The organism is Azovibrio sp. (assembly GCF_049658005.1).
Lineage (GTDB): Bacteria > Pseudomonadota > Gammaproteobacteria > Burkholderiales > Rhodocyclaceae > Azovibrio.
This window is the reverse complement of sequence record NZ_JBASOH010000135.1, coordinates 1-55,819: the sequence shown is the minus strand read 5'-3', so window position 1 is coordinate 55,819 and position 55,819 is coordinate 1. Positions and strand designations below refer to the sequence as shown.

The window sequence follows — 55,819 nt, the reverse complement described above, 5'->3', positions numbered from 1 at the left end:
TGACATTGCCCATCTTATGCCGAAGCGCACGAGCGTCGTGAATCGCACGCTCCCAAGGTGCCCCATGATCCAGATGATCGATGCTGTCAGGCGAGATCTCGGGAGTGCCAACTATTCCGCCGGCACTCGCCAGTTGCCCGATGAGCGCCAAATCCGGGGTAGCTCCCGACGCTGCAATCGCCGGCGCCAGCTCTGACAGTGCCGCATCTCCGACCTGGCTCTCCCACAGCAATGCCGCGTTCAGCGCTTGCTCCGGGCACTCCTCGGGATCGAATCCCAGTTCGGCCTCCAGCTTCCTCCTGCGGAGCCCCTCGGGGTCCGCTGAATCTTCCTGCACGAGGGCCCACAGCTGCGCCAAATTCGACCCCGCGAGCCCCTTGGCATCCAAGCGGGCCAGCACGCTGTGGATGAAGCGCTCGACGCTCTGCTGAAAGCCAGTCAACGTGATCATTTTCGGCACTTCCAGCGCTTGCAGGTACTGCACTGACTGATCCGGCGTCATCGATGCCCCGGCCCACACGTGAATTGCCTCACCATCCGGGATAAAGATGGTGCGCGGCCACACGAAGCCGTGATTGGCTGCACCAAGCTCATGGGCCATACGCCAGTCATGGCCAGGCTGCTGCGTTGGCAGGGGCTCATGATTGAGACGCCACCACGAACTCGCAAACCACATAGCCAGCGGGTAGGCTGAGACCAAGACGCTGTCACGCACGGTCTCCGCCCAGACATCCTGGTTCCGGGTCAGGGCCATGCTATCGACATGAATCTCCACCCAGGCTGCCGTGGCCATGACTTCCGGTTCTCCGGATGTTGATGCCATCCACTTCGCGTTGATGCACAAATCAGCCATTGAGCCCTCTCCAACGACGAATGACTTCCAGCGACAGCGGATCCGTCCCAGGCATGGGGTAGCCGTGATAGGTCCCCAAATCAGGGTTTTCAAGCTGCGCTTCCAGGGCAAAACCTGTTTCAGTGACTGCTCTGCGCATGCCGACCAAGCTGGACAGCCCGAAATCATGACGGCGCACGCGGGATAACCGTGGCCCCATCGGGCTGCTGTGCGCCATGATCGAGAACCAGCTGCCGTCAGTCGACGACGCCTTCTAGGCACTCGACCGGATACAGTCAGGCAAACCACGGCCGCCCTGGCCGGAAGCCGGAAAAGTGCTGAACGCGCTGTGCTGATCAGGTGTTGCCATCGGCAACCACCGCGGCAGGCAGGTGCCCCTGGGTCAATGACCGCTGCAACGCGCTCCATGCGGTAGCCCAGTCGATCCGTTCTTGCTCCAGGCGCAGGTTTTGCCCCCAGCGCTGCTGCTTGAGATTCCAATAGAGTTGCTGTTCCTGCTCGGTCAGGAGTGTCAGTTCCGTGGCTGGATGCTGCGCCGATTCATCCACCCACAGCGTCTTGTGTTGCAGCAAGGTGTCTTCGTCCATGAGCACCGACTGCAACTCGGGAATGTAGGAACGGGCGCGATGCAGGATGGCAAATCCATGGGTGTCCAAATCGCCCCAGTAGATGCACTTCGCGCGGGCAAGCCAAGAGAAGCGGGCCAGCACGTCGACGTTATAGCCAAGCCGCATGAACACCACGGCGCCCGGCATGTCGGACATTGCCAGTCCGGTTTGAAGGTTCTCGACAATGAACCCATGGGAGACCGGCAAATTGAGACCCGCCAGGTCTTCCACGGGGGCAGTGATGTCACCCACGCCACCGACCCTGGCTCGCAACGCCGGATCCAGCACCCGCATTCGCACAAGGAGTGGAGGTGCTTTCAGGCCGCAGCGCTGGTAGAAATCCAGGTCGCTGGAAGAGTCCTCTTGAATTGCGGCCACCAGATCCGTCAGCAGCCCTTTGCGCCCATCGAGCCATTTGCTGTCCAGGCCGGACACCGGCAGCTGGCGGGGATAGAGGTCGGATTGTGGATGGTTCGCAATCCAATCCAGCATCTCTGCCAGCCGGTGAAAATCGGCATCGCCGTAGTCCGCCAGGACATCAAAATACCGCGGCAACGGCTGCGCCAGTACCGGCCAGCGAAAAGTGAGCGTCCGGTAGCGCGATTGAGCACGCCCCCATCGTGCGGACTCACCGATCCACATGGCAACGTCCTCCGGGCCGCGCAACGCCAGCTTCTCCGGTAGTCGCTGGACGCCAAGCGCTTTCCACCGCCGCTCACACCAGGACAAGGTGCCCGATGTTTGTACGGTATTGGCTTGCCAATGTTGCCAAGCGCCCACCCAAGCACGAACGCCGTCGACCTGCCTCAGCGCAGCCTGTTCCGTCGGTATGCCGAGCGGAACTTCCAATGGCCATTGGCCCTCGCCCGGATCACCGCACAACCACTCGCGGTGCCTGCTTTGAAAGCGACGGGCAAGCAACTGCCGAACATCTTCAGGAAGCTTCAGCGCCAGCCTCCTCTCGTGCGTGCTCTGGCAGCTTCAAGCGCTGACGATCACCGTCATACTCGATCAGCAGGACGCCTGAGACGCGCCGATCGCTGATATCCACGAAGCAGGCGCCACCGATGAAGGGTTCGAGGGTCATGACGGACTTCAGCGGCGTAGCGACCACCATCTGGAATCCGAAATTGGTAAAGATGTTCATCGCCAAAGCGGTGAACTCGTTGTCCGCCTTGTCGAAGGCTTCATCCAGCACGACGGGCGCGTACATCGGCACGCCGTGGTCGTTTCCGCCCAGTTGATAGCGCAGGGCTGCGGCCAGGCACGTGGTGGCCAGCTTCTGCCGTTGGCCGCCGGACTTGCCTGCTCCGCTGCGGTAGATCTCGACCTCGACGCCGCTTTCATCGATCTCCCGCCCGATGAACTCGACATGCTGTCGAACGTCCAGCACAGTCTCACGCCAGCGCTTTTGCTCGGGGTCCTGACTGGCGAGTCGATCCACCAGTCGTCGCAAGGCCAGGAACCGCGCCTCGGCAAACTCGCGCTCCTCCGTCCATGCATGGCTCAGCGCCTGCTGGATCTCCTGCTTGAACTCCTTGACCTCGACCAGCTGCCGGTCGCTGGCGTCGATGTGGAGATAGGTGCGCTGATGGGCGCTCTGGTTGAAGGGCACCTGGCCAAGACTGTCGTTGACCAGATCCATCCGTTCCAGGATCGCCTTGCGCGCATCGTTCAGGTAGGTGGAAAGCGCTGCCAGATTCTGGTGACTTTGGTTCTGCAGCAATTCAAAGAATCGCTGCTCATAGGCGGGCAGACCATCGGTCTCCAGCCGCACCAGTTTGGCGAAGAAGTCTGGCGCGCTGGCAAGACTCGTGTCCATGTCGCCCGCGTCCATCGGCCATTGCCGTTTGAAGTCGGCAAAGCGCGCTTCCATTTCCTTCTCGCAGGCACCAATCCCACGGCTGACCTCTTCAATCTCCGCATTGAGTGCACGCTCGACAGAAGTTGCCACCTTGTCGAGGTTGTCGAGCCGGACTGCCTCTGACTGCCTGGCGAAGCGCTCGTCAAGGCCCGAAACCTGATGGGGCGTCAAGGGCACGATAGACGCGTCCTGCAGGAGGGCTTCCAGTTTCTGGGTGCTGGTCTTGATCTGGTCAACAATCGAATCGTGCGCACGCATTGCCTGCCGAAGCTCCTTGTCAGCTTCATCGACGAGTTTCTTTTGTTCACCGATCTGCGCACTGATGTGCAGCAGGGTGGTGTTGCCCTCGCGCGCTTCGCGGATCTGCCGCTCAATGGTGGAGATGCGATCCAGCAAGGGGAGAACATCTATTTCCTGCCACTGGAGATTCACCAGAGTCTGGCACTGCATGGCTCGGGCCGCACGATTCTTGTCCTGGTCGGCGAGCTTGTCGATCTCCCCGCCGAGGCGCGCAATCGTGGCAGCCAGCTCCTGGGCCTGAGCTTGAAAGAGCGCAAGCTTCTCCCGGTTATCAAATCCGAGCACCCAGTTGCGTCGGTCGCCGACCTTTCTACGGTCGTCTTTCTCGTGCCGGGTTTTGCTGTGCTTGACCTGGCCCTCGCGGGTGATGGCGCGATCAGCACTCCTGAACGACTGAATGGAATCGACGCACCCGTAATCGAAGCGTTGCCGTAGCTCGGCCTGGAGCCAGTCGGCATACGTCCCCTCCTTGACGTTCAGCTTGAGGACGAGCGAATTGACCCCAATAGGCTTGGCCTGCCAGGTCTCCGGGCGGCCAGTCCGGTAATACACCAGGCGCTGGCCAAGATGGGTGGTGTTGATGTGATTGGCCAGCGCCGAATACTGGCGCTCGTCCACCAGGAGTGAAAGCGCAAAGCCGTGCAGTACGCGCTCGATGGCCCCCTGCCATTCGGCCTCATCAGGCTTCACCTCGACGAGTTCGCCGACAAAGGGTAGTGCCGACTCCGAGATTCCGATGGCGGCGGCGATGTCTCGACGCATTTCCAGCATGTCCGCCGGAATGTTCGATGGCTGGCGCTGCAGTGCCTCCACCTCTTTCACTGCTTGCGAAAATGCGGCCTCAGCGTCCCTTTTTTCACCGGCCAGGCGGAACTGCTCGGCGCGGCTATCGTTGCTGCGCTGCTCCCAGTTTTCGACTTCCTGCCGCGCGCTGCCCAACAGTTCCGCGAAGGCCTGTGGCGAATCCGGGAGGCTCCAGCCCAGCTTCTTGCACGCCTCTTCGGCCTGACCGCGTTTGCGCAGGCGATCTGTGCGCTGGCCCTCCAGCCCGGATTTCTCGGCTTCCCATTGCTCGATCTGATCGCCGCCTGCTTCGCGGTGCTGCCGCTCCAGATCGCGCAAGGTCGTGGCGTGGTTATCCAGGGTGCTTTGGCGTCGCCCCACTTCACCTTCCGAGCCACTGGCTTGCACTTCTAGGGATGCCACGTGCTCCTTGAGGAGCTCAATGCGGCGGGTTTCCCGGTAGCCATCCACGCCCAGCCGAAGCTCATCCAGACCATTGCGCTGCAGCATCAAGGATTCCCTGCGCTGATGCTGCTCCCGCGCTGGCGCGAGCGTTTGAACCTGCTCGCGGGCCGTGACGACTGCCTGGTGGGCCGCATTGAGTTCGCCAAATTCGCTGACCAGGCGATCCGCCACCTCGAAAGTCCCGGGCCTGTCGAGCATGAAGTCGCGCAGGAAGGTATTGAGGTCGCCGAGGTTCTTGGCCGACTGGGTTTTGTGCAGCAAACGCAGCGCCATTTCGCTCTCGATGCCGAGCAGGCGGCAGAACCGTTCGCAATAGGGACGAAACTCGTCGCGGGCAAACGCCTCAGGGAAAGACTGCTTGAGCTTCCGGATGTCGAAGTTGGATTGGCCGAAGTCCTCCAGCTCGCGCAGATCAAAGGCCCGCTCCAGGACGAGATAGTGGCGTTTGACGTCGGCGCTCCCGTTCGCATTGCCGCGCAGCCAGAACACCTGAACCAGCACCACGACCTGGCCCAAGGCGTTCTGGTAGCTCAGCGCCAAGGCTGACCATGTGGTCCCCGAGCGCAGGTAGCGGGTGGCAATCTCACCCGACTCCCCATCCTTTTGTTCCGCCCATGCGCCACGGATGTAGGTGACGAGGTTTCGGTCACGACCGCTGCGGTCCGCCTCGCGTGCGGCCGCGTTGAAGTCGATCCAGCGCGGCGGTGTCAGCAAAGCCGAAAAAGCATCGAGCAGTGTCGACTTTCCAGCCCCTGAGCGACCGACAAACAGAAAGCCCCGCTCGCTGATCGGTACGTCATGCAGACCGGAAAAAGTGCCCCAGTTGTACACCTGCAGGCGGGTCATCCGGAACTGCTCGCGGGCAAACAAGGAGGCAGTCCGGGGTTCCGGGATCATTGCTCGGCCTCTTCATCGGCATCAATCTGAACCCGTTGCGCTGGCGCATCGAAGGCCGCCATGCGCTGATACAGCTGCGTCAGCGCTTGTATTTCCTCTGCCGAGAAGAGCAGCTTCAAGGTCGGCGAAATCTCGAAGCGATCCTCGCTGGAACGAATTTTCTGCAGGATGCTGTGATTCTTGATCTTCTCGATGGAGGCATGAACCCGTTTCACGAATCCTGCCCGGTCGGTATTGGCGGCGCGCTCATAGAGGGAGAGAAACTCGGTGATCTCGTCTGTCGACACCACGGCACGGTCGCCCCGCGAGTCCGCCTGGGTCAATCGCTGGCGCAGGTGGAGCAGCAAAATGGAGTCAATGAAGGTCAGTTGGGCGCGCCGCAGCAGGAGTGGCACTTCGAGGTCGCCGGTATCGGCCTGGCGCGTGAAAGCCACTTGAATATCGCGGTCGATGACGAGTTCGAGAAACAGTTCGGCAAGCCGACGACGGATCACCGCTTCGTCTCGCACCAGGATCGGCCAGAGTTTTGGATGCCGGCGCCCGTCGAGCGATGGCCCTGCCAGCAGTTGCACCAGGGCGCGCCGGGTCTCCAGTGCCAACTCGCCGCTGTCGCCCAGGAACAGGGTGTTGGCCGGTGCCTGAGCCGCAGCATCTGGCGCTTGTGCCTCGGCGGGCATTGCCGACTCAATGTTCTCAGACCAGTTCATTGGCCCGCTCCCTCAAAAAGAAGATCTTTGGAATTCGGGCGCTACGACGCTCGTCGTCGCCGCCAAGCCAGCCTACGGTTTCACTGTGGTCGGCCTTGAACCCATGCCGACTGCCCAAGGCCAGCAGGCCGACGACGCTGCCCAGCCCCTGTGCAGCGGGGAACTGCTCCAGCACGTCGGCAATCGATGCCTGGGCGCGTTGCTCCAGGACTGCCAGCACGTTGGCCTTCAGGGTGCGAAAGTCGATCTCGGACTGGGCGACCAGTTCGCTCACGGACTCCAGGTCGATGGGCGGCGCATCCCCTTTCGCCATCTGGCCGGGCAAGGCTTGCAGAGAGGGATCATGCAGCACCCATTGGGACAAGGAGCGCAAACGACTGCTCGTGAGTTCCAGCGTGTATTGCAGGGTTTCGGTAGCCTTGACTTCGTTCTTCAGGGCCAGTGCTGCGCGCTGGGCGTCCTTGAGCAGATGGTTGAGTCGGCGCTGCTCGAGGTATTCACGACTCTGGACGAAGTGCTTCAGGCTGCGCGCGAAGCTCTGGAGCACCTCGTGAACCATGCCGCCCTGCTCGAGAAGGGTGCGCGTCAGCCGCAGAAGGAATCGTCGCTCCCGGGCTTCGAGCTGGCCCACGAACTCCCGCGACATGACGCCCTCCAGCGCCTGGTCAAGCGTGGCGGCCTGTTCCGGGTCCGTCAGCAAGCGCCAGAAAGCGGAGAACGTCCTTCCGGCGTCACTCTCCGAAATCAAGTCGATTCCGGCGAACAGCGAATCCAGCACATCTCCACGATTGCCATCGTTGTCCATGATGCGTTCACGAAGATCGCGATTGAGCTGGTCGAACTGATCGCGGACACGGCGGAAATCACCGGCCAGATCGTCGGCCAGCGTGATGATCTCCCGCGTGCGCTCGAGCGCCGTTGCATGGGGCAGCACGCGCATCTGCCCCTTCTGGATGGCGTCAATCTCCTTGTCGATGCGGGCTTGCTCGGCCATGAGCCGGTCGATGCGGCGGAACTTGTCGGTGTCGGTGTCTTCGGCAAGCCGGGCCAAGGCCTCGATGACGAGCGTCAGGCGGCTTTCGGTCGCGGCGGAGTGCGGCTGCTCAAGGCCAGAGACAAACCGAATGGCTTCGACGGCCGCCGTGGAGAGTTCATATTCCTCTTCTGAAGCCCCCGCCGGGAAACGTCGCTCCAGGAACCCATCGGCGAGCCAGCTGGCGACATACGCCTGCGCCGTTTGGGGAAAGTCTTCGCCCTGGGCACGCAGCTCTTCCAGGTCCCTTGCGATGCGTTCGTGAAAAATGGAGGCAGGAAGGCTGCGCTCGCCCTCATACAGATGGGCTTGAAGCAGGCCAATGACGGTAGGCCCGGTCGTCGAGGCAAGCAGGCGCCACAGTGGCTGCGCCCGCATGCGCCGGTAAGTCGCGATGGCTTTGTCTGCTTTCACTCACCTGCTCCAAAGTGCGAGCCATGCCCTTCATGTGGCAATCACAATGCATGCAAGAATCAAAAACATTGCTTTGCCGCATTCTAGCGTCTAATCGCGTAAATTCACGATCGTGTTTCAAAGCCGGATTCCGCCAACCTCGCATCAGGCAGCACAAGGCAAAACGGATAGACCCCGCACCGGAAGAGGCGCAGATGGGACGGCAAACGCATGATTCACCCCTGACGGGACGCCCCCCTTTCTCTGAACCCTGCATCCTTCGCCGTTCCGGCCCCGGATATGACAAGGCCAAGACGGGCGGGGCTTCGAGCGTTTACCGCGAAATTCCGGTGGCTGGCAGTTGACGACCAGACAACTCGCTGACGACCGGACAACTCGCTGACGACCGGACAACTCGCTGTCGGGGCCCATGAGCACTAGCGCGGGTTGCTGCGGCGACGTGCTCATGAGCTCACGAGCTCACGAGTTCTCGCGCCACGTCAACGTGGCATTCGGCACATTTGCCCACCCGCAGCAGGTCGCCAGCCTTCATGGTCCCGGTGAAATATCTGGTGCGCCAGCGCTTTCACAGACATCTCATCGGCATCGTCGGCCAAGGCGCTGCTCACCTCGCGCAAATACTCAAGCATCAGCGGTTTGGATAAATCGCTCAGTTTTGCCTGCTGGTTAAAGCGATCATCCCACGGCAACTGTGCCGTCAGGCTGAGCAGTTCCGGTTCGATTCCGCCTTTCGCTTCGACCGTACGCTGGCGCAGCAGGTCGGTGAGGTTGATGGGGGAGCCTGGTCATGTCAGGCCACCGCCCTGGGTTGGTTCGCAATTTCGTGGGGCACTCGATTCACCGGTGGCGAGGGGACGAAGTACGCATCGAGACTGCCGCCCTCCGGCAACAACAATCGCTTGTCCCGCAAGCAGAACGGCAATACCCACAACCGCAGTCCTGACGATTTCGGAAATTCGAACACCGGCAGCGCCTTGTGGAAAGCGTCCGTTTTCGGGTAGATCAACACCACATCACCCTCGCCGTCGAGATAGTTCTGGCCATAAGCGTGGAGTTGATAAAAGTCCCCTTGGTCCAGCCCGTATTTCTCCGGACTCGTGGCTTGCTGGCCGTCGATCAGTTTCCACTTGGTGTCCAGCACCAGACGATTGACCTTTGCTGCCTGCACCAGCAGATCGGGTTTGAGACGGAACCAATCTTTCTCAAGATGCCGGACCAGCGCCAGGCTGCGAGCTTGCGTGTGCAGTGTGAATCCCTGCCCAAGTTGCCGGGCAAGGTGCTTGGCGACGAAGGCCTCGAATACCGCCTCCATCGGGAACAGCAGGGATGGCGCACGATGGTCGCCTGCGCCCGTGAGTGGCGATTCATCTTCCAGAATCAACCGCGCCCACGCCAGCGCCCCGTCGTAATGCGCCATGCCGCGATCCCGGCGGACGCGCTGAAATTCCGTCGAAGGATGCGGGGACATCGGTACCTCGGCAAACACGAAGCACAGTTCGCGCGCCAGTTGCTGATGGGTCTGCGAGGCTGTCCAGGCCAGCGCGCGCCGTAATGCCGCGTGCAACAGCCGGTTCTCCGGCCGGTCGGGGGAAAACTCGTCGAACTCCGCAAAGAAGCGGTCGCGCCGGCACAGGTTATGCCGCAGGTGCGTTGCCATCTGCAGCTTGCCGCGCAAGGCAAACAGGTTGTCTTGCTGCGGGTTGTAATCACTGCGCAGGCCGCGTTTGACAAGGTGTTCCACGGCGCGCAGGAACTCACCGATGAACACCTCGAGTAACGGCATGCGGGCAGCCGCCAGCTTGGCGCTGTCGGTCTGGATATGGCGAAAGCCACCCAGGCAGCGCAGCATTTCGATCAGCAGCTCACGCGCCTCTCCATCCCCGCCGCCGATGGCCTTGGCGACTTTGGGCAGGACCTCGATCTGATACCCATCCGGTGCCCGGATCACGCCCACGAAACTGGCCACCTGCACGGCGCGTCGACCTCGCCGTTGAGACAGTCTCAGCCACGCGGTTTCGCCCGCTTCGGCCACGCGCAGCGCCTGGGACTCCAGCCAGGCAAACACCTGCGGCGGCACCGAACGCAGTCCTGCGGTATCAACCACACCAGGGGCGGCAGCCGCCAGCGCATCAAATTCGTGGATCGTGGTGCCTGACATTGATCTGCCCCTCAAGCCCAGGACTGGTAGATGCCAAGGTACGCGGCGGGGTTGGCAAACGCTGACGGCTGGGCTTGATAGCGGCGCTTGGTGGCGTAGCAGTCCAGGCCGTGGTCGTTGCCGAATAAATCACTCAAGTCCTGTTCGTGGGCATCGCTCCCGGTGATGAACTGGGCCGCTTCGGGCTTCTGGTTGTCGCCCAGTACCAGCCGGATCTTGCGCCAATCCTCAAAAAAGTACTCCTCCAGCAAGGGCACGATGCGATGGCGGAAGATGCCGGCCATTTTTTCAAAGCGGGCCTCGCCATCATCCACTCCCGTCAGTGCCGTGAGATAGGCGTGGCCGATGCAGTGGTCGCGGTCGTACAGGGCTTCGATGCGTTCGTTGATGCGCTCTAGCATCAGGCGGACATCGATCGCGCCGGCGGAAGTGCTGACTACCAGGCCCGCCAGTGGCGCGCTGTGCGGCTCATCCACATCTTTCACGGCGCGGGTGTCGGGCAGCAGCGGCACGAAGTCGAAGCGTCGGCGCAGCGCCGTGTCCAGCAAGGCCAGCGAACGGTCCGCCGTGTTCATCGTGCCGATGATGTCCACATTGGCAGGCACCGAAAACTTCTCACCCGAATAAGCCAGCGTCAGTTCGATGGGCGGCTTGCTGCCATCGAGTGGGTCGCGCTTGTCCGGCTCGATCAGGGTGATCAGTTCACCAAAAATCTTGCTGATATAGCCCCGGTTGATTTCATCGATCACCATCGCGAAGCGTTGGTCGGGGGCCTGTCGCGCCTTGCGGCACAGTTCCTTGAACACGCCGGGGCGAATTTCATACTCCACTTCCCCCGCCTCGGCATCGCCGTTCAGCACGGGGCGCAATCCCTCAACGAATTCTTCATAGCCGTAGGACTGATGGAAGGTCACGAAGCTGTAGCGCTGCACCGTGGCGGCGTCCTGCTGGCCCGCCTTGAGCTGCTCGACCAGTGTGATCAAGTCGGCGCAAGCGTCCTGCCAATCGCCGGCGAACTGCCACACCGAATCGGCAGCTTTATCGAAGATGGCGGGTCCCATACGCAGTTTGATATTGACAGTGTTCGACTCAAGGACAGTGTGATGCTGCAGGGTACCCCAGAGCGTTGCGCTAATGCCTGATACCCGCCCTTTGGCTTGCGCAATGGTCTGAATGAATCGGTGCTCAACCAGCTCAGGCACCTTGGCGCTGCCGCCCAAGTCATACAGTGCCGCCGCGATTCCCTCCCACCACTTCAGCACCGCGACCTTCTCGGCGATGATCTGGGAGCGCCATTCTTCGATGGCGATGGATGCGGCCTGCGGCTCGTAATCGCGCTTGAGCAGTTGCATCAGCGTGTAGGTTTTACCGGTGCCGGGCGGGCCGTAGTAGATGCGGTTGAAGCAAGTGGTTGTGGACTTTTTGCTGCCCGCAACCGGGGTGGGTTCAGATGGCGGCGCGGCCCCGTCGCCCAGGCCGGCCGCTGCTATCGGCTCGCCGGCCAGCGCGGCCACTTCTGCCAAGTCCGTGCCGAAGAACGGCTTGAGCAAGGTCGATTCAAGCTCCGGCAGATCGTCCGCGCCCACCTGCCAGAAGGTCGTGTTGCCTTGCGGCGACCAGTATTTGGAATTGGCGGTGTAGCGATCCGTGCGATTTGCAGGTTTCAGCACCCGATAGCTGCGCTGCAACCAGCCGTCACCCTTGGCGCAAGGCATGGCAGCCGACGTGAACTGGCCGATGCGCTGCGGGCTGTTGCCGTGGCACAGGAAGAACAGCGTACCCACCGGCGCTTCGGCAAACCTCTTGCCCTGCTCCTTGCCGGTGTCGCGGTGCATCACCGCCCATTGGCCGTCCAGATAGTGCTGACGCTCGGCATCGGTGAAATTGGGCGAGTTGCCGTGCGAGAGCTTCCAGATCGCCAGATTCTTCTGGCTCCACGCCTCCCAGACCTGATGCCCGAACTCCAGGATGCCAAGGTCGACCGGACGTCTGGCCAGCGTCGCCTTCTGCAAGGCGGCCATGCTCTGGCTCACGGTGCCGCCGACGAAAGCTGCCAGCGGCGCCCGCTTGAAGATGTCCACGATGACCGGGGCTTGCCGATTCTGGTAGTGAAAGGCGATCTTCCATTTGAACGCCTCGCCCAAATGCTCGAAGGCTTCGATGGCGTCAAGATCCCCCTGCGCCGCCAGCGTCGCCACCTGCACCACAAAGCCGCGCACCTGCTCGAAGGCTTCTTGCGCCGTCGCGCCCAGCGATGAATACCAACCGTGGGTATCGGAGTAGCTCAACTTGCCGTCGTTTGTTTTCGCCTCGGTGTCCTTGCGCGAGAACACGCCGAACTTGAACGCCGAGCCGCCCCAGATGCTGCCCAGTTCGTCGAGCCGCGATTCGATCCAGTAGGTGAAACTATCCTTCGATCCCGCCAGGCTGTATTCGTCCAGCGTCATGGTCGCCAGCCGCGATGCCGGCCAAACCGACAGGAATTCATCCCACCGGGCGTACTGCGGCTGGAAGTCGCTCATTTCAGCTTCTCCTCGATCCAATCCCAGCGCTTGTCCTTGACCATCACGAAGCGGCAACGGCCCTCGGACAGATTGGCCCACAGGCCGCCGATCAGACGGTCATCCTCTGCGCCGGCCCAGCGATCCGCGCCCTTATATTCCACCGCCAGAACCGGCCCCGCCTGGCCTGCCGAACCGGGCAACTGGCAGAGAAAGTCCGGGTAGAAGCGGCCATCGGCCTTCTGCAAGAAGAACGAGCAGCCTTCGCGCCGCACCAGGTTGCGCACCCAGAACTGGATGCGGCCCTGCTGCGCCCACATGTCCAGCTGGCAGGCGCATTCGAACTCTTCCTTGCTGTCGAAGTCGCCCATGCGCCCATAGAAATGCTTGCGGAAATCGAAATGCCCGAAGCGCCCGTCGTAGTCACGGCTGGGGGCATAGGCCTGGGAATGAAACTCGAAGGCGTATTGATCGGTCACCGCCACGCGCGCAGCCGCATCGTCACCAAACAGCGCCTGCTGGAACGCCTTGCCAACGGCCTGCTTGCGCAGTTCACGAATGCGCGCCTCGAGCAGGTTGCGGATCAGAAACTTTTGCAGGTTGGCGCGCGCCAGTGTGAAACCTTCCCGGCGCAGCAAGTCGGAAAGCCACGCCGCGACAAAGGCCTGCTTGGCTTGGTGGGTCAGCGACGGCTCGGGCAGGTTGCGGCACAGCCAGGTCGCAAGGCGCACTTCATCCCAGTGCTCCGGTGGATAGACGAGGCCCAGATCGCGCTGCAATTCGGGCAGAAAGCGCGACACCACGTGGCCGCCCGCGTCGATGTCGATCTCGCCGCCTTCCGATACTTTCAGCGCCGCGCCCAGGGCCGCCAGGTCATCGGCTGTCGGCGCGGCATCGTAGGGCGAAAGGTCCCACGGGTACTCCAGCACCTCCGGGTCATCGAACAGCGCCAGCTCGGCTTGTTGGCCCTGCACGCGCAAGGCCAGTTGCGGCACCCGGAAGCGCTCGCCCAGTTCGGCCGGCGTCTGGAAGAACTCGATCGCCGTGGTGCGGCTGACTTCGGCGGCTTCCACAATCGCCGCCGCAGCGGTTTCGGAGGTGACCGAGGCCTTGAGCACTTCGGCCTCATCTTCCGTGAGCGGCGTGCTGATCGTCAGCGTACCCCGCTTGCCGTCCCAGCTCACCTTGTCACGCACCGGCTTCGGCACGCTGGTCAGATCGGGTTTTTCGGACAAGGCAATCGCCACCGGCCGAACGACCACGCGCCCGGCGTGGCCCTCCAGGTCCAGCCGCGCCTGCTCAGGCAGCGCGGCGGTGACGAACTCGGCGACTTCGCGTCGCTCGAAGCCGGCACCGGCCACCAGGCGATCCCGCAGCGCAGCGGCCGTCTCGGCAAAGTGGCGCGACACCACGAAGGCATAAGACTGGTTCAAGGCCTTGGCCTGCCGATGGCTGGCGCCGGGTTGGCGCAACACACGCCCGAGCAACTGCTCCACCACCGTGGCCGATGACAGCGAGGCCATGCTCACCAGAATGTAGGCAAACGGGCAGTCCCAGCCCTCGGCCAGCGCCTTCTGGGTGATGACGAACTTCACCGGGCAGGCCGGGTCGGCAATGCCCAGCTGGTAATCGGCGTCGATTCTCTCCAGCCCCTTTTCCTCGCCGGTGGCCACCACGATCTCATTGGCGGGAATGCCGTGGTGGGTGATCAGCTCGTTCTTCACGCGCTCGAAATCCAGCGTCTCGATGCCGGTGCGGCGCGGCTCCGACTGAATCAGCACCAGCGGGCGCAGATAGGCCGCCCCCGTGCGACGTTCTTCATCCGCCAGCCGCTGCAGCGCATCGCGGCGGCCAATGGCATCGGCCAGACACTGCTGCCAGTGGGGTTCGGTTTCCAGCACCACCGGCAGCTTGATCATCTCTTCCGCCTTCAACTCGGCGGCGGACACGCTGTGCAGCACGTTGCTGGGCGTGCGCGTGAGGTCGGGCGTGGCGGTCAGCTCCATCACCCCGCTGGGGCGAAAGCGCGCCAGCATGTCGAAGGCGAGTTCGGTGCGGCTGTTGTGCGCCTCATCCACCACCACGAACGGCCGGCGCAGGCGCAGCACGTTGGCCAGCGAATACGGCGTGCTGCGCTCGCTGCCTTCGCCATCGGTGAGCAATTCATCGCGCTGCGCGGGTGAGAGGTTGTCGAAGTGATGCATCAGCGCGCCGCTGGACTGGTACACCTTGCGGCACTCTTCCTCTTCCACCTGAAACGCCTGCCGCGTGGCGACAATCACCGTGGTCGAAGTGTCCAGCGTGGCGCGTGTCACGCTCTTGGCTTCTTCGAGATCGAGCACCGTGATCGGCCCCGCCTCGCGCAGCGCGGCGTGATAGGGGTGGCGGCGATCCTTCAGCGCCTTGAGGGTCTGCTCGCGGATGGGTTTACTGGGCACCAGCCACAAAATCACGCTGTATTCGCAGCGCAGCAGGTGGGTGTTGACCCATGCCACGCTTTTGGCCGCCAGCCAGGTCTTGCCGCCGCCGGTGGGCACGCGCAGGCAAAAGTACGGCATATCGGCCGGAAAGCCCGACAGCGGGTGGTACGGATTGCCGCGTCCCCACAGGCGTTCAGTAGTGGCGGTGAACGCAAGCGAAGGCGACGGCAGCTCGTGGCAGGCCTTGAAATAGGCCTCCACGCTGTCGAGCACCTGCTGTTGATAGATTTTCGGGGCGAATGCACTCATGGTGCGTCCTTGTATTGCGCCGGCGTTTCCTGCGCCCGATGACTGGCCGTGTCGGGCTGAGGTTTGATGCGCTCTATGACGCAGTTTCGACTCACCACCAATTCGGTGCCGGTCTGGGCTGCCAGCTCACGGGCGCGCTGCGCGGCCCGCTGCAATGCCACCCATGAGCTGCGTAGATCGGCAGTACTCGCCTGGTCAATGGTTTTGGTATTCATTGCTCGCTCCAGTCCAGTAGTGCCGGATTCTCCCCAGCGTTGTTGTACAGCGCCCAGACATTGACCATCACTCATCACTCACACCTCCAGCGCGTAAGGGGTCTGCTTGAAGGTGATGCCCTCACGCAGTGCGCGGCTGCCCATGCGGTTGGCGGCGGCGTAGATCACTTTCGGGCCGGCGAATTTGGGCAGCACGTCGAACACCGGGCCGGTGAGCACGTTGCCGCCCGCGACCGAGCGGTCCTTGAGGATGCCGTTGTAGAGCAGATAGATGGCGCGGCCTTCGTGGATGCCCAGCAAGGGGGAATCGGCTTTGCCAGAGAAGCCGCTGCCGGTTTCGGCAAACCAGACGAACTCGGCCAGTTGGGCGAATGTCACGTCGCTGCGGATCTGGCCGTCGGCATCAAACAGCGGCTCGGCGGACAGGCGGCAGAACTGAAAGCCACCGCCGAGGCCCGCGACGGCTTGGCCCTTGGCGTTGGTATAGCCTGCGGCCACCCGTTTGACACGCTCGTGGGTGACGTTCTGGGCAATGTTTTCATCCATTTCCACGAGGATGAAACGACGACGGCCCCCATCCTTGGAGTTCGCTGAAAGCACCGCGTGGCCCGTGGTGCCGGAGCCTGCAAAGCTATCCATAACGATGGATTCGGGATGAGTAAATGCTTGAATGAACCGCTCAACTAACGCAGGCGGTTTGGGAAAGTCAAACGTTTTTCCGTCGCCAAACATGGCTTTCAGTTCGTTTGTTCCCTGCTGTGTGTAGATCGACTCAATGATTGAGTAGAGCTTCGATCCGCGCTCATCACCATCAGCGTCGCGAAGGTATTGTTTGTAATTTACTGAGTAGCGCCCACGGACCTTCTTGATGACAAGTTCGTTCGCATTTAAGGCAGCTAAGGCGCGATCTTTCGACCACTGCCATTGCTTCTCGGGCCAGATTTCCTCACCGTCGAAAGGTATTGCATAGCGAAGGTTCGGACGTGCATCCATGCTATTTGTTGCGAGGGGCTGCAAGCGGAATGGTCCCCTGGACTCAAATTTTTCGTCCTGAAACTTGTAGTAGCGCTTTACATCGTCACTCGGCGGAAGCTCGATTTCACCGATCCGCTCCTTATTGCGCGCGAAGCAAAGGACATACTCGTGCAGGTTAACAACCTGCTTTGACTTCGCACCGCCGCCATAGCTCTTTTTCCAGACGAAAGTTTCAATGCGATTCGTAGCACCGAAAATCTCGTCGAGTAAAACCTCGGCATACCGATGTTCGTTGCCATCGAGAGACATAAGAATCACGCCATCGTCACTTAGAAACTGCTTCAGCAGCACCAGGCGCGGGTACATCATGCACAGCCAGCGGTCGTGCCGGTCCAGCGTTTCGCCTTCCTTGCCCACCACCTCGCCCAGCCACTTGCGGATTTCCGGGCTGTTGACGTTGTCGTTGTAGACCCAGCCCTCGTTGCCGGTGTTGTAGGGCGGGTCGATGTAGATGCACTTCACCTGGCCGGCGTAGCGCGGCAGCAGGGCCTTGAGGGCGTGCAGGTTGTCGCCCTGCACGATCAGGTTGCCGCTGCTGGCATCGCCGCAAGACAACTCGGGCGCTGGCTCCAGCAGGCGAAACGGCACATCTTTATGGTGTTTGACGACGGCTTCCTTGCCGATCCAGTTGAGTGTGGGCATTCAGGCCATCCCTCTATTTTTTTCGCGACGATGACGGGGCAGCATCGCCATGTTTTTTTCTTCATCCGCGCCACCGCCGCGTACCCACTCATCCACCTCGGAAACCTTGAATTTCCACAGGCGACCCACCCGGTGTGCCGGCAGACCCTTGCGGTCGATCCAGCGGAAGATCGAATCACGCGTCACCCCAAGGTGCCCGGCAATCTGGTCCACGGACACCCATGGTTCAGTCATGGAAGCGATCCAGTGAGGGTTGGTCGAGTCGCATAAAGTCGGCTTCAGTGGCAAAGGTTGCAATCTATCAGGCCAGGCCTTTCCGGGGTAGTGCTCGATGCGGCCACGATGCCGACCTCGCCGGAGCCGACGCCCGCCAATGTGGCGCGGCTGACCCGCAAGCAATAAAAGAGGGCAGCCCCCTTTATGCTGATGAGATGGGCGGGCTGACGCCCAGTCAGCTGCGCTATCTGGAGAGCAAGTGCCGTGAGGTGAATGCGGATTTTTTCGGGATGCGGGAACGTCTTGTGAAAGTGGGCCGGGCCGTGGCGCAGCAGGGCTTTCCCGAACCGTCAGTGCTCTGATCCGCCTGGGGCATGCCCACGCCTGGGATTACCCCCGGGGGGTGTTCCAGGCCGCCCTGGATGAAATCGAGGAGAGCCAGAGGGGGGAATGATTACCGGCGCTTGGGCTTGCAGCAGGTTTCGACCAGGCCCAGTACCGCCCCCACGGCCAGCGCGGACAGCAAGGTGCCCCACCCCAGCCAGGCGCCCGCCAACCCGCCATAGATCAGGGCGCAGCCAGTCACCACAACGAACAGGATGAGTTTCATGCCAAACACCATCAATCTGCGGCGGGTTATCGATGGCACCAATGATGGTGCCATCCGGGGCAGGGTCAAGGGGGGCAGGGTCAAAGGGGGCAGGGTCAATAAAATTGGCTACAATGCATCCATCTAATGCGCGGAGCACTCGCTATGCCTGCCATCAGCATGTTCTACGGCATCATCATCAGCCTTTACTTTTATGACGATGAGCGGCATAGCCTGCCGCACATACATGCGAAATACCAAGGATAGGATTCATCCTTTTCGATTCTCGACGGAGCGCTGTTGAGTGGTGAGATTCCGCCATCCAAGGCGAGGCTGGTACAGGCATGAATCGAAATCCGTCGCGAAGACCTGATGGCGGATTGGGAACTGGCGATTAACGGCCAGTCGCTGTTCCCGGTTGATCCATTGCGCTAAGGAGGGAGCATGGAGTCGGTTATTCGCGTTGTCCCCAAAGACGATTTCAGCCTGGAGCTGTGGTTCGATGACGGCACTCACCGCTTATTCGATGCAAAGCCCTATCTGGATCGCGGTGTATTTACCCGCTTGAAGGACCCGGTGAAATTCAGGCAGGCTTTCGTCGCTTTCGATACCGTGTGCTGGCCGGGCGATATCGACATCGCTCCCGAGACGCTCTATGACCGCTCGGTTCCGCTCGCCGACTGACCATGCCTCGCCGTCCCCGCGAGAAAAGGGGGCAGACCCCCATGGCGCTATTCGCTTTCCACCTCCTGCTCGTTCAATCCGCCGGTAGCATCATAGTCGCCCGCCCGGATCACCGAAATGCTGTCATCGGTTTCCAGTGAGACGATGCCGCGATACCCGACCCCCACTACTTGACATGTTCCCTGTCGCGGATAGATCCGGGTTTCATGCAGGTGGCCGTGCAAAACATAGGACACCCCCAGGCTTACCGCCAGGTTATCGATGGCCTGCCAGCCGTAGGCGTGGCAGGAGGGCGCTTCATGCGTCACCAGCACCTGGGCGCGGCAGGTCATGAGTCGGGAGTAGACATCCGGGAAAATGGTGCTGAAATGCTGTCGCTCTTTCTTCGTTTCCTTCAAGCCCCAATCTTTGGGTGGCCTGCGCGTCAGCAAGTCTCGACGAAAGGCTTGGTAAAAAGCAAATACAGGGGGCGCGGGTGGTGCCCAGATCGATGAACGGAAAACCCCTCCCAGGCCGGCCACCGACCTGCCACTGATTTCTTTCACATAACCGTGAAGGTTCTTGTCAGCCCAGGCACTTGAAGCCAAGGCATTCCAGGCTTGGCTTGTATCGGTATCGTGATTGCCGTGGATGAACCAGACATCGGTAATCTCCCGGATTTCCTGAAGTTCCAGATCAAACGCCTGGGCGCATTCCATGTCGCCGAGAAAGACAAGGTGTGGCGTGACTCCGTCACGTCGAGCATTCAAAAAGTGCTCGACCACATGATCGAAACATCCGTGGGTGTCACCACACAGCCAAAGTGGGTGAGTAATGACATGCTGTTGTTTTTTGTGTTTGGACATTTTTGCTCCGCGTATCCGGTCTTGCCGGGAGACCTGGCCCAGAGGGGCCGGCCCGTGGTGGGGCTGCGAAACTGAAGGAAGAAAACGTCAGCCGCAACCCGTCAGGCGGGGCGGCATATCCTGCAAGTGAGTGCGCCCGGCCGGGCGCACACGCAAAAAGGCCACCCCGGAGAGTGGCCTGACTGATTTTACTTGGTGGTGATGGGCAGACTCTTCGCCCAATTCCCTGAAAGCCGCTCCACACAAGGCCTCTGCCCTTTTTGCCTGTCCAAAAAAATGGACCACCATTTTGGACCCCCTGCCACCATGGCACGAGGCTAATTTCCGTTCATTCTAGCGCGGCTCCTCACTTTCGGCCCCACCAGCAGGAGGAGCCGGGGGATTGAGCAGCACTTCAATGCCAGCGCGAACAATTTGTTCGTATCCTTCCGCGAGTTCCATTTCAATCAGGGCATCCGCCTCCTTCACTATGCCGTCATCGGATGACGGTATAACCAATGCGGAACCGAATTTGCGGTTCGTCCAATCTAACGCCCCTTCCAAGTCAGCAGAGCAATTGCATTCGCGGTTCGCGATCTTCTCCACAGCCTTTTTTGCTTCATGCATGACGGTGCTCAATTCGCAACCGAGAGGCTTGCACAGTCTGACTTTGTAGCCGTTGTATTTCGATGGCTGGGCATTGTGAAGCGGGTCTAGCAGGACAATCTGAAAAGCGTTTTGTTCGTCGAAGAAGCCGACCAGCCTTCCCTCCGCTCGCGAGACGGCTATTTGCATGATCGGGAATTCTTCTTCGTTATTCAGGTAATCCTTATCGATCCAATTTAGGTCAGATCGTTTTATCGGGACACTCTTCGCACTCCAATTGATATTGTGGATGCGCATTGATCCCTCGACGATGTCGCGGTTTTCGGTAACCTCGGAAATCGTTAGCTTAGAGAGTTCTTGTAGTCGGTAGATGACCGACAAAGTCCATTTTTTATCAACCTGACCCGAGTCAAGGCCGAAATTCTTTATTTCAGAGAAATAACGAAACGAGAACGACCAGCGTTGATTCCGGGGTGGCTTGGTTTTCGTTATCGTGCGGACTTTTTCAGCCTGCGGATCAGGCTCATGCTTTGCAGCCTGTCTAGCTGCGACGGACCCGATACTCATGCATCGGCTTCTTCGAGCAACTTCCTGTAAAACGAGCCCATCAAAGCCTCGTCGATCTCAGTCTCGCAGCGTTCGGAGGGCTTGCGGTCGCCTCGGGCTTGAATCCAAGGGGCCTCGTCGTGGGTCATATCTTCCAATTGAGGGCCAGAGAAGCGGGCGTAGGCTTCGAGCACCTCATCAATGTGCTCGCGAACGTCTTTGGGCATTGCTTCGAGGTTGAAGGTCGAGCGGATGTCGCTAGGACCAAGAAGGTCATACATCATGTGCGTCGTGGAGAAGCGGTCGTAAAGCTGACGACTGACCGGGCCGTGGACCCAAGCTTGGAAGCGGCCATCGAATAACCGCTCATTTTTTAGGGCGAGACGCCACGCTTGCGTGTAATAGGCAAGTTTTTGCAGTTTCAGGATGTTCAGGCCGTCCTTGGCTTCGTCGAGTTTGACGATGATGTAATCGGCGACATCATGCACGCTGGTCATTTCTTTCTCCTTCAATGCCTTATTATCCCACAGGACTTGTCGAGGTTCTCTTCCCGTGCGTCGGGAGGAGAGGAAAACATTCGATTTTTCAACTCGCATTTTTCAAATCCAATTGCGGTTGTCAAGGCGTTCACGAGGCACGAGGCTACCGTCCCACCGTCGCCTCTGCCTCCACCTGCGCGGTCGAGCAGCATCTAGCCTCAGAGGGCCGTTCGCGCCGGGCTTGCCCCCTTCGCCATGGCCTCGGAGATCGCTTCCTCTTCGACCCGGCTCAACGTTTCCCGAACCCGGTCGCCGATGTTCAGCCCTGAGATGGCGTCCATCGCCCCGAACTTCATCAAGGACTCGCGGGCCTTCTCGGCCTGACCTTGCTTGATCGCAAGCCTGAACACCGGCGGGCACGTCGATTCGACGATCTCGGGAATGCGGCTCGACGGCCAACAGCCAAAACCATTCTGCCACACGGTCGCCGGCGGCATCTTCACGCTCTTTCCGTTCACGAGCGCCTTGCGCTCCGCTCCATCGACGCACAGGCGTCGCCGCTCGCACTCGAACGAAACCACCTCCCGCCAACAGTTGGCGGCATCGGCCATCGCCATTGCAGACGACAGCCCGAGGGGGGCCGAGCGAAAGAACCCGCCCAAGCGCCCACCGAATCGCAGATCGCCAGCCGAGAGGCCTTGGGCGTCCAAGCGCGCCAGGACGACGCTTCGAAAGGCTTCGACATCGTCGGCGTTGACCAAATTCATCTCGGAGGGCGACAGCGTGGGAGCGACCTCGACGGGCAGGCGACCGGGGTATTCATATTCAAGAAAAATACCCGCCGGGCCGAAAATATCCGACTTGACGCAAACCCCGCCCGAACCGATCACGATGACGGCCGCCGTTCTTTTCGAATGCTCAAAGGTCAGCTTCCATGGCTTGCCCGGCTCGACTGGGAACGGCCCTCGTGTTTCCGGATCGGAGCCGGGCTGGGCGTATCGGATGATGAACAGTTGGGCCGGATTCGCGCCGGCTGTCGCATCCATCGCCAGGAGGTTTTGCTCGAAATCTCTGGCATTCATGGACTGCCGGACCAAGCGGCGCCGAATCTTCTCGGCCGGGGTCGCTTCGCTTGACGACCAGTTGACCATGAGCTCGTGTTGGCGACACGGCAGCACCATCTCCACGAGACTGCCGTCAGCCAGCACGAGCTCGTAGAGGTCGACCGGGAGTCCTCCCTCTTCCTGCGGCCCGGAGAGGCGTTGGTCGACACGTTTGCCGGCCGGGTCCGTCAAAATGACTTTTAGGTTTTTTGCCATGACCAACCCTAGACGGCGAAACCATGAAACGACATCACCGCTCGTCAGCACATCGGCGGCCGTCGCGTCCGCAGGACGCCGCCGCTCCCTCTCCTTTCGAAAGACCGCCAGCCCCTCAGGGGCGTCGGCGGAAGGGGTGGGGTGGGTGGTCGGTTCTGCCTCGGCTCGCATGCCGTGGGTGTCGGTTTTGACCTGGGTGGTCGGTGTTGCGCTGACCACACCGCCAGCCCTCAGGGGCGTCGGCGGAAGGGTGGGGTGGGTGGTCGGTTTTGACTTGGGTTGTAGGTTCTGTCTCGGCGCGTATGCCGTAGGTTTCGGTGTTGACCTGGGTGGTCGGTTTTGGCCGCCGCCGACGGGCGGCGGCCCGCCAACTGGCGGTTGGCCTTCCCACAAGGTTAGATGGCTCCTTTGCATTTGACGCGAGGGGAAAATGATGGAGCCTGATCAGCAACCGAATGTGGACGAAGTTCTCGCGCAGAAGGCGCGGAAAGAACGGCTATCGAAGGTCGAGCGACTGGAAAAGGAGGCGCGCGAATTTGAGGAAGCCGCTGCCGAATTGCGTAAGAAATCGTTGCAGGCCAAGCGTGAAGCCGAAGCGTATCGGGCCGTGGAGCAGAAGCGCATCATGGCCGCGCTTCGCGATGAGGCTGGCGGGTGGGCGCTGGGCTTTTTGAAAGCCAAAGCGAGCGGACGAAACTCGTTTTTGAAGCATCTTGCCTCGTTGCCGCCGCGCAAATCCGAAGAGCTTTTGAAGGCGTGCGAGGCGCTTTGGCCAGCGTCAGAAAAATCTAATGGAGCTGACGAGCCACCGCCTGCATAGGGCGCCGAAGACGCACCGGTTTGAAATCCAAAAAGATGCCGGAGGCGAGAGCCTCCGGCATCTTTTTTTGCCAACCTAACCGCTGACGCCGTGGGTGCCCTGCCCACGGCGTCAGCGGTTGAAAAATCTCCCAATCGACTCCGCCGCCGGGTGCCCTGCCCGGCGGCGGAAAATTCAAAACCCTGACGATTGATTGATCGTCAGTAACACATCAAATCTTATTTCCGCTTTGCAGGCTTCGCCGCAGCGGACAAAAAGCCTTCGCAGACCTCTTGCAGACCAACGGCCTTGCGGGCTCGCTTCGCTCGCGAGAACATATGCGTATGTCCTTGGCTTCGCCAGACTCAATGCAGGCGCAAGGTAGCGCCGATAAATCGGCGCTGCGCCCCTGACGGGGCTGAAACCCAAAACCGAAACCTACCCCACCCCTTCCGCTGACGCCCCTGAGGGGCTAGCGGACCAACCCCGGAAAATCCCCGAAATGGCCATCGGCTACGCGAGAACAGAGAGCGTCAACCGCGCCGTCCGTGCCAACGGAAAGCAGGGGAACGCCGTCGCGTCGTCGGCCTACGCGGCGCGAGCCAAGATGGTCGACGAGAGCACCGGCGCCGTCTACGACTTCCGCCGCTTGGCCGAGGGGTCTCCGCCGATCCTCCTCCCCGTCGTCGTGCCGGATGGCCAGCCCGGCATCGAGCGGCAGGAACTCTGGACCAAGGCCGAGCAAGCCGAGCGGCAACACAACAGCACCGTCGCCCGCTCCATGATCGGCGCCTTGCCCAACGAACTGGACGCGGACGCCCAGCAACGCATCTGCTATCGCGTGGCCGAGTTCATGGCCAGGGCGCACGGCGTCGCGGTCGACGCCGCGATCCACCGGGACGCCGGAAACAACCATGTCCACTTCCTTTTCACCAGCCGCCGATACAAGGACGGGGAGCTCGGCGCGAAGACGCGCGAGCTCGACGTCAAGGGCACCGCGTCCAAGGCCTTGCGGGCCATCCGCAAACATTGGCAGGACGCCTGCAACGCCGAGTTGGAAGCCGCCGGATTCTCCGAGCGAATCGACATGCGCTCATATGAGGACAGAGGCGAAAACAAGCTCGGCCAAATCCACCTCGGGAGCGATGCTTGGCACCATCAAGAGCGCACCGGAGAGAACGACAAGGCTGACCGCAATGAGGCGCGGAAGGCCGGTCATAAGGCCGTCGAAGCCGAACAGCTCGCCGAGGAATACGAGGCCCAGGCAAAGGCGTGCGAGGCCAAAGCAAACGCGCACCGCTTGGAGGCCGAAACCGTCAAAGCGGAAGACCAGCGCAAAGCCTTCCCGGACTATTACGACAGCATTTTCCTCTCCGCCGAGGAGGCGGCGGTGCTGGCCAAAAACAAAAAGCCGGAGCCCACTCCACCGCCGAAGCCACCGGCATTCAAAAGCCCCATCATGCACCCGATCTTCATCATGCCGGAAGAGGTGGCCGCCAAGAGGCTCTATGCTTCTCTCTACCGCTTCATGGGCGGCGACATTCCCGCCGATGATTTGATCGCGGACATTGGGCAATTCAGGAGTCCGGATCAACTGGCGATGCTCAACCATGCCGACGCCAACGGCAACCGTTTCTCGCACCTGTCGGCCGCCGTTCTCAACAAACTGGAACGGGAGGCCAACGGGCAACCGTGGAAGCTCATCGCCGTCCGCCGCTTCTTGAAGGTGTGCAACGAAATCGAGAAGACGTGGCTCAACTCCGGCGGCAAGCTTGACCAGAAGGCCTACAACGGCAGCGGGCAAGGCCCGGCCGCCGTGCGCGCCGACGGTCTTGGCGACTGGATGGAGCGGCAGCGCGCCACCGAACTGTTGCGGGCCATTGATGGAGTCTCCACCGGAGCTCTCAGCGACGAGGCGTTTTTCGCCATTGCCGGCAAGATGCGCAGCCCCGAGACGGCGGTCTGCTTCGATGGCGTGACCGTCGACGGCAAGAGCTTGGACGACCTGCTGCGACAGCTCTGGAAAAGCCCGAGCGGCAAGACCAACTCCAACCTGATGGCCGTGGTGGTCAAGGCGATGAAAGCCTCCATGGAAACTGGCCGGATGGAGCAGGATTTCGACAAGCTGGCCAAGCTGACGGCGATGACCGCGCCGCCGACAGAGCCAGCTCAGCCAACCGCCTCAATGACACCATGGGCGGCGCCATCTCCGCCCATGCCAAGGACCGGCACGGCGAGGATTGCGCCACATCAACCACGAGCACCGCGCGCCCCCGTAGGGACGGCAGTCAGGGTGGCCTACAAGCCTGCCAAGCGACAGCGGACCGTCCCGGGAAGCGGAGCCAAGTGGCGGGCCGGATATGCGCAGCTCGAACGAATGTCGCGCAACCAAGTTGGCCACGGCTTCGTTAAGCTTCCCGTCGACCATGGCGTCATTCAGATGCCCACTTCCCAGGCAGTCGGGGGCATCGAGCCGGCCTTGCCCTTGGCCGAAGTCGGCCGACGGGCCGCCGTCGGCTCGCAGCAGAACTTGAAGCCCGGCATGTGGCTGATTCCTGCGGGAGCAAGCCCGCAGGAAGTGGCCGCCATCCAAGCACACAACAAAGACCTCATGAACGCGACGGAGAGCGAGTTCTCGAAGAAGTTCACGAGGGATTGACTGGGTTGTTTGATTTTTCTTCGTGAAGGGGATAACATTAGCCCGTGGTTGATGAGTCCACGAGCTAAACCGGACGGTTGCAGGAAACTGCAAGTATCCTAAGCGCGGTGCAAACGCGCGGAACTCTGGCACAACCAAGCATTTCTCAAATGGCCCCGACAGGGGCCATTTGTCATTCTAAGGCACGAATATGAGCAATGGCTTGGTTCTGATGGATGAAAGCGGCGATCTTGGGTGGGACTTCTCGGCCCCGTATCGCCAAGGCGGATCAAGCCGCTTTTTTACCATTGCGGCGGCTCTGGGGCACAACAACGAACACCGGAAATTTGGGCAGATGGTGCGCGATTTCCGGCAAGCCCACGGATGGACGTCCAAACATGAGAAGAAGTGGATTCATCTTGGAGACGCTGCCAAGTTGGATTTCGCCAAAAGGGCTGCTGATCTGCGTAAGAAGCAGGCGAATGTCAAGCTACTGGTGTCAGTGATCGAGAAGCAACGGGTGCCCCCACAAATCCACGGACACCATCATTTGATCTACTCATGGATGGCCTCTTCCCTTGTCGCGCCGGCAATTCGGGAATTGAGGCAGGCATCTCTCTGCCCTGACGAATTGAACTATGGAAACGGTCAGAGCCTGATCGACAATTTCATCCGGCAGAACCTGTGGTTCAACCTTCGGACCAAGACAGAGCTCCATCTTGTTCCTCGCTCCAAGGCCCTTGAAGACGGGCTGTCATTTTGCGACTTCCTTGCCGGAGCTGTTCAGTCGCACTTTGAGGATGGGAAGTCGGCACCATTCAATCACCTGACCCAATCCAACGCCATTTTCCTGCACATGCCTTGGCACTAGGGCTAAGGCGAAGCAGGACAGAGCAAAAATATCGAAATAAACGCGACAACACGTTGATTTTTAATGGCATTTCGTGTTAAAGTGGTCTAACACCACAGCATGAAAGGCGCCACCATGAACATCGTCCGCAAGCTCGTTTCCGCCGCAGCCCTGGCCCTCGTGGCCCTCTCCGCCATGGCCGCCGAGCCGGCCATCGTCGACACCGGCAAGGGCGGCCTGCGTGCGGTGCTGACCCTCGACATGGACGGCCCCTACGACTTCGCCAAGAACAAGGGCGTGAAGGTCTTCAAGGGCGGGCGCCTCACCGGCGGCGAGGCCATGTTCCTCGCCAACGCCAGCGACACCGCCATCGCCATCGACCAGCTCATGGTCGACAGCGTCTCCGAGAACAAGCCGGGCGACACGCCGCTTACTGCCGAACACATTGCCGACCAGATGCTCCAAACCGTCGGCTTCACCGTCGACCGTGCCGTCAAGTTCGACGGGCCGAAGGTGAGCATCCCCGGCGCGACCGTGGCCACCTACAAGGCGTCAGGACACCCGATTTTCGAGCGGACAAGGACGGACAGCAAAGTTTTCGTCATCGTGCAAGCCGTCTCCTATCCGGGGCAAACCAAGGGCTACGCGATCATGTCGGCAATCAAGGAAAAGAACGTCGCCGCCTTCGACGCCGACCCGGCAAAATACGAGAAGCTGGCAAAGGCGGCCTTCGTTCCGATGTTCAAGGGGCTGACCGTCTCCGAGAACTGATCAAGCCAACGCGGGGCCTTTCGACGCCGGGGCGGGAGCCTCGGCGTTTCTCATGGTGGCGAGCTTGCCTTTGATGTCGACGGATGCCACCTTGGCAGGCTCGCCAAGCGACGCAAACTCGTCGGCCAATGTCGCGTCCAGCTTGGCCTTCGCCCCGGCCTGCTCGTCGAATTTCGCTTCCCCGATCCTCTTCTCGGAGATGGCACCGGTCGCAGCCGCTGCGGCTCCCAGCTCTTTGCCCAGAGCGCTGCCGTCCGTCTTAATCGTGGCCTTGATGGCGAACTTTTCGAGCTCCTTGTCGTCTTTGAGCCTGTCCAGCCCGCCTTTCGTGTGAGTCGCCTCGGCGGCCTTCATGGCCAGCTCTTGGGCATGGGTCAACGTGCCAGAGGCCGCAGCCTTTGAGAGCTCCTCTACTTCCGCCTTGACGGCCCACGGTGCGGGAGCCGTTGCGATGGCGGCCGTCATGTCCCTGTCGTATTTGTTGGCTCGGTCTTCGATGGCCTTCCGGTTGGCAGCCAGCCGCTCCGGGTCGGCTCCGTTGAACATGCCTTCGCGTTCCATGCGCAGGAAATTGTCCTTCGTGCGCATGGCGTCTTCGCGCTCCTTGGCCATGCGGTCGGCCTCTTCCTTGCTCTTGGCGATGCCCTTGCGCTGCAACTCTTCGGCGACCTTCTCGCGCTCGCCTTGGTGCTTGCGGTCCCACTCATCGGACAGCTCCTTCTCGCGGCCCTTGACCTTCTCGGCCTGCTCGCGGGACAGGCCCATGGCCTCCGCAGTTTCCCAGATGGCGCCGCCGCCAGCGAAGTGCTGGTCGAATGCGTGGACCTTCTCCTCGAAGGTGTGGGCGCCGGCAAGTGCAGAGCCGAGCTTCGCTGCGTGCTCATTGCCCTCCGCTGGCTCTTCATCCTTGTGCCGGGCCTTGAACTTGCCGGCCGCGATCCAAGCACGCGTCTCGGCATCCATTTCGGCTCGTTGCTCCGGATCGAGCCTCTCATATTCATTCAGGAACTTCTTGCCGTCGGCGATCTCGACGGCGCATAGGATCGACGCGTCGTGAGAGATGCTCCCAAAAGCCTGTTTCAACCTCTCCGGCGAAGTGCCCACGGCAAGCAGAAAGCGGAGGGTCTCCGCGAGGTTGCCACTCTTCAAGGCTTGGTTGATCGCGACGTTGACGTCCGTCGACGTCGTTAGCTGCATCGGGGTTTCAGCGGCTTGGCTCATGAATTCGTCTCCAAAAGGTTGAATTCATTTTCGCCTCACCGCTGGCGGGAATCCTACTTTCTGGGGGTTTGCCCGACGGACGGCGAGATCAGAGCTGCGGCTTCCTCGCGACAGCCTCCGCGCCATGGCGGCAATTCATGCGGAGCAGATACTCCTCGCACTGTTGCCAGACGCCCTTGGCGACTAAGACCTTGCTGTCTGGCTGCCCAGGCTCCATCTCCTGCTCCTCGACAACGATGGCTCCGACGGCGCGCCCCACGAACGGATTTTTCGATTCCGAACTGGCGTTGACGTCTTGCTCGTCCAAGAAGCACCAGATGAGGCGTGCTTCGGGTTTCACAGTCTGCCGGAGCCTATTGGACTCCATGTCGTCGTCCGGCGGGCTAAAAAGCGCCAACACGCAGCCCCTCTCGTCGACGACCTGAAAAAAACCTAGGCGGCCTTCGATTTCAAACATGGCGAACCTCCTTCGACCAAGTTGCCACGCTGCCGAGCCTCTTGCAAGGTTTCAGTGGACGGGCGAGATCAGAGCTGCGGCTTCCTCGCGCCAGCACCCGCACCGGGTCGGCAATTCATGCGGAGCATATACTCCTCGCACTGTTGCCAGACGCCCTTGGCCGCTCGCCCCTTAGGGCCATTTGGTCTAGATGGCACCAACACCACATCTTCAAAGCTGACGCTACCAACGTCGTGATACACCGGCAGGGCTTTCAGGCCGATGCCCTGCTCATCCCAGAAGCACCAGGCGACACGCAGTTCATGTCGTTTGTGCCGGGCATCGCAGCTCATCCAGTTGGCCTCCTTGTCGGCGTTCCCTGGGGTCAGGAAGTCAGACTCGAAGCCGTCCTCGTTGACGACAAGAAAATAGCCTCGGCGGCCTTCGATTTCGTGAGCCATGGCGAACGCCTCCGATCATTTTTCATACGATTTTTGATAGGCAAATTTCAGCAATAGAGGTTTGAACTGTCAAAAACAAGCCGTCTTTTGATAGATCAGCTATCACCACTGACAGAACAACTATCATTCATAGTCCATAATTTGATTTCCGTGCGTGTCAGTTGTAGGTTGATTCGATGTTTGGCGACCAAGACTGACCATGGCAAAAAAACCCTTTACCCATCAAGAATATCTCGAACGAAAGCAGCATGAAGTCCAGTTCGGCAAGCATCTCGCCCACCTGACGTTCGAAGAATTCGATGACCTCACAGTCAAATACAGGCCTTGCAAAAAATGTTTGAAGGCCTATCGGGGCAGCGCCGAAGGCCTTGCTGAGCGGGAGAAAATGAGGAACGGCGACCCTAATGCACGTTGGGGGAATGGGAAGTGGCCGCACGAGGTTTGCTTCGTCGGCCCCAAGGGTCTGTGCCCAAAGTGTGCCGGCCTGGCACCCGAGGTCATCGCCGCCAATCTGCAAAACCAGCGCCGCCCCGACTGGGCGGACCCTCGGGCGCTCAGCCTCGTCTACCGCAAGGCCCGGGAGATCGAGAAGGCGACGGGCGTTCCGCAGGACGTCGAGCACGTGATCCCGCTTCAAGGCAAGCTCGTCTCCGGGCTGCACGTCGCCGGAAACCTTCGGATCGTCCCCAAAGGACAAGCCAAGCCCGAGAACGCCGAGTTCACACCCGGCAGCGTTGAAGAGATTTTCGGCTCGAAATAGCCGGCCGACCGTCCGATTGGGGCTTTGAAAAAGTTCAGGTTGCGCTTGAAAAGGGCTTGACTGCAGGTGAACGTCAATGTTTTACTAACAACTGGCCGCACCGTTTGGCTGACGATCTAGACAATTTTCACCAGGCCGGTCAGAGACGCCGAATCGCGAGATTCGGCGTTTGCTTTTCTAGTGTTGACTTTCTCGGCTGACTTGATAAAACAAGATGGTCTAGGTCTCAACAGCTCAAACGGCACGCACGGTCCGGCTGGTTAGACACTCAAACGAGGCAAGCATTGATCGTTCGTTTTATAAGTCGAACCAGTTCACCGGTGAGGCGAAGCGGCTAGGAGGGGAACACAGGAAAGCCGCGACAAAGCTATACGAAGACTGTCCTGTGGGGGTGCCAAAACCCTGCGCTTCAAAGCCCCGCAATTTGGTTGATGCTCGGGCCCGGCGGATGCCAAATCCAGCCAGAAAAGCTTAGGGAAAACTGCTCAGTTTTCCCTAGGATAAGCTTTTCCGGCTTCGCCATAAGGGGTGAGGCCCCGACGGGGCCGAACCCCTAAAAACATAGGGGGAGAAGGCTCCCCCAAAAAAGCAAAGGCAGACTCCGCGCAGGGCATAACTTGTTCAGCGCTGCCGAGGCGGGCTCTCAGAAAACAGAGAAATGCTCCCCAAACCGACGAGGCGGGCTTTTGCATTTCCGGGAAACAAAACTGGCGCCCCGAAATCGCAGTTTCCCGATTCGATGCTTGCGCTCGGAGCCGCCGGGTCAGGATGAATAGGATTTTTCATCCGTTCGGTAGCCGATGCCATCGTGTTTGTATCCGTGCCGCTCCATGCAATCACAAACGCTATTTTGGAATACGCTGTCGTTTTCATCCCTGTTGAGGCAGCCTGCGGCCTGCTTGCACTCAGCCATCACTTCTGATTTCCTAAGCCATCGTCTAAAAATTTCGAACATGGTCGATTCCGGGTGTTGGCAAAAAAACAAAAATAACACGAAGGGGACAGCATGGACTGGGCGCGACAAAAATGCCGGGCGATTTTCTTCTACTGGTGGGCCGTTGGTCGATTCGTGTGCTGGTGGAGGGGCTCGCACCTCACGGAATACAAAAAACTTTCCCTTGAAGGCCAAGCACTCTATCTGGCGGCAGGCCGCTCCGGACACGGGCTGCCTCGCAACGGACGAATGGCCGTGGTCAGGCGCTTGATCGAATTAGGCGGAGATCCGGCCGTGGGGCATTGGCTTCCGCTGCGCATGGCCGCGAGCGCCGGCGACCTTCCATTCGTGGAGTGGCTTCTTGCCCTAAGCCCCCCCTCCGATTACGCGGTCTCGGACGCGATTGCTTGGGCGACGGAGACCGGGCACGCCGCCGTAATCGAATGCTTACGACGCTTTTCCGCTGAGAGCCGCTAGCCTCTCATGGCTTCAAATTACGCAGCATCCACTCGTTCCATTTCCCCTTCTCGTAGCGAATCTCGTCGAGCCTCAGGAACGGGAATGTGAACGCCGGCCAGCATTTGGCGGAGAGCTTCTCCGGGCCGACGGTCTTCCGGTAGTGGGTGCGCATCACCGTCTCGTGGGCGTGGCCGATCCATTGCTCGATGAGGAACGTGTCGACCTCGGCCTCCGCCATCGCCTCCGTCGCCGTGTCCCTGAACGAATGGAAGACCTTGCGCCGCTTCTGCCAGATGCCAAGGTTTTTCAGGTGCAGCTCGTTGAAGTCCCGCGAGAAATACTTCTCCCGCTTGCCGTGGACGTCCAGCGGCAGGGTCGGAAACAGCCGGTCGGCCCCGATGGCCTTCAAGTCGTCCAGATAGGCTTGCAGCCCGATCTCCCAGAGCTGCGCGTGGATCGGCAGCAACCGCCGCGAGGCCTTGTTCTTGGTGCGCGTCGGCGACTCGTCGTCGGGGTCGTGCTCGATGCTCAGGCACTTCACCCCGCCCTCCTCGACGAGGTCGCAGAGCCGGAGCTGGGCCAGCTCGTTGGAGCGCGCGCCGGTGTAGAGTCCAAGCAGAGGCCCCCAGAAGTGATAGGGGCGCTTCATGTCCGCGAAAAGGGCCGGATCGAAGATTCTTTCCAGCTCGGATTGGGTGAAGGCTTCCGCGCCCCCTTCCTCGGCCGTTTTCGTAGGCTTGGCGGGGTCCGCGAAAGGGTTTGAACCCAGATAGTGCTTGGACCGGATGGACCAGCCAAAAAAGGCCTTAAAAAGGGTTACGTGATCATTGATGGTTCCCACGCTCAGCGTGCGCCCTTCGGGAGGGTCCGCCAGCAGGCTCGTCGCCGTCCCCACCTCCGCCCGGTGCGTCGGCAAAACGTTCAGGGCCTCGACGATCTCCGCGCAGTCCGCCTCGGTGATGTGGTGCAGCTGCCGCCCCTCGCCCCCGGCCAACTGGGCGAACACATTCAAGCGCCGCTTGTAGAGGCCCAGCGTCGCCGGCGCCGACGCCTTCTTGAAGCGCAGGAAGCCCGCGATGGCGTCCTTGATCGTCTTCGGGCGGTCGGGCGCCGCCGGCTTGGCCGTCGCCTCCATAAACTCCCGCTGCTCGCGCAGGGCCTGCTCGTAGGCTTCCCCCTCCGCCGACGGCCCGTCCGACAGCCCCGCAGCCTCGCGCGCCATTTGTTTCAAGAGCAACAGCTCCATGCGGGCGACCGCCGGGTCGTCGGAAGTCTGAACCCGGCTCGCCTTCAAGCCCCCGGCGTCGATGACGAGGTTGTCGAAGATCAGCTTGCGGGCGGTTTCCGGGTTGATGCTGTTCGGGTCGAAGGCCATGGCGCGGCTCATTGTGCGGATCAAGGGCAGCATTCTCGCCGACAACCCGTAAGCCAACAACTTGGCCCCCTCCGGCCGCTTGGTGCCGAGGCTGCGCCGGAACTCCTTTTGCCCCAGCGCGCGGGCCAAGGCCTCCGGCAGCACGAGGCGGAACTGATAGACCCCGCACCGGGAGAGGCGCAGGTGGGACGGCAAATGCATGGTTCACCCCGACGGGATGGACCCCTTCTTTGGACCCCCGGCTTCCCGGGTTTTCGGGCCTCGGAAACGACAAAGCCCCGACTGGCGGGGCTTTGAGCGTATACAGCGATTTTTTGGTGGTGATGGGCAGGATCGAACTGCCGACCTGTGGGTTATGAATCCACCGCTCTAACCGTCTGAGCTACATCACCGGCAAGGCGGCGGATTATAGGGGGGTGGAAGAATCAGGTCAACATTGAAAATCATTGCGCTATAATCGCGACCATGCCTTTGTCCTCCATTGCTTCTGCCATCGTCAGCAGCATCATAACGAACGCCATCGAGGCGCCTTCGGCGCCGGTGGCGCCGGTTCATGCTGCGTTGGAGCGCCATTTTCCGGAGGGTACGGAGACCGGACTCCTGGCCGGGGCGCCGGACATGATGGGCAATGTGCGCATCAATGACAAAATCCTTCCCGCTTCCCCCGGCCTGCAGATTCGTGATGAAATGAATCTCATCGTTTTTCCTTCCATGATTGGCAACGACGTCCCGATCCGCTACCAGCTTGACCCCGTGGGAACAGTGTGGCGGATCTGGGTCATGAGCCCGGCCGAAGTGGCTGCTTTCAACCCCTGACAGAACCCCTGATCGTTTCCCCTATGCCCAAAAAACTGTTCATCCGCACCTTCGGGTGCCAGATGAACGAGTACGATTCGGACAAGATGGCCGACGTGCTCGCCGCCCATGAGGCCGTCGTCAAAACCGACAATCCTGAAGAGGCGGACATCATCCTGTTCAACACCTGTTCCGTGCGCGAAAAAGCCCAGGAAAAAGTTTTCCACGACCTGGGGCGGATCAAGCATCTGAAACAGCGCAATCCCGATCTGCTGATCGGGGTGGGTGGTTGCGTCGCCAGCCAGGAGGGCCATGCGATTGTGGCCCGGGCCCCTTATGTGGATCTGGTGTTTGGTCCCCAGACCCTGCACCGCCTGCCTCAGTTGATTGCCGAACGGCAGTCCATGGGCAAGCCGGCGGTGGATATTTCCTTCCCTGAAATCGAAAAATTCGATGCCATGCCGCCCGCCGAGGTGAAGGGCGCCACTGCCTTCGTTTCCGCCATGGAGGGCTGCTCCAAGTTTTGCACTTTCTGCATCATTCCCTACACCCGGGGCGGAGAAATCTCCCGGCCGTTCGAGGATGTGCTGGCGGAAGTGGCCGGGCTGGCCGATTCCGGCGTCAAGGAAATCACCCTGCTCGGGCAGAACGTCAATGCCTACCAGGGGGTGATCGGCGCGGGCAGCGAAACCGCCGACCTGGCGATGCTGATCGAATACCTCGCCGAGGTGCCGGGGATCGAGCGCATCCGCTACACCACCTCGCATCCCCGCGAGATGACCCAGCGTCTGATCGATGTCTATGCCCGGGTACCGAAACTGGTCTCGCACCTGCATCTGCCCGTTCAGGCCGGTTCCGACCGGGTGCTGGCGGCGATGAAACGGGGCTATACCACGCTCGAATACAAGTCGGTGATCCGCAAGTTGCGCGCCGCCCGGCCCGACCTCGCCATTTCCTCCGACTTCATCGTCGGCTTCCCTGGCGAGACCGAGGCCGATTTTGAAAAGACCATGAAGCTGATCGATGAGGTCGGTTTCGATACCTCTTTCTCCTTCCTCTTTAGCCCTCGCCCCGGTACGCCGGCGGCGGAGATGGCCGATGACACGCCGGCCGATGTCAAGTCGGCCCGGCTCACCCGCCTGCAAAAGCGCATCGAGGAACATGCCCAGAGCCTTTCCCGGGCCATGGTGGGCAGCGTGCAGCGCGTGCTGGTGGAGGGCGTGTCCAGGAAGAATCCCGGGGAACTGGCCGGGCGTACCGACAACAACCGCATCGTCAATTTCGTCGGCAATCCCCGGCAGATCCATCACTTCGTCGAAGTGAAGATCACCGACGTGTGGTCCCATACCCTGCGGGGCGAAGTGGTGATCCGTGAAGAGTAAGACCGCTACCCTGGCAAGGGGCAAACCCCTGGAACTCATGCTCTCGCCGCTGGATAACGTCCGCCTGGCCAATCTTTGCGGGCCCCTGGACGAAAACCTGCGTCAGGTGGAGTCGGCCCTCGATGTCACCATCGCCCGCCGTGGCGAGCGCTTCACCATTCGTGGCGAAGCCTCGGCTCAGGCCGCGCAGGTGCTGGAGCACTTTTATGGCCGGGCCCAGGAAGCCTTGTCGGTGGACGACATTCAACTCGGGCTGATCGAAATCCGCAATGCACCGCTTCGCCGGATTTCGTCGCCAAATGGACCGGTGGACGGCCCTCAGCTCGTGACCCGCAAGGCCGAACTGCATGGCCGCACGCCGCGTCAGGTGGAATACCTGAAGCATATTCAGGAACACGACATCACCTTTGGCATCGGCCCTGCCGGCACTGGCAAGACCTATCTGGCGGTGGCCAGTGCCGTGGATGCTTTCGAGCGGGATCTGGTGGAGCGCATCGTGCTCACCCGTCCGGCGGTGGAAGCCGGCGAGCGCCTGGGCTTTTTGCCGGGCGACCTGGCCCAGAAGGTCGATCCCTACCTGCGCCCCCTCTACGACGCCCTCTACGACCTGATGGGCTTTGACCGGGTGACCAAGCTCTATGAAAAGGGCGCCCTGGAAATCGCGCCCCTGGCCTTCATGCGTGGCCGTACCCTGAATCACGCCTTCATCATTCTGGATGAAGCCCAGAACACCACGCCGGAACAGATGAAGATGTTCCTCACCCGTATCGGCATCGGCGCCAAGGCCGTGGTCACCGGCGATCCTTCCCAGGTCGATCTGCCCAAGGGCCACAAGAGCGGTCTCAGGGATGCCGTGGAGGTGCTGGAGGACGTGCGCGGCATTGCCATCACCCGCTTCCTGAAAGAGGACGTGGTGCGCCATCCCCTGGTGGCGCGCATCGTCGCCGCCTATGAAAACCAGCAAAGTCCCCACTGACATGCAGACTCCCGGCCGCCGTCTCGACCTGGCTGTGCAATACGCCTGCAACAAGGCGGGCCTACCCTCCCGATCCCGGTTTCGCCTGTGGGCCCGGGCGGCCCTGGAAGGCGGCGGCGAGGTGACCATCCGCCTGGTGGAACCCGGGGAAGGCCAGGAACTGAACCGCGATTACCGGGGCAAGGACTACGCCACCAACGTCCTTTCCTTTCCCTACGAGACCAAGCCCCGGGTGTGCGGCGACCTGGTGATCTGCCCGGCCGTGGTGGCCCGGGAGGCCACCGTGCAGGGCAAGTCCCTGGAAGCCCACTATGCCCATCTCGTGGTGCATGGCATGCTGCACCTGCAAGGCTGGGACCACGAGGAGGACGAAAGCGCCGCGGCCATGGAGCAGCGCGAGCGGGAAATTCTCGCCGGTCTTGGACATGCGGACCCCTATGCCGACCCCCATGCCGACCTCGATGCCGACCTCCATGCCGACCCCCATGCCGTTTTGGCGCGCTGATCGCCGTAAGGCGAGGGCGTGGCCGAAAAGCCCTCGCCCTCGGCTTGTTGACGACGACCTTTGCCCCCAAACGCCCCGGAAATAGACGCCCTCACCATGGACAGTCCCCATTCGCCCCGACCGAGTTTTCTAGAACGCCTTTCTTCCCGGCTCCTGAGGCAGCCCGAGGACCGGGAGCAACTCCTGCAGCTGCTGCACTCCGCCTACGAGCGCAAGCTCATGGATGCCGATGCCCTCACCATCATCGAGGGTGCCCTGTCGGCCTCCGAAACCCGTGTCGCCGACATGCTGGTGCCCCGGACCCAGATGAATGTCATCGACATCAATGACCCCCTCGCCAGAATCATTCCCGTGGTGATCGAGGCCACCCACTCCCGCTTTCCCGTGGTGGATGGGGATCGGGACAACGTGCTGGGCATCCTGCTCGCCAAGGACCTGCTGCGGGCGAGCCTGAAACAGGATTTCAAGCTGCGCGACTGGCTGCGGCCGGCCGTGTTCATTCCCGAATCCAAGCGCCTCAACGTGCTGCTGCGGGAGTTCCGCCTCTCCCGCAACCACATGGCCATCGTGGTCGATGAGTACGGCGGCGTGGCGGGCCTGGTGACCATCGAGGATGTGCTCGAACAGATCGTCGGCGACATCGAGCACGAATATGACTCCGACGAGGCGCACGACAACATCCGCCTGGATGCCGCCGGCCGCTACCTGGTCAAGGCCCAGACCGGGATCGAGGATTTCAACGCGGCCTTCGGCACCCATTTTTCCGATGACGAATTCGATACCGTGGGCGGCCTGATCCTGCGTCACCTGGGCCGGGTCCCCAAGCGCAACGAGCAGGTGGAAATCGACGGCGTGCGTTTTCATGTGCTGCGCGCCGACAGCCGCCGCCTCTACACCCTGGTGGCCGAGCCCTTTCGTGCGGCGGAGGCCGGGAAGAACGACTTGCAACGGGAAAAGGCTTGAGACTGTTTTTGCTTGCCGCCCGGCTGCAGCAAGGGCGTATCGCCCTGTTGCCCGCCTTCCTGGCCGGAGCAGCCGGGGTATTCGCCTTTGCTCCCTTTGAACAGTTCTGGCTCCTGCCCTTGCTGCTGGCCCTCTTGTTCCGCCTGCTCTCCCTCGCCGCCGACTGGCGCCAGGCGGCCTGGCGCGGCGGGGCCTTCGGGTTCGGCCTGTTCCTGGCCGGGGTTTCCTGGGTCTATGTCAGCCTCTCCAGCTTCGGGGGCATGTCCATGCCCCTGGCGGCCCTGGCGACCTTGCTGTTCTGTGTCTATCTGGCCCTGTTTCCGGCTTTGCTCGGAGGGGTGTTCCGGCGCTTTTTCCCATCCTCGGCAGGACATCAGGCCCTGCTCTTTGCCGGGCTCTGGGCCCTGACCGAGCTTTTCAGGGGCTGGCTCTTTACCGGCTTTCCCTGGTTGGCGCTGGGTTATGCCCAGGTGCCGCCCAGCCCCCTGGCGGGCTACGCGCCCCTGATCGGAGTGTATGGCCTGTCCCTGCTCTCGGCCCTGGCCGGCGCCTGGCTGCTGTGGCGCCCCTGGGGCTGGCTCGGCATCGGGCTCTTGCTGGCCGGGGGCTTGGGGCTGCAGCAGGTCCACTGGACCGAGGCCCGGGGCGAGCCGGTCAGCGTCGCCCTGGTGCAAGGCAACATCGCCCAGGATCTGAAGTGGCAGCCCGAGCGTTTTGCCGCCACCCTGGCGCTGTACCGGGACCTGGTCGCCCGCCACCCGGCCCGGCTCACCATCCTGCCGGAAACGGCCTTGCCGGCCTTGCTCGGCCACCTGCCCCGCGATTACCTGATGGAACTCAAGGCCCTGGCCCAGCGCCAGCAGGGGGATCTGCTCCTGGGAGTCCCCACCGGGGAGGGTGAGACTTACTGGAACAGTGCGGTGAGTCTTGGCACTTCCCCCAGTCAGCAGTATTCCAAGTCGCACCTGGTGCCCTTCGGGGAATTCATTCCCCCTGGCTTTGCCTGGTTCCTGCAGCTCGCCCACATTCCCATGTCCAGCTTCAGCGCCGGGCCGGTGCCGCAGCCGCCCCTGGCCATCGCCGGGCAGCAGGTGGCCGTCAACATCTGCTACGAAGACCTGTTTGGCCGCGAACTGCTGCCCGCCGTGCCCGCCGCCACCCTGCTGGTGAATATGTCCAATACCGCCTGGTTCGGCCATTCCCTGGCCCAGCCCCAGCACCTGCAGATCGCCCGCCTGCGCGCCCTGGAAACCGGGCGGCCGATGCTGCGCGCCACCAATACCGGCATGACCGCCGTGGTGGGGCCGGACGGGCGGGTGCTGGGCCGCCTCGAAGCCTTCCGCACCGGGGTTCTGGAAATCCAGGTCCAGGGTCATGGCGGACAGACCCCCTACGCCCGCCTGGGAGACTGGGGCGCGCTGCTGCTGGCCTTGCTTGCCGTGTGGCCTGCCCTGCCGGGTATCCCTGCCCGGCGCAAAAGCAAGTAAAATCCAGGGCTTTCCGTCTTTCCGAGTGCGTCCCATGACCGCCAGCCACCCTTCTGCGAACAAGCCCACCTTCCAGGAAATCATCCTGCGCCTGCAGCAGTACTGGAGCGCCAAGGGCTGCGCCCTCTTGCAGCCCTACGACATGGAAGTGGGGGCCGGCACGAGCCACACCGCCACCTTTTTGCGCGCCATCGGTCCCGAGCCCTGGAAGGCCGCCTACGTCCAGCCCTCGCGCCGGCCCAAGGATGGCCGCTATGGCGAAAACCCGAACCGCATGCAGCACTACTATCAGTATCAGGTGGTATTGAAGCCGGCGCCGGACGACATCCTCGAACTCTATCTGGGCTCCCTCGCGGCCCTGGGCTTCGACCTGCAGCACAACGACGTGCGCTTCGTCGAGGACGACTGGGAAAACCCCAGCCTGGGCGCCTGGGGCCTGGGCTGGGAAGTCTGGATGAACGGCATGGAAGTGACGCAATTCACCTACTTCCAGCAGGTCGGCGGCATCGACTGCAAGCCCATCACCGGCGAGATCACCTACGGCCTGGAGCGCCTGGCCATGTACCTGCAGGGCGTGGAGAACGTCTATGACCTGAGCTGGACCGAGGGGCTCACCTACGGCGACGTCTATCACCAGAACGAGGTGGAGCAGTCGGCCTACAACTTCGAGCATTCCGATGTCGATTTCCTCTTTGCCGCCTTCGGCGCCCACGAGAAAGAGGCGCAGCACCTGATGCAGGCCCAACTGGCGCTGCCCGCCTATGAGCAGGTGCTGAAAGCCGCCCACACCTTCAACCTGCTCGATGCCCGCGGTGCCATTTCCGTCACCGAGCGCGCCGCCTACATCGGCCGCATCCGCAACCTGGCGCGCAGCGTCGCCCAGGCTTACCTCGATTCCCGCGCCCGTCTCGGCTTCCCCATGGCCCCGCGCGCCTGGGCCAATGAAGTGCTGGCCAGGCTCGAAGAACAAAATGCAAGGAAAGCCGCCTGAAATGACTGCCAAGAACCTGCTCGTCGAACTGTTTGTTGAAGAACTGCCGCCCAAGGCCCTGAAGCAGATGGGCGAGGCCTTTGCCAGCGCCTTGGCCGCCGCCCTCAAAAAAGAAGGACTCGCGCCCGAAAGCGCCACGGTCACCGCCTTTGCCTCGCCGCGCCGCCTGGCGGCCCATGTCACCGAGGTGCTGGCCGTGGCCCCGGACAGGCCCGTGGTGCAAAAGCTGATGCCGGTGGCGGTGGGGCTCGATGCCGACGGCAACCCCACTCCGGCGCTCCTGAAGAAGTTGGCCGCCCTGGGCGCTGATACCCGCATCGTCCCCGCCCTACGCCGGGAAAGCGACGGCAAGGGCGAGACGCTCTTTTATGACAGCCTGGCCAGGGGGGTGAGCCTTGCCGCCGGGCTGCAAAAGGCGCTCGAAGCGGCGCTGGCGGCCCTGCCCATCCCCAAGGTCATGAGCTACCAGCTCGCCGATGGCTGGCGCAGCGTCCATTTCGTCCGCCCGGCGCACGGGCTCGTGGCATTGCATGGCAGCGAGGTGGTGCCGGTGTCGGTGTTGGGCCTCGAGGCGGGCAACACGACCCGCGGTCACCGTTTCGAAGCCGCCGCCGATCCGGTCGTGATCCCCGATGCCGATGCCTACGCCGCAACCCTGCAGCGCCAGGGGGCCGTGATCGCCTCTTTTGCCGAGCGCCGGGCCGAGATCATGCGCCAGCTCGCCGCCGCAGCCGCAGCCGCCGGCGGCAAGCCGGTCGAGGACGAGGCCCTGCTTGACGAAGTCACCGCCCTGGTGGAGCGCCCCAACGTGCTGATCGGCCAGTTCGAGGCGGAATACCTGGCGGTGCCGCAGGAATGCCTGATCCTGACCATGAAGGCCAACCAGAAGTATTTTCCCCTGCTCGATGACAGTGTGGAAAATGCCGGCAAGCTCACCAACAAATTCCTGATCGTCAGCAACATCCGTCCGGCCGACCCGGCCGCGGTGATCGGCGGCAACGAGCGGGTGGTGCGCCCGCGCCTGGCCGATGCCAAGTTCTTCTTCGATCAGGACCGCAAGAAATCCCTGGAATCGCGCATCCCCGGCCTTGCCAAGGTGGTCTATCACAACAAGCTGGGCACCCAGGGCGAACGGGTGCAGCGCGTGGCCGCCATCGCCCGCCTGATCGCCGATAGCCTGGGCGGCGGGGAACTGGCGCACAAGGCCGAGCAGGCCGCGCTGCTTGCCAAGGCCGACCTGCTGACCGACATGGTGGGTGAATTCCCCGAGCTGCAGGGCGTCATGGGCCGTTACTACGCCTTGCATGACGGCCTCGATGCCGAGGTGGCCGACGCCATCGAGGATCACTACAAGCCCCGCTTCGCCGGCGACAGCCTGCCGCGCAGCTTGGTCGGCACCCTCGTGGCCCTGGCCGACAAGCTCGAAACCCTGGTGGGCATGTTCGGCATCGGCCAGATGCCCACCGGCGACAAGGACCCCTTCGCCCTGCGCCGCCACGCCCTGGGCGTGATCCGCATGCTTGCCGAAGGCAATCTGGACCTGCCCCTGGAAGCCATGCTGGCCGCCGTGGCTGAAAAATTCTCGGCCGTGGAGGGATTCCAGCCCGCCACCGCCCAGCTTGCCGATTTCATCTACGAACGTCTGGCCGGCAATCTCAGGGAGCAGGGCTATACGGCCCAGGAAGTCGATGCCGTGGTCTCGCAACGGCCGCAACGCCTGGGCGACATTCCCAAGCGCCTGGCTGCCGTGCGCGCCTTCCTGGCCCTGCCGGAAGCCACCGCCCTGGCCGCCGCCAACAAGCGGGTCGGCAATATCCTGAAGAAGGTGGAAAACCCTGTCGAGCCGGTGGTGGATAACGCGCTCCTCGAGGAAGCCGCCGAAATCGCCCTGCACGATGCGCTGGTGGACGTGGTGCCCCTGGCCGATGCCGCCTTCGTCACCGGCGACTACACGGAATCCCTGACGGCCCTGGCGGCGCTGCGCGGGCCGGTGGATGCCTTCTTCGACGAGGTGATGGTGAATGCGGACGACCCGGTCCTGCGGGCCAATCGCCTGGGGCTGCTGGCCAAGCTGCACGGGGCCATGAATCAGGTGGCCGACCTCGCCAAACTCTCGGTCTGAACCATGCCAACCAAACTTGTCATTCTCGACCGCGACGGCGTCATCAATTTCGACTCGGTCCAATTCATCAAGAGCCCGGCCGAGTGGAAGCCGATTCCCGGCAGTCTGGAAGCCATCGCCCGGCTCAATCAGGCAGGCTACAAGGTGCTGGTGGCCACCAACCAGTCCGGCGTGGGCCGCGGCCTGTTCGATATGGACACCCTGAATGCCATCCACGACAAGATGCACAAGGCCCTGGCTGCCGCGGGGGGCCGGATCGATGCCATTTTCTTCTGCCCCCATGCCGCCGACTCCCAGTGCGAATGCCGCAAGCCGAAACCCGGCATGTTCCTGCGCATTGCCAGCTGCCTGAATGCTGACCTCAAAGGGGTGCCGGCCATCGGGGATTCCCTGCGCGACCTGCAGGCCGGCGCCGCCGTAGGCTGCCGGCCGATACTGGTACTGACCGGCAAGGGCGAAAAAACCCGGGAAGACGGCGGCCTGCCCGAGGGCACGCTGGAATTCGCGGATCTGGCGGCGGCGGTGGATTACCTGCTGGAGCAAGCATGATCGTTCTGCGTTCCACCCTGTTCTGGCTGCTGACGGTCCTGCTCACCATTCCCTTCGGCATTGCCCTGGTGCTGCTGACCCTGTTGCCCCTCAAGGCCCGCTTCTACACCGTGCATCTGTGGCGCATGGGCTTCATGTTTCTGGCGCGCTGGGTGCTGGGGGTGAAGATGGTGGTCAAGGGCCGGGAGAACATTCCCGCCCAGCCCATCCTGGTGCTGTCCAAGCACGAGTCGGCCTGGGAGACCGTGGCCCTGCAGGAAATCTTCATTCCCACCGTGTTCGTGCTCAAGCAGGAACTGCTGAAGATTCCCTTTTTCGGCTGGGGCCTGGCCGCCCTGCGCATGATCGCCATTGATCGCAACGGGGGCAAGGAAGCCCTGCGGCAGATGCTCGAACAAGGCAAGGATCGGCTGGCCCAGGGCATCTGGGTCGTGGTGTTTCCGGAAGGCACCCGCGTGCCGCCCGGCCAGCGCGTGCGCTACAAGCTCGGCGCCGCCTACCTGGCCACCAGGACCGGCACGCCGGTGCTGCCCGTGGCGCACAATGCCGCCGACGTGTGGCCGAAGAAGGCGCTGCTCATCCAGCCCGGCACCATTACCGTCAGCATCGGCCCCCCCATCGAGACCAAGGGACTCAAGGATGCCCAGGTCAATGCGGCCGTGGAGGCCTGGATCGAGGCGGAGATGCGCCGCCTGTCGCCACAACGCTACCTGCCCCGGGAGGCCGGCACCGCGGGAACCGAGGCCGATGGCGCCCAGGTCTAGCCCCCTGAAAGGCCAGATCGAGCCCGAGCGCCAGTGCAGCCTCGATATTCACGGGCAGACCGTCTGCTATGGCCTCTATCGCAGCCGGCGCCGCACCATCGGCCTGAGCGTGGATCATCGGGGCCTGCGGGTCGGCGCTCCCCTGGGGGCGGCCTTGCGGGACATCGAATCCCTGCTGCGCGAGCATGGACAGTGGGTGCTGGACAAGCTGGCGCACTGGCAGGCGCAGAGGGCTGCAGCCACGCTGGTGGACGGCAGCCGCTTTCCCTGGCTGGGCCAGCCCCTGCAACTCCTGCTGCCCGATGGGCTGACCCGTTCCCGTTGGGGCGCAGCTGAATTGCAGTTGGCCGTGCCGGCGGGCAAGGCAATCGAGCCCGTTTTGCGCCGGGTTTTGCAGCAGCGGGCCCGGAGTCTGTTCCTGGCGCGGCTGGAAATCCATGCGGCCCGCCTGGGCGTGCCGACTCCGCCGCTGTTCCTCTCTTCGGCCCGGACCCGCTGGGGGAGTTGCAACAGCAAGGGGGAAATCCGCCTCTCCTGGCGCCTGGGGCATGTTTCCCTCGCCCTGATCGACTACGTGGTGATCCACGAGCTGGCGCACCTCAAGGAAATGAACCACGGCCCGCGCTTTTGGGCGATAGTGGAGCGGCTGTACCCCGACTGGCGCTGGGCCAGGGCGGAATTGCAACGGCAGGCTTCGGGCCTGCCACCTTTGTAAGGAGTCGTTCATGCGGATTTTGCACACCATGATCCGGGTCGGTGACCTGGAGCGTTCGATCCAGTTCTACACCGAGGTGCTGGGCATGCAGCTCTTGCGCCGCCAGGATTATCCGGAGGGCCGCTTCACCCTGGCCTTCGTCGGCTACGGCCCGGAATCAGAAGGGGCCGTGATCGAACTGACCTACAACTGGGATACGTCCCGCTACGAGCTGGGCAACGGTTTTGGCCACATTGCCCTGGAAGTGCCGGATGCCGCTGCCGCCTGCGCCGGAATCAAGGCCCGGGGCGGCAAGGTGGTGCGGGAAGCCGGGCCGATGCAGCATGGCAGCACCATCATCGCCTTCGTGGAAGACCCGGACGGCTACAAGATTGAACTGATTCAGCACCCAGGGCATGAACCCGCTTGACGCGAGCGGGCGCAGCGGGATAATCGCCCCCTTTGGTCGGACATTACGAGGCAGCGAGGCTGGCGCGAACATGAAGGTATTGGTGGTGGATGACAGCAAGGTGGCGCGCACGATTATCCGCGCCGTGATTCTCGACCAGCACCCGGACTGGAGCGTGAGCGAGGCCCCCAATGCGGCCGAGGCCCTGGCGCTGGCCGCCCGGGAGCCCTTTGACATCTTTTCCATCGACATCAACATGCCCGGAGTGGATGGTTTTACCCTGGTCGAGCAGCTGCGCGCCCAGGGTGCCCAGGGGCGCATGGCCCTCTTTTCCGCCAATGTCCAGGAGCCGGTGCGGCAACGGGCGGCGGACCTGGGGGTGGCCTTCATTTCCAAGCCGGTGACGCCCATTTCCGTGACGGCCCTGCTGGCGGCGGTGGGCTGCGGGACAGCATGACCGACTGGAGCGAACTGGAACTGGATGCCCTGACCGAAGCCTTCAATGTCGGGGTGGGCTCGGCGGCCGCGGTGTTGAGCAAGATGGTGGGGGCCGAGGTGGTGCTGTCGGTGCCGGAACTGCGGGTGGTGGACAAGGCGGCGGCCCTGGCATCCTTCGGGCTTGCCGTGAGCGACCGGGTTTGCGCCGTGGTGCAACCTTATGGCGGCGCTTTTGAATCCAGGGCCCTGCTGATGTTTACCGAAGCCAGGAGCTATGACCTGGTACGGGCCGTGGTGCCGGACTACATGACGGACATGCAGATGGGCGACATGGCCCAGGATGCCCTGATCGAAGTGGGCAATCTGGTCCTCGATGCCTGCCTGACGGCGGTGGGCGACTTGCTGGCCTGCACCTTGACGACCCGGGTACCCGCGCTGGTCAAGGGCGAAGCGGGCGAGGTGATGGCCCAGATGGAAGGCAACGAGATGATGCTGCTGCACATGCTCTTTTCCATCAAGGACAAGAATATCGACGGTTACGTCGGTTTCCTGCTCGACCAGCAAGCCATGCAGGCCCTGCAGCAAGCCGTGGCGCGCTTCCTCAGCGCCCACCTCTGAACCGGAGTTTTGCATGGTGATGCCCTCTCCTCCCGACGACCTGACCACACGTCTGGCCGCGGCGGCCCTGGAGCAATCCATGACGGGCCAGGTGGTGTATGACCGGGAGCTGCGGGTACGGGTCTGGAACGGCTGGATGGTAAAAGTCTCGGGCATCAGCTGTGCCGCCGCCCTGAACCGGCGTCTGGATGAGATTTTTCCCACCCTGCGGGGTTCTTACCTGCTGTCCGTGCTGGAGCAGGTGGTGAGCCAGGGGCGCTCCTTTCTGCTCTCTTCCATGCTGCATCGGGAGCTTTTCCCCTTCTACCTGCCCCTTTCCCGGGAACGCAAGGAGCTCATGCGCCAGCAGGTCTGTGCCCTGCCCCTGGACCAGGGGGAAGAGGGCATGTTCGGCATGGTGCAGATTGTCGATGTGACCCAGGCGGCCCGGCGCGAAGGGGCCATGCACGAAGCCGAACAAAAATTGCGCACCTTGATCGACAACATGCCCGATGTGGTCCTGTTCAAGGATGGCGAGGGCCGCTGGATCGAAGCCAATCATGCCGCCCAGGAGGTTTTTGCGGTGACCCCGGGGATGTATCGGGGTCGAAGCGATGCCGATATCGCCCTCAAGAACCCGCATCTGGACTATCTCCTCAAGCGGTTCCAGGAAAGCGACCAAGTGGCCTGGGAGAGCGGCAAGCCGCACCGTTCCGACGAAATACTGCTGGATCAAGATGGCCGGGAACGGGTGTTCGACACCATCAAGGCGCCCATCTTCCAGCCCGATGGCAGCCGTCGCGGCCTGGTGATCATTGGCCGCGATGTGACCGACCGCAAGCAGGCCGAGCGCGATCTGGCGCTGGCCAAGCAGGTGTTCGAGCACAGCGCCGAATCGATCATCGTCACCGACCGCAACAACTGCATTGTCTCGGTCAACCCGGCCTTCGCGCACACCACCGGCTATAGCGCCGAGGAGGTGATCGGCAAGAAACCGTCGGTGCTGCGCTCCGGTGCCCATGACAATGATTTTTATGCCGCCATGTGGTCGGCCATTCTCGGCAAGGGCAACTGGTCGGGCGAAATCATAGATCGGCGCAAGGACGGATCCACTTACCCGAAGTGGCTCTCCATCAGCGCCGTGCGGGGGGCGGACGGGGAGATCGAGAACTTCATCGCCCTGTTCTCCGACATCAGCGAACGCAAGGCAGTAGAACAGCGCATCCGCTATCTGGCCGAGCACGACTTCCTGACCGGCCTGCCCAACCGGGTGCTGCTCACCGACCGGGTCAGCCAGGCCATCGCCTTCGCCCGCCGCAACCGTACCCGCCTGGCCCTGATGTTCCTGGACCTGGACCGCTTCAAGAGCATCAACGACACGCTGGGCCACAATATCGGAGATGAGTTGCTGCGCGTCATCACCCAGCGACTCCTGACCCATGTACGGGCCAGCGATACGGTGAGCCGTCTGGGCGGCGATGAATTCGTCCTGCTCTTGCTGGAGGTGAATGACGAGGGCGACGTTGCCCATCTGGCCCGCAATATCCTGGACGCGCTGATCGAGCCGGTGCGGGTGGGTGAGCATGAGCTCAATGTGAGCGGCAGCATCGGCATCGCCATGTATCCGGAACACGGCCAGGATATCGACACCCTGATGAAGTGTGCCGATACCGCCATGTATCAGGCCAAGGCGGCCGGGCGTAATGCTCACGCCTTTTTTTCGGCCGAAATGGATGTGGCGGCGCGCGGTCGCCATGCGATGGAAGGCGCTTTGCGTCATGCCCTGACGCGCCGTGAATTCATCCTGCACTACCAGCCTCAGGCCGATGTGGCCGTGGGCGGCGTGGTGGCGCTGGAGGCCTTGCTGCGCTGGAACCGCCCCGGCTTTGGCCTGGTACCGCCCGACGACTTCATTCCCGTGGCCGAAGAGTCCGGCCTGATCGTGCCCATCACCGAATGGATTCTCGATGAAGTCTGCCGGCAGCTGCGCCAGTGGCGGGAGGGCGGGATGGTGCATGTGCCGGTGGCCATCAACCTCTCGCCGGTCCAGTTTCGCCGCGAGGGGCTCTACGAAATCGCCATGGAAAAGGTGAAGCAATACGGCCTGCTGCCCAGCGACATCGAATTCGAGATCACCGAGAACGTGCTGATGCTCAACACCGAAACGGTGATGCGCACCCTGGACCGGCTGCGGGCCGCGGGTTTCCACCTCATCATCGACGACTTCGGCACGGGTTACTCCAGTCTTTCTTACCTGAAGCGCTTCCCGGTGGTGAAGCTCAAGATCGACCGCTCCTTTGTGCGCGACGTGAGCGACGACCCCGACGACGCCGCCATTGCCGGCGCCATCATCGGCATGGCGCGCAGTTTGAAATTAGGCGTGGTGGCCGAAGGGGTGGAGAAGAGCGAACAGCTCGATTTCCTGCGCCAGGAGCAGTGCAAGTCGATGCAGGGCTATCTCCTGTCCCGCCCCCTGCCGGCGGACGAACTGGAGCGGGCGCTCAAGGCCGGCCTGAGCCTGCCGGGCCTGGGTCAGGCGCAGGATTAGTCCCTCGCCGGCCCCTTCATTTCCCTTTTCCCGGGGCGGGCCAGCCTTGCAGCCAGCCACTGCAGCCGGTCACGACAAGATCCGGCGCATCACGCCGCAAGACCCAGCCGCATCACCTGCATTGCCGAAGGCTGAAAGCCGAAGCGGCCATAGAACGCCTGGGCCCGCCGGTTGTCATGGTCGGTGAGCAGGGTGACCCGGGCCAGGCCCCGGCTGCGGCTCCAGTCCAGCACCCCGCCTAGCAGCCGTTGCGCCAGCCCCTGGCCCCGGTGTCCGGCGCGGATGATCAGGTCTTCCAGTATCCCGACGCGGGCCCCTTCGGCGGTGCTGATGGTAAGCAGCAGATTCACCATCCCCAGCACCTCGCCGCCCTGGCGCAACACGAACAACTGGCCGGCCGCCGGGTTGTCGAGCAGCATCTGCAAACCCCGTTGCTGCTTTTTCGGGTCCGGCTGGAAATCATGTTCCTGGGCAAAGAGTTCGCCTAGCAAGGCCACCATGGCGGGCAGATCGGCGGCGGCGGCGGTTTCGACAACGGGGGCGGACATGCGCTGGCTCCTGAGACAAAATTGGGCGCCGATTATGTCCCAGCCCTGCGGGCTTTTGTGGTTTGTCGCCTTTGCGACAAACGCCAAAAGCCCACAAACCCATGAAAATCAACATCCTGGAACATGGCACCGCTCTTGCTAGAAGGTAGGCAAACTTCTGGAGGTGTCCATGAAAGCCAGCGAAATCCAGGCCCTGCTCGATGAGCCCGCCTGTAGCCACAACAGCAAGGAAAAGTCCGGCTGCGCCCGGCCCCAACCCGGCGCCACCGCTGGCGGCTGTGCCTTTGATGGCGCCCAGATCGCCCTCCTGCCCATCGCCGATGTGGCCCACATCGTCCATGGCCCCATCGCCTGCGCCGGCAGCTCCTGGGATAACCGGGGCACCCGCTCCTCCGGCCCCGCCCTGTACCGCATCGGCATGACCACCGATCTGTCGGAAACCGACGTGGTCATGGGCCGCGCCGAAAAACGCCTGTTCCATGCCATCAAGCAGGCCATCGAGGAATACCGGCCCGCCGCCGTATTCGTGTATGCCACCTGCGTCACCGCGCTGGTGGGTGACGACATGGAAGCGGTGTGCAAGGCCGCCACCGAACGCTGGGGCACCCCGGTGATCCCCATCGATGCCGCCGGTTTCTACGGCACCAAGAACCTGGGCAACCGCCTCGCCGGCGAAGCCATGTTCCAGTATGTGATCGGCACCGCCGAACCCAGGCCCGCCCTGCCCCACCCGGACGGCATCCCCACCTACGACGTCAACCTGATCGGCGAATACAACATCGCCGGCGAGTTCTGGCATGTGGCGCCCCTGTTCGACAAACTGGGCCTGCGCATTCTCGGCACCTTGTCCGGCGACTCCCGTTTCCATGAAGTGCAGACCATGCACCGGGGCCGGGTGAACATGGTGGTGTGTGCCAAGGCCCTGCTCAACGTGGCCCGCAAGATGCAGGAAAACTTTGGCATCCCCTTCTTCGAAGGCAGCTTCTACGGGGTCCAGGACACCTCCAACGCCCTGCGCGACTTCGCCCGCCTGATCGGCGACCCGGACCTGATGGCCCGCACCGAAGCCCTGATCGGCGTTGAAGAAGCCCGGGCCCATGCCGCCCTGGAGCCCTGGCGCAAGCGCCTCGAAGGCAAGCGGGTGCTGCTTTATACCGGCGGGGTGAAATCCTGGTCGATCGTTTCCGCCCTCCAGGACCTGGGCATGACCGTGGTGGCAACCGGCACCAAGAAATCCACCGAGGAAGACAAGGCCCGCATCCGCGAACTGATGGGCGAGAACACCAGGATGATCGACGACGGCAGCCCCAAGGCCCTGTTGTCCACCTACAAGGAATACCGGGCCGACATCCTGATCGCCGGGGGCCGCAATCTCTATACCGCCCTGAAGGCCCGCATCCCCTTCCTCGACATCAATCAGGAACGGGAATTCGGCTACGCCGGCTACACCGGCATGGAAGAACTGGCCCGGCAACTGGCCCTCTCCATCGAGAGCCCGGTCTGGAACGCGGTACGAAAACCCGCCCCCTGGGCCAGACAGAACGCCGCCGGCACCGTGCTGGCCGCCTGATCAGGAGCGCTTCATGGCTGAAATCATCAAATCCACCAAGGCCCTGGCCGTAAACCCCCTCAAGGTCAGCCAGACCATCGGCGCTGCCCTGGCCTTCCTCGGCCTCAACCGCAGCCTGCCCCTGATGCACGGCTCCCAGGGCTGTACCGCCTTCGGCAAGGTGTTCTTCGTGCGCCACTTCCGGGAGCCGATTCCCCTGCAGACCACGGCCATGGATCAGGTGTCCTCGATCATGGGTGCCGACGAAAACATCGTTGCAGCCCTTGCCACCTTGTCCGGCAAGAGCAGGCCCGATGTGATCGGCCTGGTCACCACCGGCCTCTCCGAAACCCAGGGCACCGACATCCACCGCTCGGTCAAGGCATTTCGCGCCGCCCACCCGGAATTCGACCATGTAGCCGTGGTGCCGGTGAATACGCCCGACTATCTGGGCTGCCTCGAAACCGGCTACGCCCTGGCCCTCGAAGCCATCATCGAGACCCTGGTACCCGAGCGTCGCAACGCCGGCCGCCGCCCCAGGCAGGTCAATGTGCTGGCCTCCAGCATGCTGACTCCCGGTGACATCGAGGACATCAAGGCATGGATCGAAGCCTTCGGCCTGCGGCCCATCGTGCTGCCGGACATCGCCGACGCCCTGGACGGCCATCTGGTGGAAGCCGAGTTCTCGGCCCTGACCATCGGCGGCACACCCAAGGGCGAGATTGGCGACATGGGCGAATCCGCCGCCACCCTGGTGATCGGCAAGTCCCTCGACAAGGCGGCCGACAAGCTGGCGGCCCGCACCGGCGTGCCCGACTACCGCTTCACCGGCCTGATGGGCCTGGACGAGTGCGATGCCTTCACCCAGGCCCTGGCCGGGATTTCCGGCAAGCCGGTGCCCGGGCAGATCGAGCGGCAGCGGGCCCAGCTCCAGGACGCCATGGTGGATAGCCACTTCATGCTCGGCTTCGCCCGCCTGGCGATTGCCGCCGACCCGGACCTGCTGGTGATGCTGGGCAACTTCGCCCTGGGCATGGGCGCCGAAGTCGTGGCCGCCGTCTCGCCGGTGCGGGCCGAATCCCTGGCCGAACTCGATATCGGCAGCATCACCATCGGCGACCTGGCCGACCTGGAAAGCCAGGCCCGCTTGCGCCAGGCCCAGTTGGTGATCACCAATTCCCACGGGGTAGAGACGGCCAGGCGGCTCGGTCTGCCCCTGCTGCGCGCCGGTTTCCCGCAATACGATCAGGTCGGCGGTTACGCCCGCACCTGGGTGGGCTATCGCGGCACGCGCCAAGCCCTGTTCGACCTCGCCAACCTCCTGCAGGCCCAGCACCATGACACCGAAGCCTACCGATCCCTGTACTGGCAAGACAGCCCCCGCGCCCTCGAAGCAGCTGGGGCGGCGCCTGCAACTGGTCTGGTCCACTGAGCCGGAGCCCGCCATCATGCTCAAACTTGCCTTCGCTTCCGACGACCGGGTCCGGGTCAACCAGCACTTCGGCGCGGCCCAGTCCTTCGTGGTCTATACCGTCACCCCGGCCGGCGCCACCGTCAGCGGCTTCGGAGCATTCCCCGAAGAAGCCATGGATGGCAACGAAAACAAGCTGCTCGCCAAGGTGGATTTTCTCGCCGGCTGCGACGCGGTGTTCGTCCATGCCATCGGCGCCTCGGCCATCAAGCAGTTGCTGGCCAAGGGCGTGCAGCCGATCCGGGTCACCGAGGTGGATGCCATCGACGAGCTGATCAAGGACGTCAGCGCCGCCATGGTGGAAGGCGGCGTGCCCTGGATCGACCGGGCCCTGGCCGCCCAGTCCAGGGCCGCCGGCCCGGACCGCTTCGCCGCCATGGAAGAAGAAGGCTGGAAGGGATGATGATGGATCCCCAGGACACTCCCCAGGGCACGGTTCTGGCCATTGCCGACGGCAAGGCCACGGTCAGCATCGAAACCGGTGGCTGCAAGGGTTGCGGCCACGGCCAGGACTGCAGCATCGGCAAGGTGGGCGCCGGCCGCCCGGCCGCCCGGCTGACCCTGGACGCCCCCGCCGGTCTCCGGGTCGGCGACCGGATCCGCCTTTCCCTGCCGGCCAGCAGTTTGCCCCGGATGGCCCTGCTCGGTTACCTGTTCCCCGCCCTGGCCATGCTCACCGGCGCCGGCATCGGCAATGCCAGCACGGGCAGCGACGCCGCCACCGCCCTGGGCGCCCTCATCGGCTTGCTCGCCGCCCTGGCCCTGATCCGGCTTGCCGTGCGCCGTCTGCCCGGCCTGATGCCCACCCCGAAGATCGTTGCAGTACCCCACTTCATCCCCATCGTTTCATCCCCCTTTACCGATACGGAGCCCCACCATGAGCGCTGAAGCCGTCGCCGAACGCGATCCCATCCTCGATACCGATTTCATCAAGGAAATGGTGCGCCAGATGCGCGCCCTTGATACCTACGGCACCTACAACGGCTGGACTTTCGAACAGATCCTCGAACCCTACATCATGACCAAGGAAAAGAAGGCGCAGGTGCCCATCGTCGGCGACCCCGACGAAACCACCATCGCCCGGGTGAAATGCTTCTACAACGCCATTTCGGTGTTGATCGAAAAGGAATGCAAGCTGATGGCCGTCCCTCTGGTGCACCTGACTCACGAAGGCTTCGGCCGCGCCTTGATCACCGTCGGCAAGCTGGTCGTGGTGGAGAAAACCCTGCGCGACGTGCATCGCTTCGGCTTCCCCAGCCTCTCCCGGATGAAGGATGACGCGGACGCACTGCTGGGCATTGCCCTGGAGCGGATCGGGAGGTATCCCGAAGTCGCGGGGCTGTAAGCCAGCCCCGCAAGGAATCCTGCCATGAGCGAAGAAGAACCCATGAGCGAAGAAGAACTCAAGGCCCTGGACAAGGAGGTGAAGAAATTGAAGCGCATCGCCTCCGAATGGGCCTCACAAATGCATGACCTGGTAGAAGACCGCCTGCCGGCCGGCTATCAGGAAATTCCGGGCCTCGCCCAATCCACCTTTGATGCCTGCAAGGCCTGGGCCGACGCCAACGCCCGTCTCGAAGCCGCGCGGCAATCCTGAACCCTCGAGAAAGGAGCTTCACATGTCCCACATCACCGGCCTGACCCTGGGCGGCGCCGTCTGGATTCCCGAATTCGTCACCGCCATCAACCAGGAAACCTGCATCGGCTGCGGCCGCTGCTACAAGGTTTGCCCCCGCGACGTCCTCGACCTGATCGAAAAGGATCTCGATGAGCTGGACGACGGCGACGACAACAACGCTTCCGTGATGACCCTGAAGAATGCCATGGACTGCATCGGCTGCGGCGCCTGCAACCGGGTATGCCCGAAGAAGTGCTACACCTACGCCGCTTCCCCGGCGCTGGCCTGATCCCGGCCCGAAAGCGGTCTGCCATGACGACCCTCCCCCCGGAGGCCGACCTGGCCGCTGTGGTCGCCACACACACCCGGCTGGGTGAGGCCGTCTGTGCCAGGATCCATCAGGCGGCAACCCGGCTGGGGGTGGACCTGGGCCCGAATCCGGCCTGGCCGGCCCCCAGCTATCGCCAGCAGACAGACCCCTATTCCGGGGAAATCAGCCTGATCGGCACCTGGAAGGACGGGCAGCGCTATGGCACGATCACCATTTTTCCCGACCTGCGCATCTTCGCTGAATACCAGATACTCGTCCCGCATCCCGAACTCGCCGGCCAGTTCGTCGAGGCGGTGCAAGTCTGGGGCAGCCTCGATCAACTCAAGAGCGACCCTGTGCTGCTCGCCATGCCGGAGTCGTCATGAGCGGTATCTCCCTGCCCCCCCGCATCCTCCTGCTGCACAAACAGAAAACCAGTGGCCGCCTGCGTTACCTGCGCCTGCCCGGCGGCATGCTCTGTTTCGAGCCCCTGCCCGGCGAGAGCACCCTTTTTTCCAGTGAGACCCCCCATGCTGCGGCCATTCACCCGGCCGGCTTCCTGCGCCAGACCGAAGAAAAACTGGAACTCCCCCCGGACAGCATCGAAGCCGTCACCGACTTCCACTGCTGGGCCAGCGGCCCGGATGGGGACATTCCCATCCTGCTGGGCGGCTTCACCGGCATCGACCCGCCATTTGCCGCAGCCGAAGCCCTGGGCGGCAAGTTCATCAACATCACCGAAGCCCGGGGCATCGTTGCCATCGAGCTCGACTTGATGCGGCGCGCTTATGAACACGTCCTGGGTTGATCCAGGCGCGCCGCACCCCGCAGGGGCATGCGCACCAGAATGCCCCCCGTGGCCTGTCACAAAACCGACAATGCCGTGCCAACAAAAACACAAGTCACTGTTTTGAATTGATTTTGTCATTTGGCACGGCCCTTGCTGAATAAGGCCATCCCCCTTTCATCGGAGAATCAACATGATCAATCTGACCCCGAAGGCCACTCAGGCCATCCAGCGTTTCATTCGCGGCTCCGAAACCCCCGTGGTGGGTTTGCGCCTGGTGATTTCCGGCGGCGGCTGCTCCGGCTTCCAGTACAACATGCGCCTCGAAACCGAGAAGGCCGAAGACGACCTTGAAATCGAAGTCGATGGCATCACCCTGCTGGTAGACCCCTTTACCCACCCCATGATCGACAACGTCACCATCGACTTCATCGACAGCCTCACCCATACCGGTTTCAAGTTTGACAACCCCAACGCCAGTGCCCAGTGTTCCTGTGGCTCGTCGTTCTCGGTCTAAGGAGATCAAAGCATGTGGGAATATTCTGACAAGGTTCGCGAGCATTTCTTCAACCCCCGCAATTCCGGCCCCCTCGAAGAAGCCAACGGCATCGGTGACGTGGGTTCCATCCAGTGCGGCGACGCCCTGCGCCTGATGCTCAAGGTGGATCCTGAAACCGAAGTGATCCAGGACGCCCATTTCCAGACCTTCGGCTGCGGCTCCGCCATTGCCTCTTCTTCGGCCTTGACCGAAATCATCAAGGGCATGACCCTGGACGAAGCCCTGCAGGTTTCCAACCAGAACATCGCCGATTACCTGGACGGCCTGCCCCCCGAAAAGATGCACTGCTCGGTGATGGGTCGTGAAGCCCTGCAGGCCGCCATCGCCAACTATCGTGGCGAAGTCTGGAGCGATGACCACGAGGAAGGCGCCCTGATCTGCAAGTGCTTCGCCATCGACGCGGTGATGATCGAGGACGTGGTCAAGGCCAACAACCTGAACACGGTCGAGGAAGTCACCTTCTACACCAAGGCCGGCGGCGGTTGCACCTCCTGCCACGAAGGCATCGAGGAAATCCTGGCCAGGGTCAAGAGCGAACGGGCCGGCCCCGGCGAAACCTCGCCCCCGCGGCAGCAGACCGGGACCC

General features: G+C 62.3%; 58 protein-coding genes and 1 tRNA gene (1 of these 59 cut by a window edge). 35 read left to right on the top strand and 24 right to left on the bottom strand.

Annotated features, from left to right (window positions below; genetic code table 11):
• The 12 genes from WBH99_RS13350 to WBH99_RS13295 all read right to left on the bottom strand — a co-directional run.
• Positions 1–853, bottom strand: partial view of an ImmA/IrrE family metallo-endopeptidase gene (locus tag WBH99_RS13350; protein WP_424220584.1) — the 5' portion only. Its footprint begins 467 nt before the window's first position; only the first 853 of its 1,320 coding nucleotides appear in the window; the start codon lies at positions 851–853; its stop codon lies off the left edge, out of view.
• The gene (locus WBH99_RS13345; protein ID WP_424220583.1) at positions 846–1,070 is read right to left on the bottom strand and encodes a hypothetical protein; all 225 of its coding nucleotides are present in this window, start codon (positions 1,068–1,070) and stop codon (positions 846–848) included. The genes WBH99_RS13350 and WBH99_RS13345 overlap by 8 nt, the downstream gene beginning before the upstream one ends.
• 118 nt (positions 1,071–1,188) lie before the next feature.
• Positions 1,189–2,343 carry a Wadjet anti-phage system protein JetD domain-containing protein gene (locus tag WBH99_RS13340; protein WP_424220597.1) on the bottom strand — a complete coding sequence of 385 codons (1,155 nt, stop codon included), beginning with the start codon at positions 2,341–2,343 and terminating at the stop codon, positions 1,189–1,191.
• Positions 2,344–2,395: 52 nt separating this feature from the next.
• Entirely contained in the window at positions 2,396–5,719 is a 3,324-nt protein-coding gene (locus WBH99_RS13335; RefSeq protein WP_424220582.1) for an ATP-binding protein, read from the bottom strand.
• 47 nt (positions 5,720–5,766) lie between these two features.
• Positions 5,767–6,447 carry a DUF4194 domain-containing protein gene (locus tag WBH99_RS13330; RefSeq protein ID WP_424220581.1) on the bottom strand — a complete coding sequence of 227 codons (681 nt, stop codon included), beginning with the start codon at positions 6,445–6,447 and terminating at the stop codon, positions 5,767–5,769.
• A gap of 16 nt (positions 6,448–6,463) precedes the next feature.
• On the bottom strand, positions 6,464–7,924 hold the full coding sequence (locus tag WBH99_RS13325; RefSeq protein ID WP_424220580.1) for a DUF3375 domain-containing protein: 1,461 nt from the start codon (positions 7,922–7,924) through the stop codon (positions 6,464–6,466).
• A gap of 790 nt (positions 7,925–8,714) precedes the next feature.
• Positions 8,715–10,082, bottom strand: a complete 1,368-nt coding sequence (locus WBH99_RS13320) for an McrC family protein (RefSeq protein ID WP_424220579.1) — start codon at positions 10,080–10,082, stop codon at positions 8,715–8,717.
• Between the two features lie 11 nt (positions 10,083–10,093).
• Complete coding sequence (locus WBH99_RS13315) at positions 10,094–12,604, bottom strand: McrB family protein (RefSeq protein ID WP_424220578.1); 2,511 nt, start codon at positions 12,602–12,604, stop codon at positions 10,094–10,096.
• The gene (locus tag WBH99_RS13310; protein ID WP_424220577.1) at positions 12,601–15,312 is read right to left on the bottom strand and encodes a DEAD/DEAH box helicase; all 2,712 of its coding nucleotides are present in this window, start codon (positions 15,310–15,312) and stop codon (positions 12,601–12,603) included. The genes WBH99_RS13315 and WBH99_RS13310 overlap by 4 nt, the downstream gene beginning before the upstream one ends.
• The gene (locus tag WBH99_RS13305; protein ID WP_424220576.1) at positions 15,309–15,527 is read right to left on the bottom strand and encodes a hypothetical protein; all 219 of its coding nucleotides are present in this window, start codon (positions 15,525–15,527) and stop codon (positions 15,309–15,311) included. The genes WBH99_RS13310 and WBH99_RS13305 overlap by 4 nt, the downstream gene beginning before the upstream one ends.
• A 78-nt stretch (positions 15,528–15,605) precedes the next feature.
• Positions 15,606–17,204, bottom strand: a complete 1,599-nt coding sequence (locus WBH99_RS13300) for a site-specific DNA-methyltransferase (RefSeq protein ID WP_424220575.1) — start codon at positions 17,202–17,204, stop codon at positions 15,606–15,608.
• On the bottom strand, positions 17,205–17,438 hold the full coding sequence (locus tag WBH99_RS13295) for a helix-turn-helix domain-containing protein (protein WP_424220574.1): 234 nt from the start codon (positions 17,436–17,438) through the stop codon (positions 17,205–17,207). It abuts the gene before it with no gap.
• A 47-nt stretch (positions 17,439–17,485) separates the two neighbouring features.
• On the opposite strand from WBH99_RS13295, the gene WBH99_RS13290 reads away from it, so the two are divergent.
• On the top strand, positions 17,486–17,782 hold the full coding sequence (locus WBH99_RS13290; protein ID WP_424220573.1) for a hypothetical protein: 297 nt from the start codon (positions 17,486–17,488) through the stop codon (positions 17,780–17,782).
• Between the two features lie 92 nt (positions 17,783–17,874).
• Here the strand turns inward: WBH99_RS13290 and WBH99_RS13285 are convergent, their stop codons facing one another.
• Complete coding sequence (locus WBH99_RS13285; protein WP_424220572.1) at positions 17,875–18,030, bottom strand: hypothetical protein; 156 nt, start codon at positions 18,028–18,030, stop codon at positions 17,875–17,877.
• Between WBH99_RS13285 and WBH99_RS13280 the strand changes: the two genes are divergently transcribed.
• The 3 genes from WBH99_RS13280 (at position 18,029) to WBH99_RS13270 (ending at position 18,693) form a co-directional block, all read left to right on the top strand.
• A complete protein-coding gene (locus tag WBH99_RS13280) occupies positions 18,029–18,157 on the top strand; it encodes a hypothetical protein (protein ID WP_424220571.1) in 129 nt (42 codons plus the stop codon). The genes WBH99_RS13285 and WBH99_RS13280 overlap by 2 nt on opposite strands.
• On the top strand, positions 18,157–18,276 hold the full coding sequence (locus WBH99_RS13275; RefSeq protein WP_424220570.1) for a DUF4160 domain-containing protein: 120 nt from the start codon (positions 18,157–18,159) through the stop codon (positions 18,274–18,276). The genes WBH99_RS13280 and WBH99_RS13275 overlap by 1 nt, the downstream gene beginning before the upstream one ends.
• 177 nt (positions 18,277–18,453) lie before the next feature.
• The gene (locus tag WBH99_RS13270; protein WP_424220569.1) at positions 18,454–18,693 is read left to right on the top strand and encodes a DUF2442 domain-containing protein; all 240 of its coding nucleotides are present in this window, start codon (positions 18,454–18,456) and stop codon (positions 18,691–18,693) included.
• Positions 18,694–18,740: 47 nt separating this feature from the next.
• Here the strand turns inward: WBH99_RS13270 and WBH99_RS13265 are convergent, their stop codons facing one another.
• The 4 genes from WBH99_RS13265 to WBH99_RS13250 form a co-directional block, all read right to left on the bottom strand.
• On the bottom strand, positions 18,741–19,538 hold the full coding sequence (locus WBH99_RS13265) for a metallophosphoesterase family protein (protein ID WP_424220568.1): 798 nt from the start codon (positions 19,536–19,538) through the stop codon (positions 18,741–18,743).
• Between the two features lie 333 nt (positions 19,539–19,871).
• Positions 19,872–20,690, bottom strand: a complete 819-nt coding sequence (locus tag WBH99_RS13260) for a hypothetical protein (protein ID WP_424220567.1) — start codon at positions 20,688–20,690, stop codon at positions 19,872–19,874.
• A complete protein-coding gene (locus WBH99_RS13255; RefSeq protein WP_424220566.1) occupies positions 20,687–21,265 on the bottom strand; it encodes a Panacea domain-containing protein in 579 nt (192 codons plus the stop codon). The genes WBH99_RS13260 and WBH99_RS13255 overlap by 4 nt, the downstream gene beginning before the upstream one ends.
• A gap of 101 nt (positions 21,266–21,366) precedes the next feature.
• Positions 21,367–22,686, bottom strand: a complete 1,320-nt coding sequence (locus WBH99_RS13250; protein ID WP_424220565.1) for a hypothetical protein — start codon at positions 22,684–22,686, stop codon at positions 21,367–21,369.
• 211 nt (positions 22,687–22,897) lie between these two features.
• On the opposite strand from WBH99_RS13250, the gene WBH99_RS13245 reads away from it, so the two are divergent.
• The 4 genes from WBH99_RS13245 to WBH99_RS13230 all read left to right on the top strand — a co-directional run bounded on the left by WBH99_RS13245 (position 22,898) and on the right by WBH99_RS13230 (position 27,525).
• Positions 22,898–23,287, top strand: coding sequence for a hypothetical protein (locus WBH99_RS13245; protein ID WP_424220564.1), 390 nt, complete (start codon positions 22,898–22,900; stop codon positions 23,285–23,287).
• A 481-nt stretch (positions 23,288–23,768) separates the two neighbouring features.
• The gene (locus WBH99_RS13240) at positions 23,769–25,925 is read left to right on the top strand and encodes a MobA/MobL family protein (RefSeq protein WP_424220563.1); all 2,157 of its coding nucleotides are present in this window, start codon (positions 23,769–23,771) and stop codon (positions 25,923–25,925) included.
• 190 nt (positions 25,926–26,115) lie between these two features.
• Entirely contained in the window at positions 26,116–26,775 is a 660-nt protein-coding gene (locus WBH99_RS13235) for a DUF3800 domain-containing protein (protein ID WP_424220562.1), read from the top strand.
• 114 nt (positions 26,776–26,889) lie between these two features.
• A complete protein-coding gene (locus tag WBH99_RS13230) occupies positions 26,890–27,525 on the top strand; it encodes a hypothetical protein (protein WP_424220561.1) in 636 nt (211 codons plus the stop codon).
• On the opposite strand, the gene WBH99_RS13225 is transcribed toward WBH99_RS13230, so the two are convergent.
• The 3 genes from WBH99_RS13225 to WBH99_RS13215 all read right to left on the bottom strand — a co-directional run bounded on the left by WBH99_RS13225 (position 27,526) and on the right by WBH99_RS13215 (position 29,643).
• Positions 27,526–28,746 (bottom strand): hypothetical protein, encoded by a 1,221-nt coding sequence (locus WBH99_RS13225; RefSeq protein ID WP_424220560.1) that lies wholly within the window; start codon positions 28,744–28,746, stop codon positions 27,526–27,528.
• An 88-nt stretch (positions 28,747–28,834) separates the two neighbouring features.
• Positions 28,835–29,203, bottom strand: coding sequence for a hypothetical protein (locus WBH99_RS13220; protein WP_424220559.1), 369 nt, complete (start codon positions 29,201–29,203; stop codon positions 28,835–28,837).
• A 68-nt stretch (positions 29,204–29,271) separates the two neighbouring features.
• Entirely contained in the window at positions 29,272–29,643 is a 372-nt protein-coding gene (locus WBH99_RS13215; RefSeq protein WP_424220558.1) for a hypothetical protein, read from the bottom strand.
• Between the two features lie 199 nt (positions 29,644–29,842).
• Between WBH99_RS13215 and WBH99_RS13210 the strand changes: the two genes are divergently transcribed.
• Positions 29,843–30,403, top strand: coding sequence for a hypothetical protein (locus WBH99_RS13210; RefSeq protein WP_424220557.1), 561 nt, complete (start codon positions 29,843–29,845; stop codon positions 30,401–30,403).
• Positions 30,404–31,166: 763 nt separating this feature from the next.
• Here the strand turns inward: WBH99_RS13210 and WBH99_RS13205 are convergent.
• From WBH99_RS13205 to WBH99_RS13195, 3 genes are all read right to left on the bottom strand, one after another.
• The gene (locus tag WBH99_RS13205; RefSeq protein ID WP_424220556.1) at positions 31,167–31,565 is read right to left on the bottom strand and encodes a hypothetical protein; all 399 of its coding nucleotides are present in this window, start codon (positions 31,563–31,565) and stop codon (positions 31,167–31,169) included.
• A gap of 253 nt (positions 31,566–31,818) precedes the next feature.
• Entirely contained in the window at positions 31,819–33,372 is a 1,554-nt protein-coding gene (locus WBH99_RS13200; protein WP_424220555.1) for a DUF6538 domain-containing protein, read from the bottom strand.
• Between the two features lie 114 nt (positions 33,373–33,486).
• A tRNA-Met gene (locus WBH99_RS13195) sits at positions 33,487–33,563 on the bottom strand.
• A gap of 73 nt (positions 33,564–33,636) precedes the next feature.
• On the opposite strand from WBH99_RS13195, the gene WBH99_RS13190 reads away from it, so the two are divergent.
• The 15 genes from WBH99_RS13190 (at position 33,637) to WBH99_RS13120 (ending at position 48,391) form a co-directional block, all read left to right on the top strand.
• Positions 33,637–33,987 (top strand): hypothetical protein, encoded by a 351-nt coding sequence (locus WBH99_RS13190; RefSeq protein ID WP_424220554.1) that lies wholly within the window; start codon positions 33,637–33,639, stop codon positions 33,985–33,987.
• 23 nt (positions 33,988–34,010) lie between these two features.
• Positions 34,011–35,348: a tRNA (N6-isopentenyl adenosine(37)-C2)-methylthiotransferase MiaB gene (gene miaB / locus WBH99_RS13185; protein WP_424220553.1), complete on the top strand. Its 1,338-nt coding sequence runs from the start codon at positions 34,011–34,013 to the stop codon at positions 35,346–35,348.
• Between the two features lie 37 nt (positions 35,349–35,385).
• Positions 35,386–36,324, top strand: a complete 939-nt coding sequence (locus WBH99_RS13180) for a PhoH family protein (RefSeq protein ID WP_424220596.1) — start codon at positions 35,386–35,388, stop codon at positions 36,322–36,324.
• A 1-nt stretch (position 36,325) separates the two neighbouring features.
• Positions 36,326–36,829, top strand: coding sequence for an rRNA maturation RNase YbeY (ybeY, locus tag WBH99_RS13175; RefSeq protein ID WP_424220552.1), 504 nt, complete (start codon positions 36,326–36,328; stop codon positions 36,827–36,829).
• A 96-nt stretch (positions 36,830–36,925) separates the two neighbouring features.
• A complete protein-coding gene (locus WBH99_RS13170; RefSeq protein ID WP_424220551.1) occupies positions 36,926–37,792 on the top strand; it encodes an HlyC/CorC family transporter in 867 nt (288 codons plus the stop codon).
• Complete coding sequence (lnt, locus tag WBH99_RS13165) at positions 37,789–39,279, top strand: apolipoprotein N-acyltransferase (protein WP_424220550.1); 1,491 nt, start codon at positions 37,789–37,791, stop codon at positions 39,277–39,279. The genes WBH99_RS13170 and lnt overlap by 4 nt, the downstream gene beginning before the upstream one ends.
• Before the next feature lie 34 nt (positions 39,280–39,313).
• On the top strand, positions 39,314–40,270 hold the full coding sequence (gene glyQ, locus WBH99_RS13160; RefSeq protein ID WP_424220549.1) for a glycine--tRNA ligase subunit alpha: 957 nt from the start codon (positions 39,314–39,316) through the stop codon (positions 40,268–40,270).
• Position 40,271: 1 nt separating this feature from the next.
• Positions 40,272–42,392, top strand: coding sequence for a glycine--tRNA ligase subunit beta (gene glyS, locus WBH99_RS13155; protein ID WP_424220548.1), 2,121 nt, complete (start codon positions 40,272–40,274; stop codon positions 42,390–42,392).
• A 3-nt stretch (positions 42,393–42,395) separates the two neighbouring features.
• Complete coding sequence (gene gmhB, locus WBH99_RS13150; RefSeq protein WP_424220547.1) at positions 42,396–42,941, top strand: D-glycero-beta-D-manno-heptose 1,7-bisphosphate 7-phosphatase; 546 nt, start codon at positions 42,396–42,398, stop codon at positions 42,939–42,941.
• The gene (locus WBH99_RS13145; protein ID WP_424220546.1) at positions 42,938–43,705 is read left to right on the top strand and encodes a lysophospholipid acyltransferase family protein; all 768 of its coding nucleotides are present in this window, start codon (positions 42,938–42,940) and stop codon (positions 43,703–43,705) included. Before gmhB ends, WBH99_RS13145 begins: the two co-directional genes overlap by 4 nt.
• Complete coding sequence (locus WBH99_RS13140) at positions 43,689–44,420, top strand: M48 family metallopeptidase (RefSeq protein WP_424220545.1); 732 nt, start codon at positions 43,689–43,691, stop codon at positions 44,418–44,420. The genes WBH99_RS13145 and WBH99_RS13140 overlap by 17 nt, the downstream gene beginning before the upstream one ends.
• A 10-nt stretch (positions 44,421–44,430) precedes the next feature.
• Complete coding sequence (gloA, locus tag WBH99_RS13135) at positions 44,431–44,829, top strand: lactoylglutathione lyase (RefSeq protein WP_424220544.1); 399 nt, start codon at positions 44,431–44,433, stop codon at positions 44,827–44,829.
• 70 nt (positions 44,830–44,899) lie between these two features.
• Positions 44,900–45,265, top strand: coding sequence for a response regulator (locus WBH99_RS13130; protein ID WP_424220543.1), 366 nt, complete (start codon positions 44,900–44,902; stop codon positions 45,263–45,265).
• A complete protein-coding gene (locus WBH99_RS13125) occupies positions 45,262–45,864 on the top strand; it encodes a hypothetical protein (protein ID WP_424220542.1) in 603 nt (200 codons plus the stop codon). The genes WBH99_RS13130 and WBH99_RS13125 overlap by 4 nt, the downstream gene beginning before the upstream one ends.
• Positions 45,865–45,877: 13 nt before the next feature.
• Positions 45,878–48,391 carry an EAL domain-containing protein gene (locus tag WBH99_RS13120; protein WP_424220541.1) on the top strand — a complete coding sequence of 838 codons (2,514 nt, stop codon included), beginning with the start codon at positions 45,878–45,880 and terminating at the stop codon, positions 48,389–48,391.
• A gap of 89 nt (positions 48,392–48,480) precedes the next feature.
• Here the strand turns inward: WBH99_RS13120 and WBH99_RS13115 are convergent, their stop codons facing one another.
• On the bottom strand, positions 48,481–48,939 hold the full coding sequence (locus WBH99_RS13115; protein WP_424220540.1) for a GNAT family N-acetyltransferase: 459 nt from the start codon (positions 48,937–48,939) through the stop codon (positions 48,481–48,483).
• Positions 48,940–49,108: 169 nt separating this feature from the next.
• Here WBH99_RS13115 and nifE point away from each other — a divergent pair, with 169 nt between their 5' ends.
• From nifE to nifU, 11 genes are all read left to right on the top strand, one after another.
• Entirely contained in the window at positions 49,109–50,509 is a 1,401-nt protein-coding gene (gene nifE / locus WBH99_RS13110) for a nitrogenase iron-molybdenum cofactor biosynthesis protein NifE (RefSeq protein WP_424220539.1), read from the top strand.
• Positions 50,510–50,522: 13 nt separating this feature from the next.
• Positions 50,523–51,920, top strand: coding sequence for a nitrogenase iron-molybdenum cofactor biosynthesis protein NifN (gene nifN, locus WBH99_RS13105; RefSeq protein WP_424220538.1), 1,398 nt, complete (start codon positions 50,523–50,525; stop codon positions 51,918–51,920).
• A 16-nt stretch (positions 51,921–51,936) separates the two neighbouring features.
• On the top strand, positions 51,937–52,362 hold the full coding sequence (locus WBH99_RS13100) for a NifB/NifX family molybdenum-iron cluster-binding protein (RefSeq protein WP_424220537.1): 426 nt from the start codon (positions 51,937–51,939) through the stop codon (positions 52,360–52,362).
• Entirely contained in the window at positions 52,359–52,847 is a 489-nt protein-coding gene (locus tag WBH99_RS13095; RefSeq protein ID WP_424220536.1) for a SoxR reducing system RseC family protein, read from the top strand. The genes WBH99_RS13100 and WBH99_RS13095 overlap by 4 nt, the downstream gene beginning before the upstream one ends.
• Positions 52,837–53,304: a NifX-associated nitrogen fixation protein gene (locus WBH99_RS13090; RefSeq protein ID WP_424220535.1), complete on the top strand. Its 468-nt coding sequence runs from the start codon at positions 52,837–52,839 to the stop codon at positions 53,302–53,304. Before WBH99_RS13095 ends, WBH99_RS13090 begins: the two co-directional genes overlap by 11 nt.
• Before the next feature lie 24 nt (positions 53,305–53,328).
• The gene (locus tag WBH99_RS13085; protein ID WP_424220534.1) at positions 53,329–53,556 is read left to right on the top strand and encodes a CCE_0567 family metalloprotein; all 228 of its coding nucleotides are present in this window, start codon (positions 53,329–53,331) and stop codon (positions 53,554–53,556) included.
• A gap of 22 nt (positions 53,557–53,578) precedes the next feature.
• Positions 53,579–53,866 carry a ferredoxin III, nif-specific gene (gene fdxB, locus WBH99_RS13080; protein ID WP_424220533.1) on the top strand — a complete coding sequence of 96 codons (288 nt, stop codon included), beginning with the start codon at positions 53,579–53,581 and terminating at the stop codon, positions 53,864–53,866.
• A 23-nt stretch (positions 53,867–53,889) separates the two neighbouring features.
• Entirely contained in the window at positions 53,890–54,273 is a 384-nt protein-coding gene (locus WBH99_RS13075) for a hypothetical protein (protein WP_424220532.1), read from the top strand.
• On the top strand, positions 54,270–54,695 hold the full coding sequence (locus tag WBH99_RS13070; protein WP_424220531.1) for a hypothetical protein: 426 nt from the start codon (positions 54,270–54,272) through the stop codon (positions 54,693–54,695). The genes WBH99_RS13075 and WBH99_RS13070 overlap by 4 nt, the downstream gene beginning before the upstream one ends.
• A 172-nt stretch (positions 54,696–54,867) precedes the next feature.
• Positions 54,868–55,191, top strand: a complete 324-nt coding sequence (locus tag WBH99_RS13065) for a HesB/IscA family protein (protein WP_424220530.1) — start codon at positions 54,868–54,870, stop codon at positions 55,189–55,191.
• 12 nt (positions 55,192–55,203) lie between these two features.
• Positions 55,204–55,819, top strand: a 616-nt coding sequence (nifU, locus tag WBH99_RS13060) for a Fe-S cluster assembly protein NifU (RefSeq protein ID WP_424220529.1), incomplete at its 3' end; no start/stop codon positions are given.

Coding starts and splice junctions, on each gene's coding strand:
- WBH99_RS13345 (WP_424220583.1), bottom strand. CDS start 1,070: ATGGCGCACAGCAGCCCGATGGGGCCACGGTTATCCCGCGTGCGCCGT.
- WBH99_RS13335 (WP_424220582.1), bottom strand. CDS start 5,719: ATGACCCGCCTGCAGGTGTACAACTGGGGCACTTTTTCCGGTCTGCAT.
- WBH99_RS13330 (WP_424220581.1), bottom strand. CDS start 6,447: ATGCCCGCCGAGGCACAAGCGCCAGATGCTGCGGCTCAGGCACCGGCC.
- WBH99_RS13320 (WP_424220579.1), bottom strand. CDS start 10,082: ATGTCAGGCACCACGATCCACGAATTTGATGCGCTGGCGGCTGCCGCC.
- WBH99_RS13315 (WP_424220578.1), bottom strand. CDS start 12,604: ATGAGCGACTTCCAGCCGCAGTACGCCCGGTGGGATGAATTCCTGTCG.
- WBH99_RS13310 (WP_424220577.1), bottom strand. CDS start 15,312: ATGAGTGCATTCGCCCCGAAAATCTATCAACAGCAGGTGCTCGACAGC.
- WBH99_RS13305 (WP_424220576.1), bottom strand. CDS start 15,527: ATGAATACCAAAACCATTGACCAGGCGAGTACTGCCGATCTACGCAGC.
- WBH99_RS13300 (WP_424220575.1), bottom strand. CDS start 17,204: ATGCCCACACTCAACTGGATCGGCAAGGAAGCCGTCGTCAAACACCAT.
- WBH99_RS13295 (WP_424220574.1), bottom strand. CDS start 17,438: ATGACTGAACCATGGGTGTCCGTGGACCAGATTGCCGGGCACCTTGGG.
- WBH99_RS13280 (WP_424220571.1), top strand. CDS start 18,029: ATGCCAAACACCATCAATCTGCGGCGGGTTATCGATGGCACCAATGAT.
- WBH99_RS13285 (WP_424220572.1), bottom strand. CDS start 18,030: ATGAAACTCATCCTGTTCGTTGTGGTGACTGGCTGCGCCCTGATCTAT.
- WBH99_RS13275 (WP_424220570.1), top strand. CDS start 18,157: ATGCGCGGAGCACTCGCTATGCCTGCCATCAGCATGTTCTACGGCATC.
- WBH99_RS13270 (WP_424220569.1), top strand. CDS start 18,454: ATGGAGTCGGTTATTCGCGTTGTCCCCAAAGACGATTTCAGCCTGGAG.
- WBH99_RS13265 (WP_424220568.1), bottom strand. CDS start 19,538: ATGTCCAAACACAAAAAACAACAGCATGTCATTACTCACCCACTTTGG.
- WBH99_RS13260 (WP_424220567.1), bottom strand. CDS start 20,690: ATGAGTATCGGGTCCGTCGCAGCTAGACAGGCTGCAAAGCATGAGCCT.
- WBH99_RS13255 (WP_424220566.1), bottom strand. CDS start 21,265: ATGCGAGTTGAAAAATCGAATGTTTTCCTCTCCTCCCGACGCACGGGA.
- WBH99_RS13245 (WP_424220564.1), top strand. CDS start 22,898: ATGATGGAGCCTGATCAGCAACCGAATGTGGACGAAGTTCTCGCGCAG.
- WBH99_RS13240 (WP_424220563.1), top strand. CDS start 23,769: ATGGCCATCGGCTACGCGAGAACAGAGAGCGTCAACCGCGCCGTCCGT.
- WBH99_RS13235 (WP_424220562.1), top strand. CDS start 26,116: ATGAGCAATGGCTTGGTTCTGATGGATGAAAGCGGCGATCTTGGGTGG.
- WBH99_RS13230 (WP_424220561.1), top strand. CDS start 26,890: ATGAACATCGTCCGCAAGCTCGTTTCCGCCGCAGCCCTGGCCCTCGTG.
- WBH99_RS13225 (WP_424220560.1), bottom strand. CDS start 28,746: ATGAGCCAAGCCGCTGAAACCCCGATGCAGCTAACGACGTCGACGGAC.
- WBH99_RS13220 (WP_424220559.1), bottom strand. CDS start 29,203: ATGTTTGAAATCGAAGGCCGCCTAGGTTTTTTTCAGGTCGTCGACGAG.
- WBH99_RS13215 (WP_424220558.1), bottom strand. CDS start 29,643: ATGGCTCACGAAATCGAAGGCCGCCGAGGCTATTTTCTTGTCGTCAAC.
- WBH99_RS13210 (WP_424220557.1), top strand. CDS start 29,843: ATGGCAAAAAAACCCTTTACCCATCAAGAATATCTCGAACGAAAGCAG.
- WBH99_RS13200 (WP_424220555.1), bottom strand. CDS start 33,372: ATGCATTTGCCGTCCCACCTGCGCCTCTCCCGGTGCGGGGTCTATCAG.
- WBH99_RS13190 (WP_424220554.1), top strand. CDS start 33,637: ATGCCTTTGTCCTCCATTGCTTCTGCCATCGTCAGCAGCATCATAACG.
- miaB (WP_424220553.1), top strand. CDS start 34,011: ATGCCCAAAAAACTGTTCATCCGCACCTTCGGGTGCCAGATGAACGAG.
- WBH99_RS13180 (WP_424220596.1), top strand. CDS start 35,386: ATGCTCTCGCCGCTGGATAACGTCCGCCTGGCCAATCTTTGCGGGCCC.
- ybeY (WP_424220552.1), top strand. CDS start 36,326: ATGCAGACTCCCGGCCGCCGTCTCGACCTGGCTGTGCAATACGCCTGC.
- WBH99_RS13170 (WP_424220551.1), top strand. CDS start 36,926: ATGGACAGTCCCCATTCGCCCCGACCGAGTTTTCTAGAACGCCTTTCT.
- glyQ (WP_424220549.1), top strand. CDS start 39,314: ATGACCGCCAGCCACCCTTCTGCGAACAAGCCCACCTTCCAGGAAATC.
- glyS (WP_424220548.1), top strand. CDS start 40,272: ATGACTGCCAAGAACCTGCTCGTCGAACTGTTTGTTGAAGAACTGCCG.
- gmhB (WP_424220547.1), top strand. CDS start 42,396: ATGCCAACCAAACTTGTCATTCTCGACCGCGACGGCGTCATCAATTTC.
- WBH99_RS13145 (WP_424220546.1), top strand. CDS start 42,938: ATGATCGTTCTGCGTTCCACCCTGTTCTGGCTGCTGACGGTCCTGCTC.
- WBH99_RS13140 (WP_424220545.1), top strand. CDS start 43,689: ATGGCGCCCAGGTCTAGCCCCCTGAAAGGCCAGATCGAGCCCGAGCGC.
- gloA (WP_424220544.1), top strand. CDS start 44,431: ATGCGGATTTTGCACACCATGATCCGGGTCGGTGACCTGGAGCGTTCG.
- WBH99_RS13130 (WP_424220543.1), top strand. CDS start 44,900: ATGAAGGTATTGGTGGTGGATGACAGCAAGGTGGCGCGCACGATTATC.
- WBH99_RS13125 (WP_424220542.1), top strand. CDS start 45,262: ATGACCGACTGGAGCGAACTGGAACTGGATGCCCTGACCGAAGCCTTC.
- WBH99_RS13120 (WP_424220541.1), top strand. CDS start 45,878: ATGGTGATGCCCTCTCCTCCCGACGACCTGACCACACGTCTGGCCGCG.
- WBH99_RS13115 (WP_424220540.1), bottom strand. CDS start 48,939: ATGTCCGCCCCCGTTGTCGAAACCGCCGCCGCCGCCGATCTGCCCGCC.
- nifE (WP_424220539.1), top strand. CDS start 49,109: ATGAAAGCCAGCGAAATCCAGGCCCTGCTCGATGAGCCCGCCTGTAGC.
- nifN (WP_424220538.1), top strand. CDS start 50,523: ATGGCTGAAATCATCAAATCCACCAAGGCCCTGGCCGTAAACCCCCTC.
- WBH99_RS13100 (WP_424220537.1), top strand. CDS start 51,937: ATGCTCAAACTTGCCTTCGCTTCCGACGACCGGGTCCGGGTCAACCAG.
- WBH99_RS13095 (WP_424220536.1), top strand. CDS start 52,359: ATGATGATGGATCCCCAGGACACTCCCCAGGGCACGGTTCTGGCCATT.
- WBH99_RS13090 (WP_424220535.1), top strand. CDS start 52,837: ATGAGCGCTGAAGCCGTCGCCGAACGCGATCCCATCCTCGATACCGAT.
- WBH99_RS13085 (WP_424220534.1), top strand. CDS start 53,329: ATGAGCGAAGAAGAACCCATGAGCGAAGAAGAACTCAAGGCCCTGGAC.
- fdxB (WP_424220533.1), top strand. CDS start 53,579: ATGTCCCACATCACCGGCCTGACCCTGGGCGGCGCCGTCTGGATTCCC.
- WBH99_RS13075 (WP_424220532.1), top strand. CDS start 53,890: ATGACGACCCTCCCCCCGGAGGCCGACCTGGCCGCTGTGGTCGCCACA.
- WBH99_RS13070 (WP_424220531.1), top strand. CDS start 54,270: ATGAGCGGTATCTCCCTGCCCCCCCGCATCCTCCTGCTGCACAAACAG.
- WBH99_RS13065 (WP_424220530.1), top strand. CDS start 54,868: ATGATCAATCTGACCCCGAAGGCCACTCAGGCCATCCAGCGTTTCATT.